This window comes from Synechococcus sp. MU1611 (assembly GCF_020514255.1).
Classification (GTDB): domain Bacteria; phylum Cyanobacteriota; class Cyanobacteriia; order PCC-6307; family Cyanobiaceae; genus Parasynechococcus.
This window is the reverse complement of record NZ_VTLC01000002.1, coordinates 221,276-275,975: the sequence shown is the minus strand read 5'-3', so window position 1 is coordinate 275,975 and position 54,700 is coordinate 221,276. Positions and strand designations below refer to the sequence as shown.

At 60.3% G+C, this 54,700-nt stretch carries 59 protein-coding genes and 1 tRNA gene (2 of these 60 cut by a window edge); 25 read left to right on the top strand and 35 right to left on the bottom strand.

Annotated features, from left to right (window positions below; all coding sequences use genetic code 11):
• Together FZZ92_RS05875 and FZZ92_RS05870 are read right to left on the bottom strand one after the other, a co-directional pair.
• Window positions 1–2,187, bottom strand: partial view of a nitrate reductase gene (locus FZZ92_RS05875; protein WP_226422773.1) — the 5' portion only. Its footprint begins 45 nt before the window's first position; 2,187 of the gene's 2,232 nt are visible here — the first part of the coding sequence; the start codon lies at window positions 2,185–2,187; the stop codon falls past the left edge of the window.
• Between the two features lie 81 nt (window positions 2,188–2,268).
• Window positions 2,269–3,810, bottom strand: a complete 1,542-nt coding sequence (locus tag FZZ92_RS05870; RefSeq protein WP_226422772.1) for a NarK family nitrate/nitrite MFS transporter — start codon at window positions 3,808–3,810, stop codon at window positions 2,269–2,271.
• 274 nt (window positions 3,811–4,084) lie between these two features.
• On the opposite strand from FZZ92_RS05870, the gene FZZ92_RS05865 reads away from it, so the two are divergent.
• The 3 genes from FZZ92_RS05865 (at window position 4,085) to FZZ92_RS05855 (ending at window position 6,280) form a co-directional block, all read left to right on the top strand.
• Window positions 4,085–4,669, top strand: coding sequence for a molybdenum cofactor guanylyltransferase (locus tag FZZ92_RS05865; protein WP_226397527.1), 585 nt, complete (start codon window positions 4,085–4,087; stop codon window positions 4,667–4,669).
• Window positions 4,666–5,709, top strand: coding sequence for a GTP 3',8-cyclase MoaA (locus FZZ92_RS05860; RefSeq protein WP_226422771.1), 1,044 nt, complete (start codon window positions 4,666–4,668; stop codon window positions 5,707–5,709). The genes FZZ92_RS05865 and FZZ92_RS05860 overlap by 4 nt, the downstream gene beginning before the upstream one ends.
• A 79-nt stretch (window positions 5,710–5,788) precedes the next feature.
• Window positions 5,789–6,280 (top strand): redox protein, encoded by a 492-nt coding sequence (locus tag FZZ92_RS05855; protein WP_115094983.1) that lies wholly within the window; start codon window positions 5,789–5,791, stop codon window positions 6,278–6,280.
• On the opposite strand, the gene FZZ92_RS05850 is transcribed toward FZZ92_RS05855, so the two are convergent.
• Genes FZZ92_RS05850 through FZZ92_RS05840 form a run of 3 tightly spaced genes read right to left on the bottom strand, consistent with a single transcriptional unit; the run spans window position 6,268 to window position 9,604 of the window.
• Window positions 6,268–7,167: a transglutaminase family protein gene (locus FZZ92_RS05850; protein ID WP_226397525.1), complete on the bottom strand. Its 900-nt coding sequence runs from the start codon at window positions 7,165–7,167 to the stop codon at window positions 6,268–6,270. The two genes, FZZ92_RS05855 and FZZ92_RS05850, sit on opposite strands and share 13 nt — an antisense overlap.
• Window positions 7,140–8,135, bottom strand: coding sequence for an alpha-E domain-containing protein (locus FZZ92_RS05845; protein ID WP_226397524.1), 996 nt, complete (start codon window positions 8,133–8,135; stop codon window positions 7,140–7,142). The genes FZZ92_RS05850 and FZZ92_RS05845 overlap by 28 nt, the downstream gene beginning before the upstream one ends.
• Window positions 8,129–9,604, bottom strand: a complete 1,476-nt coding sequence (locus tag FZZ92_RS05840) for a circularly permuted type 2 ATP-grasp protein (RefSeq protein ID WP_226422872.1) — start codon at window positions 9,602–9,604, stop codon at window positions 8,129–8,131. Before FZZ92_RS05840 ends, FZZ92_RS05845 begins: the two co-directional genes overlap by 7 nt.
• A 315-nt stretch (window positions 9,605–9,919) precedes the next feature.
• On the opposite strand from FZZ92_RS05840, the gene FZZ92_RS05835 reads away from it, so the two are divergent.
• From FZZ92_RS05835 to FZZ92_RS05815, 6 genes are all read left to right on the top strand, one after another.
• Window positions 9,920–11,350, top strand: coding sequence for a sodium:solute symporter family protein (locus tag FZZ92_RS05835; protein ID WP_226422770.1), 1,431 nt, complete (start codon window positions 9,920–9,922; stop codon window positions 11,348–11,350).
• A gap of 17 nt (window positions 11,351–11,367) precedes the next feature.
• Entirely contained in the window at window positions 11,368–11,496 is a 129-nt protein-coding gene (locus tag FZZ92_RS13115; RefSeq protein ID WP_255614063.1) for a hypothetical protein, read from the top strand.
• A 161-nt stretch (window positions 11,497–11,657) separates the two neighbouring features.
• Complete coding sequence (locus FZZ92_RS05830; protein ID WP_115024653.1) at window positions 11,658–12,773, top strand: aspartate carbamoyltransferase; 1,116 nt, start codon at window positions 11,658–11,660, stop codon at window positions 12,771–12,773.
• 9 nt (window positions 12,774–12,782) lie between these two features.
• Complete coding sequence (gene asnB / locus FZZ92_RS05825) at window positions 12,783–14,807, top strand: asparagine synthase (glutamine-hydrolyzing) (RefSeq protein WP_226408653.1); 2,025 nt, start codon at window positions 12,783–12,785, stop codon at window positions 14,805–14,807.
• Between the two features lie 94 nt (window positions 14,808–14,901).
• On the top strand, window positions 14,902–16,191 hold the full coding sequence (locus FZZ92_RS05820) for a Zn-dependent hydrolase (RefSeq protein ID WP_226422769.1): 1,290 nt from the start codon (window positions 14,902–14,904) through the stop codon (window positions 16,189–16,191).
• Window positions 16,188–16,862 carry a DUF1028 domain-containing protein gene (locus tag FZZ92_RS05815; RefSeq protein ID WP_226397519.1) on the top strand — a complete coding sequence of 225 codons (675 nt, stop codon included), beginning with the start codon at window positions 16,188–16,190 and terminating at the stop codon, window positions 16,860–16,862. The genes FZZ92_RS05820 and FZZ92_RS05815 overlap by 4 nt, the downstream gene beginning before the upstream one ends.
• A 79-nt stretch (window positions 16,863–16,941) precedes the next feature.
• Here the strand turns inward: FZZ92_RS05815 and FZZ92_RS05810 are convergent, their stop codons facing one another.
• From FZZ92_RS05810 to FZZ92_RS05780, 7 genes are all read right to left on the bottom strand, one after another.
• Entirely contained in the window at window positions 16,942–17,160 is a 219-nt protein-coding gene (locus FZZ92_RS05810; protein ID WP_226397518.1) for a hypothetical protein, read from the bottom strand.
• An 80-nt stretch (window positions 17,161–17,240) separates the two neighbouring features.
• On the bottom strand, window positions 17,241–17,408 hold the full coding sequence (locus FZZ92_RS05805; protein ID WP_226422768.1) for a DUF4278 domain-containing protein: 168 nt from the start codon (window positions 17,406–17,408) through the stop codon (window positions 17,241–17,243).
• A 214-nt stretch (window positions 17,409–17,622) separates the two neighbouring features.
• Window positions 17,623–18,381: a type 1 glutamine amidotransferase gene (locus FZZ92_RS05800; RefSeq protein ID WP_226422767.1), complete on the bottom strand. Its 759-nt coding sequence runs from the start codon at window positions 18,379–18,381 to the stop codon at window positions 17,623–17,625.
• Window positions 18,378–20,087 (bottom strand): urease subunit alpha, encoded by a 1,710-nt coding sequence (gene ureC / locus FZZ92_RS05795; protein WP_226422766.1) that lies wholly within the window; start codon window positions 20,085–20,087, stop codon window positions 18,378–18,380. Before ureC ends, FZZ92_RS05800 begins: the two co-directional genes overlap by 4 nt.
• Before the next feature lie 3 nt (window positions 20,088–20,090).
• A complete protein-coding gene (locus FZZ92_RS05790; protein WP_115094764.1) occupies window positions 20,091–20,411 on the bottom strand; it encodes an urease subunit beta in 321 nt (106 codons plus the stop codon).
• Window positions 20,412–20,421: 10 nt separating this feature from the next.
• Window positions 20,422–20,724: an urease subunit gamma gene (locus tag FZZ92_RS05785; protein WP_115024644.1), complete on the bottom strand. Its 303-nt coding sequence runs from the start codon at window positions 20,722–20,724 to the stop codon at window positions 20,422–20,424.
• Window positions 20,725–20,742: 18 nt separating this feature from the next.
• A complete protein-coding gene (locus FZZ92_RS05780) occupies window positions 20,743–21,678 on the bottom strand; it encodes an urease accessory protein UreD (RefSeq protein WP_226422871.1) in 936 nt (311 codons plus the stop codon).
• 105 nt (window positions 21,679–21,783) lie between these two features.
• On the opposite strand from FZZ92_RS05780, the gene ureE reads away from it, so the two are divergent.
• The 8 genes from ureE (at window position 21,784) to urtE (ending at window position 28,767) form a co-directional block, all read left to right on the top strand.
• Window positions 21,784–22,236, top strand: coding sequence for an urease accessory protein UreE (gene ureE, locus FZZ92_RS05775; protein WP_226397515.1), 453 nt, complete (start codon window positions 21,784–21,786; stop codon window positions 22,234–22,236).
• On the top strand, window positions 22,233–22,904 hold the full coding sequence (locus tag FZZ92_RS05770) for an urease accessory protein UreF (protein WP_226397514.1): 672 nt from the start codon (window positions 22,233–22,235) through the stop codon (window positions 22,902–22,904). Before ureE ends, FZZ92_RS05770 begins: the two co-directional genes overlap by 4 nt.
• Complete coding sequence (gene ureG / locus FZZ92_RS05765; protein ID WP_226397513.1) at window positions 22,904–23,509, top strand: urease accessory protein UreG; 606 nt, start codon at window positions 22,904–22,906, stop codon at window positions 23,507–23,509. Before FZZ92_RS05770 ends, ureG begins: the two co-directional genes overlap by 1 nt.
• A 119-nt stretch (window positions 23,510–23,628) precedes the next feature.
• Window positions 23,629–24,927 carry an urea ABC transporter substrate-binding protein gene (urtA, locus tag FZZ92_RS05760; RefSeq protein WP_226397512.1) on the top strand — a complete coding sequence of 433 codons (1,299 nt, stop codon included), beginning with the start codon at window positions 23,629–23,631 and terminating at the stop codon, window positions 24,925–24,927.
• A 94-nt stretch (window positions 24,928–25,021) separates the two neighbouring features.
• Entirely contained in the window at window positions 25,022–26,176 is a 1,155-nt protein-coding gene (locus tag FZZ92_RS05755) for a branched-chain amino acid ABC transporter permease (RefSeq protein WP_226422765.1), read from the top strand.
• 4 nt (window positions 26,177–26,180) lie between these two features.
• Complete coding sequence (gene urtC / locus FZZ92_RS05750; RefSeq protein ID WP_115024638.1) at window positions 26,181–27,308, top strand: urea ABC transporter permease subunit UrtC; 1,128 nt, start codon at window positions 26,181–26,183, stop codon at window positions 27,306–27,308.
• Window positions 27,305–28,060 (top strand): urea ABC transporter ATP-binding protein UrtD, encoded by a 756-nt coding sequence (gene urtD, locus FZZ92_RS05745; RefSeq protein WP_226397511.1) that lies wholly within the window; start codon window positions 27,305–27,307, stop codon window positions 28,058–28,060. The genes urtC and urtD overlap by 4 nt, the downstream gene beginning before the upstream one ends.
• Window positions 28,057–28,767 carry an urea ABC transporter ATP-binding subunit UrtE gene (gene urtE, locus FZZ92_RS05740; protein ID WP_226422764.1) on the top strand — a complete coding sequence of 237 codons (711 nt, stop codon included), beginning with the start codon at window positions 28,057–28,059 and terminating at the stop codon, window positions 28,765–28,767. The genes urtD and urtE overlap by 4 nt, the downstream gene beginning before the upstream one ends.
• 31 nt (window positions 28,768–28,798) lie before the next feature.
• On the opposite strand, the gene FZZ92_RS05735 is transcribed toward urtE, so the two are convergent.
• Complete coding sequence (locus FZZ92_RS05735) at window positions 28,799–29,044, bottom strand: DUF1830 domain-containing protein (RefSeq protein ID WP_226397509.1); 246 nt, start codon at window positions 29,042–29,044, stop codon at window positions 28,799–28,801.
• Window positions 29,045–29,317: 273 nt separating this feature from the next.
• On the opposite strand from FZZ92_RS05735, the gene FZZ92_RS05730 reads away from it, so the two are divergent.
• Window positions 29,318–29,500: a hypothetical protein gene (locus FZZ92_RS05730; protein WP_226397508.1), complete on the top strand. Its 183-nt coding sequence runs from the start codon at window positions 29,318–29,320 to the stop codon at window positions 29,498–29,500.
• A gap of 19 nt (window positions 29,501–29,519) precedes the next feature.
• Here FZZ92_RS05730 and FZZ92_RS05725 read toward each other — a convergent pair whose 3' ends face one another.
• The gene (locus FZZ92_RS05725) at window positions 29,520–30,770 is read right to left on the bottom strand and encodes a glycosyl transferase (RefSeq protein WP_226397507.1); all 1,251 of its coding nucleotides are present in this window, start codon (window positions 30,768–30,770) and stop codon (window positions 29,520–29,522) included.
• A 69-nt stretch (window positions 30,771–30,839) separates the two neighbouring features.
• On the opposite strand from FZZ92_RS05725, the gene FZZ92_RS05720 reads away from it, so the two are divergent.
• Together FZZ92_RS05720 and FZZ92_RS05715 are read left to right on the top strand one after the other, a co-directional pair.
• Complete coding sequence (locus FZZ92_RS05720; RefSeq protein WP_226397506.1) at window positions 30,840–32,579, top strand: alpha-amylase family glycosyl hydrolase; 1,740 nt, start codon at window positions 30,840–30,842, stop codon at window positions 32,577–32,579.
• Window positions 32,576–33,367: an HAD-IIB family hydrolase gene (locus FZZ92_RS05715; protein ID WP_226397505.1), complete on the top strand. Its 792-nt coding sequence runs from the start codon at window positions 32,576–32,578 to the stop codon at window positions 33,365–33,367. Before FZZ92_RS05720 ends, FZZ92_RS05715 begins: the two co-directional genes overlap by 4 nt.
• Here FZZ92_RS05715 and FZZ92_RS05710 read toward each other — a convergent pair.
• From FZZ92_RS05710 to gcvT, 11 genes are all read right to left on the bottom strand, one after another.
• Entirely contained in the window at window positions 33,364–34,920 is a 1,557-nt protein-coding gene (locus tag FZZ92_RS05710) for an APC family permease (protein ID WP_226422763.1), read from the bottom strand. The genes FZZ92_RS05715 and FZZ92_RS05710 overlap by 4 nt on opposite strands.
• A 27-nt stretch (window positions 34,921–34,947) precedes the next feature.
• Window positions 34,948–35,760, bottom strand: coding sequence for an aminotransferase class IV (locus FZZ92_RS05705; protein WP_226397503.1), 813 nt, complete (start codon window positions 35,758–35,760; stop codon window positions 34,948–34,950).
• The gene (locus FZZ92_RS05700; protein ID WP_115024629.1) at window positions 35,757–37,055 is read right to left on the bottom strand and encodes an anthranilate synthase component I family protein; all 1,299 of its coding nucleotides are present in this window, start codon (window positions 37,053–37,055) and stop codon (window positions 35,757–35,759) included. Before FZZ92_RS05700 ends, FZZ92_RS05705 begins: the two co-directional genes overlap by 4 nt.
• Window positions 37,052–37,732, bottom strand: a complete 681-nt coding sequence (queC, locus tag FZZ92_RS05695) for a 7-cyano-7-deazaguanine synthase QueC (protein ID WP_115024628.1) — start codon at window positions 37,730–37,732, stop codon at window positions 37,052–37,054. Before queC ends, FZZ92_RS05700 begins: the two co-directional genes overlap by 4 nt.
• Window positions 37,729–38,583: an NAD(P)-dependent oxidoreductase gene (locus FZZ92_RS05690; protein ID WP_226397571.1), complete on the bottom strand. Its 855-nt coding sequence runs from the start codon at window positions 38,581–38,583 to the stop codon at window positions 37,729–37,731. Before FZZ92_RS05690 ends, queC begins: the two co-directional genes overlap by 4 nt.
• A 183-nt stretch (window positions 38,584–38,766) precedes the next feature.
• Window positions 38,767–39,384 carry a 7-carboxy-7-deazaguanine synthase QueE gene (locus FZZ92_RS05685; protein ID WP_226397502.1) on the bottom strand — a complete coding sequence of 206 codons (618 nt, stop codon included), beginning with the start codon at window positions 39,382–39,384 and terminating at the stop codon, window positions 38,767–38,769.
• Window positions 39,385–39,393: 9 nt separating this feature from the next.
• A complete protein-coding gene (locus tag FZZ92_RS05680; RefSeq protein WP_115024624.1) occupies window positions 39,394–41,043 on the bottom strand; it encodes a CTP synthase in 1,650 nt (549 codons plus the stop codon).
• Between the two features lie 69 nt (window positions 41,044–41,112).
• Window positions 41,113–41,589: a Dps family protein gene (locus FZZ92_RS05675; protein ID WP_115094782.1), complete on the bottom strand. Its 477-nt coding sequence runs from the start codon at window positions 41,587–41,589 to the stop codon at window positions 41,113–41,115.
• Window positions 41,590–41,618: 29 nt separating this feature from the next.
• Entirely contained in the window at window positions 41,619–42,752 is a 1,134-nt protein-coding gene (locus FZZ92_RS05670) for an RpoD/SigA family RNA polymerase sigma factor (protein ID WP_226397501.1), read from the bottom strand.
• Between the two features lie 103 nt (window positions 42,753–42,855).
• A complete protein-coding gene (gene aspS / locus FZZ92_RS05665; RefSeq protein WP_226397500.1) occupies window positions 42,856–44,685 on the bottom strand; it encodes an aspartate--tRNA ligase in 1,830 nt (609 codons plus the stop codon).
• A 49-nt stretch (window positions 44,686–44,734) separates the two neighbouring features.
• The gene (gcvT, locus tag FZZ92_RS05660) at window positions 44,735–45,838 is read right to left on the bottom strand and encodes a glycine cleavage system aminomethyltransferase GcvT (RefSeq protein ID WP_226397570.1); all 1,104 of its coding nucleotides are present in this window, start codon (window positions 45,836–45,838) and stop codon (window positions 44,735–44,737) included.
• 128 nt (window positions 45,839–45,966) lie between these two features.
• Between gcvT and FZZ92_RS05655 the strand changes: the two genes are divergently transcribed.
• Both FZZ92_RS05655 and FZZ92_RS05650 read left to right on the top strand, forming a co-directional pair.
• A complete protein-coding gene (locus tag FZZ92_RS05655) occupies window positions 45,967–46,179 on the top strand; it encodes a hypothetical protein (protein WP_115024620.1) in 213 nt (70 codons plus the stop codon).
• Window positions 46,180–46,264: 85 nt separating this feature from the next.
• Window positions 46,265–46,660, top strand: a complete 396-nt coding sequence (locus tag FZZ92_RS05650) for a cyclic nucleotide-binding domain-containing protein (protein WP_226397499.1) — start codon at window positions 46,265–46,267, stop codon at window positions 46,658–46,660.
• Here the strand turns inward: FZZ92_RS05650 and speB are convergent.
• Window positions 46,654–47,544, bottom strand: a complete 891-nt coding sequence (gene speB / locus FZZ92_RS05645) for an agmatinase (protein ID WP_226397498.1) — start codon at window positions 47,542–47,544, stop codon at window positions 46,654–46,656. The two genes, FZZ92_RS05650 and speB, sit on opposite strands and share 7 nt — an antisense overlap.
• Window positions 47,541–48,383 carry a polyamine aminopropyltransferase gene (speE, locus tag FZZ92_RS05640; RefSeq protein ID WP_226422762.1) on the bottom strand — a complete coding sequence of 281 codons (843 nt, stop codon included), beginning with the start codon at window positions 48,381–48,383 and terminating at the stop codon, window positions 47,541–47,543. The genes speB and speE overlap by 4 nt, the downstream gene beginning before the upstream one ends.
• Before the next feature lie 267 nt (window positions 48,384–48,650).
• Between speE and arfB the strand changes: the two genes are divergently transcribed.
• A complete protein-coding gene (arfB, locus tag FZZ92_RS05635) occupies window positions 48,651–49,082 on the top strand; it encodes an alternative ribosome rescue aminoacyl-tRNA hydrolase ArfB (protein ID WP_226397496.1) in 432 nt (143 codons plus the stop codon).
• A 5-nt stretch (window positions 49,083–49,087) separates the two neighbouring features.
• Here arfB and mazG read toward each other — a convergent pair whose 3' ends face one another.
• The gene (gene mazG / locus FZZ92_RS05630) at window positions 49,088–49,912 is read right to left on the bottom strand and encodes a nucleoside triphosphate pyrophosphohydrolase (protein WP_226397495.1); all 825 of its coding nucleotides are present in this window, start codon (window positions 49,910–49,912) and stop codon (window positions 49,088–49,090) included.
• Between the two features lie 33 nt (window positions 49,913–49,945).
• A complete protein-coding gene (locus FZZ92_RS05625; RefSeq protein WP_226397494.1) occupies window positions 49,946–50,428 on the bottom strand; it encodes a metal-binding protein in 483 nt (160 codons plus the stop codon).
• Between the two features lie 58 nt (window positions 50,429–50,486).
• Between FZZ92_RS05625 and FZZ92_RS05620 the strand changes: the two genes are divergently transcribed.
• A tRNA-Val gene (locus tag FZZ92_RS05620) sits at window positions 50,487–50,558 on the top strand.
• A 1,109-nt stretch (window positions 50,559–51,667) separates the two neighbouring features.
• On the opposite strand, the gene FZZ92_RS05615 is transcribed toward FZZ92_RS05620, so the two are convergent.
• A complete protein-coding gene (locus tag FZZ92_RS05615; protein ID WP_226397493.1) occupies window positions 51,668–52,057 on the bottom strand; it encodes a putative quinol monooxygenase in 390 nt (129 codons plus the stop codon).
• A gap of 306 nt (window positions 52,058–52,363) precedes the next feature.
• Between FZZ92_RS05615 and FZZ92_RS05610 the strand changes: the two genes are divergently transcribed.
• Complete coding sequence (locus FZZ92_RS05610) at window positions 52,364–52,549, top strand: hypothetical protein (RefSeq protein WP_115024612.1); 186 nt, start codon at window positions 52,364–52,366, stop codon at window positions 52,547–52,549.
• Between the two features lie 102 nt (window positions 52,550–52,651).
• On the opposite strand, the gene FZZ92_RS05605 is transcribed toward FZZ92_RS05610, so the two are convergent.
• The 5 genes from FZZ92_RS05605 to FZZ92_RS05585 all read right to left on the bottom strand — a co-directional run.
• Window positions 52,652–52,969, bottom strand: a complete 318-nt coding sequence (locus tag FZZ92_RS05605) for a hypothetical protein (RefSeq protein ID WP_226397492.1) — start codon at window positions 52,967–52,969, stop codon at window positions 52,652–52,654.
• 103 nt (window positions 52,970–53,072) lie between these two features.
• Complete coding sequence (locus FZZ92_RS05600) at window positions 53,073–53,372, bottom strand: TIGR03894 family protein (protein ID WP_226397491.1); 300 nt, start codon at window positions 53,370–53,372, stop codon at window positions 53,073–53,075.
• Window positions 53,373–53,467: 95 nt separating this feature from the next.
• Window positions 53,468–53,704 (bottom strand): chlorophyll a/b-binding protein, encoded by a 237-nt coding sequence (locus FZZ92_RS05595; RefSeq protein WP_115024609.1) that lies wholly within the window; start codon window positions 53,702–53,704, stop codon window positions 53,468–53,470.
• Between the two features lie 38 nt (window positions 53,705–53,742).
• Window positions 53,743–54,480: an MBL fold metallo-hydrolase gene (locus FZZ92_RS05590; RefSeq protein WP_226397490.1), complete on the bottom strand. Its 738-nt coding sequence runs from the start codon at window positions 54,478–54,480 to the stop codon at window positions 53,743–53,745.
• A protein-coding gene (locus FZZ92_RS05585; protein ID WP_226397489.1) for a transcriptional repressor crosses the window boundary here: on the bottom strand, window positions 54,477–54,700 show its 3' portion. The gene runs 187 nt beyond the window's last position; only the last 224 of its 411 coding nucleotides appear in the window; the start codon falls outside the window, past its right edge; it ends in the stop codon at window positions 54,477–54,479. Before FZZ92_RS05585 ends, FZZ92_RS05590 begins: the two co-directional genes overlap by 4 nt.

Genomic DNA, 54,700 nt, shown 5'->3' with positions numbered 1-54,700 from the left:
TCCTTTCTGCTGCTCGACGGGCTTCACCACCGAGACGGCCGGAGCCACGATCACCGCGCAGGCCTTGAGTTCCGGCTGCTTCGATACCGGGCAGGCCTCGTCATGCATCAGGGTGTTGGCCTCGCAGGCCTTCTCCTGGGTGAATCCCCAGTGCATTGGCAGAAAGACCGATCCACGCCGAATGCGATCGGTGACCTTCACGGTCGCGGTGAGGTGACCGCGGCGCGAGCTGATCGCTGCCAGTTCGCCGTTGCGCAGTTTTAGATCCTGAGCGTCACCGGGGTGAATCTCCAGCAGCGGCTCGGGATGCTGTTTCATCAGCCGTTCCACCTTCCCTGTGCGGGTCATGGTGTGCCACTGCCCCAGATAGCGGCCCACCGTCAGCACCAGGGGGTAGGTCTCGCAGGGGGGTTCCGCCAGCCCGAGCGGTTGATCGGTGCTGAAGCGGGCGCGTTTGTTCGGGGTGGGGAACTGATGGTCTTCGTAGAGGCGTTTCGCTGCTGCGCTGGGGCTGCTGCCGTGGGGGTACGGCCACTGCTGTGGCCCGTCCTGTTCAAGCAGCGCATGGCTCAGGCCACTGACGTCACAGAGGCGCCCTCGGGTCAGTTCGGTGAATTCGGCGTAAACCTCAGCCGCTGAATCGAAGCTGAATTGTTCGGTGTAGCCCAAGCGGCGTCCCACGTCAGCGAAGACCTCCCAGTCGGGCCGGCTTTCGCCGAAGCGGCGTCGATAGGCCGGGCAATAGGTCACCCGTCGTTCGGAATTGGTCATGGCACCGGCCTTCTCACTCCACTGGGCTGCGGGTAAAAGCAGGTGGGCGTAATGGGACGTTTCAGAGTCGGCATAGGCCTCGCTCACCACCACCAGCGGGCACTTGTTCATGGCTGACTTCACCCGGTCGAGATCCGGGAGGCTGACCAGGGGGTTGGTGGCGGCCACCCACCACAGATCCAGCGCGCCCTGTTCCATTGCTTCGATCTGCTGCCAGGCCGCTAATCCAGGCTTGGCGTTGATCCTTCCTTCTGGCAGCCGCCAGGCCTGTTCCACTGCGGCACGGTGCTCCGCGTTGGCCACCAAGCGGTAGCCCGGCAGCAGATGCGCCAAGCCTCCAGCCTCACGCCCGCCCATGGCATTTGGTTGGCCGGTGAGGGAAAACGGGCCCGCTCCTTCCTTGCCGATCTGGCCGGTGAGCAGATGCAGATTGATCAACCCCTGCACCACTGCTGTTCCTTCCCGGCGTTGGTTCACCCCCATTGACCAGAGGCTGAGCACCTTTTCGCGCCGGTGGAACAGAGCGGCCACTTCCCGCAGGCGTTTTTCGGGGATGTTGCAGAACAGGGCAACCCGTCTCGGTGTCCAGCGGGCGGCGACGTCAAAAAAGGCGTCGTAATTCTCGGTGTGGTCGTCGATGAAAGCTGGGTCCTGGCCGTTCTCGCGGAGCACCAGGTGGGCAATGCCGTGAAGCAGGGCCAGGTCGCTGCCTGGTGCAATCGGCAAGTGAATATCGGCGGCTTTGGCCGTGTCGGTGCGGCGTGGATCCACCACCACGATGGTGACGCTGCCAGGGTTTTTTCGTTTCCGCTTCAGAAGACGCTGGAACAGCACCGGGTGGCACTCGGCGGTGTTGGTGCCGATCAGAAACGCCACTGAGCAGTGGTCGAGATCCTCGTAGCTGCAGGGGGGGCCATCGGAGCCCAGGCTGCGGGTGTAGCCCGCCACTGCTGAGCTCATGCACAGCCGCGAGTTGGCATCAAAATTGTTGGTGCCCAGTGCGCCTTTCAGCAGTTTCTGGGCCAGGTAGTAGTCCTCGGTGTGGAACTGGCCGGAGCCGTACATGGCGATGCCATCGGCATTGCCGCGCTGGGTCACGCTTGCCTGAATCTGTCCGGTGATTTTGTCGAGGGCCTCGTCCCAGCTGATCGGTGCGAAGTCGTCCTCGAGCGTTTCGCGGAATAGGGGTTGGCGCAGTCGTCCTTGGGCCAGGGTTTCGCCAACTGTGGCGCCCTTGATGCAGACCTGACCAAGACTGGAGGGATGCTCGCGGTCGCCGCGGGCGGTCCACATTGGATTGCCTTCACCATCCCGCTTTACGGCTTGACCCTTCACAGCAGGAGGGAGCAGCTCCAGGCCACAGCCCACTCCGCAGTAGGGGCACTGGCTGCGCACGCTGCGGGGGGAGTTGACCATGCAGGAACCAAAAAAGAACAAAACCCGGAGCGGCAGCTCCGGGTCGTTGTGCAGCGACAGGGTGCTGCGGAGGGTGATGGATCAGGCCGTTTCGCCTTCGTGCAGCTCTGCGAAGGAGCCCTTGGGCTCCTTGAGGAAGAAGAAGCAGAAGAAGGCCACGACCAAACCTGCGACGCCCAGGATCTGGAAGAAGGCGCTGTTGGAGGCAGCAATCACCTCGGGGGTGGGTTCGCCGCCGCCGCCCATCCACATCGGCAGGAGGCTGAAGATGGTCAGGTAGGTCACAGCACCAACGTTGCCGTAGGCACCGACCAGACCGGCCACCTGACCGGTGACGCGACGCTTGACCAGGGGCACCAGCGCGAAGGTGGCGCCTTCACCGGACTGCACGAAGAAGGAGGCGAGCATGGTGATCACCACGGCAACGGCGATGCCGGTGGTGCCGGTGAAGGTGCCCGGCTTGATCATGCTCATCACCAGGTAGCCCACGCCGAGACCGGCGGTGAGGAAGCCCATGGTGTTCTTGCGGCTGCCGACGCGGTCGGAGATCAGACCACCGGCAGGGCGGGCCACCAGGTTCACGAAAGCGAAACAGGAGGCCAGGATTCCGGCCGTGGCCTTCGGCAGATCGAAGGTGGTTTCAAAGAAGGTGGGCAGCATCGAAACCACGGCCAGTTCGGAGCCGAAGTTCACGATGTAGGTGAGCTCGAGGATCGCCACCTGGCGGAACTCATAGCGGTCTTCTTTGGGATAAACCTTGTTGCCAAGAATCAGATCGCGGTTGGTGCGGATGATTCCCCACGTTTGGAAGGCAAACCAGACGGCGACGGCACCGAGGGCCAGCGGATAGGTGCTTGCGGTGAGGAAGCCAACTTTCGACAGGCGCCAGCAGAGAACACAGAGGATGGCTGCGAAGGGCACGTTCATGCCGAGCAGGCCCCAGAAGTCGCGCATGGAGGTGACTTCCAGGCCTGCGGTCTTCTCAGGCCGCTGGTAGGTCTTGCCGGGGGGTGTGTCCGTGACGTTGAAGAAGTAGAAGAAGCCGTAGGCAGCCGAAACGATGCCGGTGAGGGCGATCGCACCGCGCCAGTTCAGAACAGCACCGGTCGGCAGTTCGAAACCACCGGAGAAGGAGAGGAAGCCGGCGAGGGCCACCATCGTGAGGGCGGAGAAGGCGGAGCCGAAGTTGCCCCAGCCGCCGTAGATCCCTTCCGCGAGGCCGATTTCCTTAGGAGGGAACCACTCGGCCACCATTCGGATGCCGATCACGAAGCCGGCGCCCACGATGGAGAGCAGCAGACGTGCCACCACCAGTTGGTTGAAGTCCTGAGCGGACGCAAACAGCAGGCAAGGAAAGGCTGAGAAGACCAGGATCGACGAATAGGTGACCCGGGGTCCGAATTTGTCCAGAAGCATGCCAATCAGCACGCGAGCCGGGATGGTGAGGGCCACATTGCAGATGGCCACGGTGCGGATCTGACCAACGGTCAATCCGAGGTCCGCTTTCACGGTGGTGGCCAGAGGGGCCAAGTTGAACCAGACCACGAAGGTCAGGAAGAAGGCGATCCAGGTCAGGTGAAGGGTTCGATACCTGCCCTGGAACGACCAGAGGTCGCCAAGCATTGAGAAGAAGAAGTGAAACCTCGGGCGTCAAAACGAAGGGTGCCCGGGGATGGCAAAACGGTCGAAAAGAAGATCCGTTTAACTCGCGCAGTTAATCAATTCGTCGGGCCACTCTTTGGTCAGATTGGTTACCAATTTCTGTTTTTGTGTTCCCCTGCAAACATCAATGGAGCTGATTGATTGGATCAGGTGTTCTTGTGCCTGGATGATTTGGTAGCGGTTGCAACTTTGTTGGGTTGTTGGACTTCGCTGGTGCAGATTGTTGATCAGAGATGTGAACCAAGGCTTGCGGGTTTGTTTGCTCAGTGGCGGTAGCAGCCGTCGCATGGGGCGTGACAAAGCGCTGTTGCCCCATCCATCCGGTGGTGTTTGGCTAACGGCGTTGGTCGACCAGCTGCTGCCCTTGGGGTATCCGGTGCAGGTGTTGAGTCGCCATCGCGAGCATGCAGAGGTGCTGGGGCTCCGACCTGGATGTTCCGTGCTGTTGGAGCCCCCTCCTTGGAATGGCCCCCTGCAGGCGCTTGCCAGGGTGCTGCCGCTTCCGCCCGGGGAGGCGTTGCTGGTGCTTCCGGTGGACATGCCGCGCTTGCGGACGGCTGTATTTCTTCAGCTCATCGCGGCCTGGAACCGTGCTCCTGAGCAAGCAGCGGTGGCCCATGACGGTATGCGGCTGCAGCCGTTGTTGGCGGTGATTCCTTCAGGCTCCCCCTTTCGCTCCTGTCTCGATCAGCAATTGCAACGTGGAGAGTTGCGCTGGATGGACTGGTTGATGCGTGTTCCTCATCAGTCGGTGCAGTTGCCTGCAGAGGCTCTGCTGAATGCCAATTGCTCAGCAGATCTGTCAGCGTTGGAAGGATGAGCACCTCGCTGCCGCTCGCAGATCGTTTCAACCGGCCCCTCGGAGTACTGCGGCTGTCGCTGACGGCCCGCTGCAATCTCGCCTGTCCGTACTGCCGTCCGGATGTGGATGATCCCCCTGGCTTGCTCACGCTTGAGCAGCAGATGCGCGTTATTCGTGTCGCCTCGCGCCTTGGAACCCAAACGCTACGGCTCACGGGTGGAGAGCCGTTGTTGAGCCGTCGGTTGTTGCCCTTGCTTGAGGCGGTGGCGCAGGCCCGGAGGCGTCGATCAGATCCCATAGCAGGTCTTGAAGTGGTGGCGCTGACCAGCAATGGGGTTTTGCTTTCGGAACCGATGGCTCGGTCGCTGCGCGCAGCAGGGTTGAATCGCATCACCATCAGCTTGGATGCAGCAGAAGGGCAGGCAGCAGCGCGCATGGCTGGTCTCCAGGGTGGCGCTGTCGCCGGTGAACGGTTGGTGCGCAAGGTGCAGGACGGCATTTCGTCGGCTCGTGCCGCTGGTTTTGACCCCTCGGCCGGTGAACTCAAGCTCAACGCCGTGATCCAACGGGGGATGAATGACGATCAACTTCTTCCCTTGGCCGGTTTGGCGCGGCAGCAGGGGGTGGAGCTGCGCTTGATTGAGTTCATGGATGTGGGCAACCGCAACCAGTGGAGGCTGGACCAGGTGCTGCCGGCGGCGCAGATGGTGGAGCGCATTCACGCCCGTTGGCCGCTCGAACCCCTGGGGCGCCCCAGGGGTGGCACGGCACAGCGTTGGAACTATTGCGATGGCGCCGGATCCATCGGTGTGATCGCCTCCATCAGTGAGCCGTTCTGTGGAGATTGCAACCGGTTGCGTGTCACCGCCGATGGGCAGGCGTTCACCTGTTTGTTCTCCGCTCATGGCATGGATCTCAAGCCTGTGCTCTCGTCGGAGCCTTGCCTCGAGCAGGCCATACGCGATCTCTGGCAGCGGCGCCAAGACCGCTACAGCGAGGAGCGTGATCCAGAGGCCGGTGCGTCAACGCATGCGGAGATGGCGTATCTGGGGGGCTGAACCGTTGTGATCGTCACCGTTTTTGAGTGAGGCTCCCGGTACAACAGGTCAGCTAAAGGATCTTCAAGGATCCATCGAGATGTTCGAACTGCTGGCCTACGAGCGCTTTCGCGACACCCCATCGGTTCGTTTTTTCGACGTGACTGTGGACACCTCGAACGCGCGTGACTTGGTGATTCACAGCGGTCCGGCGGTGTCGCCACCCAACGACCCTGAGAGCGGAGCCTGGCAGTTTTATTTGCATCCCCATCAGGAAGACAATTTGCTGGCGGCGAGTGGCGGGAGAACCTTCTTTTTGGTGAATCTGGCCTGGGAGCAGCCGTTTCACATCGTTCGGCTGGAGAGTGGTGGTGACATCCTTCGCATTCCCCCCGGCACCTTCCACCGCTCGATTTCCGATCCCGATGGCTCTGTCGTTTTGAACCAGGCGGTCCGTGAGGAGGGCGTCTCTCTTGTGCGGGAATTTCGCGTCTACAACAGCGCCGAGATCCCGGCCTTGATGGCTGCAACCCATAGCTCTGCTCGGAAGCCCCAGTTGCATGGGGTGGAACCTCTGCTTCAGGCGGCCTGAACGAGGTTGTGTTGTGAGTTCTCCGTTCCGGAGGCTTCGTCGTTGATCTGAATCTGCCAATTCAGCTCACTCGCTGTTCCTGGGGGGCCGCTGAAGCTGCCGCTCACGGCCGCGGTGAGTTCCGGTTTGGAGGAGGTGGCTAGCACCACATAGCGCTCGGTGACCTCCTTGCCGGCACTGGGGTCAAAGCCTCTCCAGCCCGCTCCAGGTAGGTAGACCTCCGCCCAGGCATGGAGGTCGTACTCGTTCGGGGGAGGTTGCTGCAGTTGATATCCGCTCACGAATCGGGCCGGAAGACCCACCACGCGGCAGCAGGCCACCATCAGCATGGCCAGATCTCGGCAAGAGCCGATTCGCTCGCGCAGGGTTCGGCCCGCTGGCCAGGCCGGCCCCACATGGCGTTGGGTGTATTTCACCCGCTCTTGAATCAGTTCAATGAGTTGATTCAGAAAGGCCAGGGTCTGTTGGTTGCTGCCCATCAGCGCTTCCTGGGTGAGGTCGATGGCTGCGGGTTCGTGCTGGCCATTGGGCAACCAGCCCTCTAAGGCGCCCTGCAGATCACTGTTGAGTTGGCCCCGCGGGTAGGGCAGTGGTGGTTCGAGTCCGTTGAAGCAGCTCTGCAGCGGTGGTGCCGGCCGGGTTTCCACCAGACTGCGGGCCTCAAAGACGAGTTGCTCGGTGCTGCCAAGAAAGTGGAGCCGTTGGATTTCGTCGCCGCTGGCGGCCACCAGTTCCCGACGTTGCTCAGGTTCAGGCAGCACGCTGAGGTGATGGTCCAGCAGGGTCTGGAACCCCTGTCCCCTGGGTTTCAGACAGAGGCGATGCTCCCCCAGAACGACCCTGGCCTCATACCGATACGTCAGGCGGTGAACGATGAGAGCGCGCATGCTGGATCGGTGGGAGTGGAACGGAGGTCGGCGCTGGTGAAGTAGCGGGTCTGGATCAGGATGTGGAGTTGATTGAGGTCCTGTTGAAGCCGGTCAATCGCTTCATGCAGACCGGATTCGATCAGGTTGTCGATCCTCACGTAGCTCCAGCGGGCCAAGAGCTGGCCGCGTAAGCAGTCGAGATCATCTGGCGTGTCTTGGCTCGGGTGCTGCTGGATCTGTTGCAAGGTGTCGCTGATGCCCTGGAGGCAGTAGCGCACCGACCGAGGAAAGAATGGATCCAGCAGCAAAAAGCGGGCCACCGATGCGGGGCTGATCGCTTGTTGGACGCTCTGGCGGTACATCTGATACGCGCCCGCCGTGCGCAGCAGGGTGATCCACTGCAGTTCATCCAGCACCCCGCCGACCTCCTCGGTGGACGGCAGCAGCAGGAAGTATTTGACGTCGAGGATGCGGGAGGTTTTGTCAGCGCGTTCGATCAGACGTCCCAGCTGGCTGAACAGCCAGCTCAGATCGCGGCTCAGTGTGGTGTCGGTGATCCCGTACACAAGCTGGCAGCCGCGGCGGATGATCTGCAGTTGCTCCTGCACGGGTTCCCGCCAGATGTCTTCGTCGTCTTGCAGGCTCCAGTGCAGATCATTGATCTGCTCCCACATTTCCGTGGTGATCACATCCCTGATCTGCCTTGCATTTTCCCGAGCCATCGCAATGCAGCTCACGATGCTGTTGGGATTGCTGCGGTCCAGCAGTAGGAAGCGCACCACTTGTTTGGGAGTGGCATCGGGATAGGCCACGTCGAAGCTGTTCCGATCCCCTGTCACCTCCACCAACGGCAACCATGGTTCTGCGCTCCCCGGAGGACAGTCCAGAGCCATCGCTTCACTTACTTCCAGAAAACGCGAGATGTTTTCGGCGCGTTCCAGATAACGGTTGATCCAGTAGAGCGAATCGGCAACGCGACTCAACACGGCACAGCCTCCTTTGGCTGCGGTGCCGACATCCGTTGGTCGTCGACGATCCAGGTGTCCTTACAGCCGCCCCCTTGGGATGAATTCACCACCAGTGAGCCCCGCTTGAGGGCCACCCGCGTCAGCCCCCCTGGGCTCACCCAGCTGTTTGAGCCGCGCAGCACATAGGGGCGCAGATCCACGTGGCAGGGATACAGCTCACCGTCACTGAGGGATGGCACGGTGGAGAGCTGCAGTGTGGGCTGCGCGATGAAGTTGCGGGGATTCGCACGGATCTTGGTGTCGAAGTCAGCCAGTTCCGATCGGCTGGCCTGGGGGCCGATCAGCATTCCGTAGCCCCCGGCTTCCGCCACCGATTTCACCACCAGTTGCTCGAGGTGGTCGAGCACATAGCGCTGATCGTCGGGCCGGGCACAGAGATAGGTGGGAACGTTCTCGATGATCGGCTCCTCATCGAGGTAGTAGCGGATCATTGCCGGCACATGGGCGTAGATCAGCTTGTCGTCGGCGACGCCGGTGCCGGGGGCATTGGCGATGGCGACCCGTCCTTGCCTAAGCACGTCGATCAGGCCCGGCACCCCCAGCATCGAGTCCTGCCGGAACACGGTGGGATCGAGAAAATCGTCGTCGATACGGCGGTAGATCACATCCACGGGCTTGAGCCCGTTGGTGCTGCGCATCCACACCCGGCCGTCTTCGCAGACCAGGTCCCGTCCCTCAACCAGTGCAATGCCCATCTGCTGGGCCAGATAGCTGTGCTCGAAATAGGCGCTGTTGAACACCCCGGGCGTCAGGATTGCCAAGCGAGGGCTTTCACTCCAGGGCGCCAGGTCCTGAAGGGTGCGCAGCAGATGGGAGGGATAGGCGTCGATCGGTTGAACGGCACGGCCCTCGAACAGGCCAGGGAACAACCGTTTCATCACCCGACGATTCTCGAGGAAGTAGGCCACCCCTGACGGGCAGCGCAGGTTGTCTTCCAGGACACGCCAGGTGCCATTGCCGTCGCGGATCAGGTCGAGTCCGGAGATGTGGCACCAGCGGTTGAGGGGCAGGCTGATGCCCTGCATCTGAGGTCGCCAGCCGGAGGAACTTTCCACGTCTTCCCGCGGGATCACACCGTCGTTGAGGATCTGCTGCGGGCCGTAGATGTCGGCGAGGAAGCAGTCGATGGCTTCCAGGCGTTGCAGCAGTCCCCGCTCCAGGTTGATCCAGTCGCTGCGGCCGATCAGTCGGGGTAAGGGATCGAAAGGAAGAATCCGTTCACTGCCCTTGAGGCCGGAATCGTTCAGGCGGAACGTGGCACCGAGGCGACGCAGCAGCTGGCTGGCGGAGGCATGACTGCGGTTGAGCTCGGGCAATCCCATCTGCCCCAGCGATGCAAGCAGGGTGGCCAGATCGTCGCGAGGCCTCGCCGTGTCCCTGCAGAAATATTCGTCGAAGCCGACCGTGGGTTTGTAGTCGGTGAACATTCCGATGGTCTGGGCACATTTCATCCAAGGCGTCGCCCCAACCCCCTCGGGTTGTAGTTGCTACACATTCCGCAATTTCAGGTGACAGGGCGCTGATCGCTTGATGTTTGCGTATCCGAAGGCACCTGAATCGAGGGCGAAGGGCCAGGCGGGGAAGACTCTTTTGCTTATCTGTTTCTGGAGTTCAAAGGGTCTTCGCTTTGGATGAATTGCTCTGGGCGCGACTGATCTTTGCCCTCGGTGCCGTTGTTACTGCGGCGACGGTGGTGATGATTCTGCGCGGACATCTTTATTGGAACCGAAGGGGGTCGACGGATGTCCGCTGACTCGGTTCCCTTCCTCCAGCCCGGGATCGCCTGGGCGCTGGTGGTGTTGTTCTCCGTTCTCTGGGTTGCCCTCGGGATTGCTTGGGGTCGGCGCGGTCAAGGCAATGCCGATGACTACATGCTGGCGGGGCGCAACATCGGGCTGGCCCTGAGCACCGCCACGTTGATGGCCTCCTGGGTCACCGGCAACACCACGTTGCTTGCCCCTGAATTCGGCTACAAGACCGGGCTTTGGGGCATGTTCAGCTATGCCCTGGCAGGGCTTGGACTGATCCTGTTTGCTCCCCTGGCTTCGCGGATCAAGCAGCTGATGCCCAACGGACGCACCAGCGGCGATTTCATTCGGTTGCGTTACGGGCGCCTGGCTTGGTGGGTGTTCATGGTGATCACCGCTATTTACACCCTGGGTTTTTTGATGACCCAGGCGATGGGTGCCGGACTGCTGCTGCAGGCCCTTTCAGGCTTCGATTACCACGTGGGGATGGTGGTGGTGATTGGTGTTGCCACGCTCTACACCCTGTTCGGTGGGATGCGGGCCGTGATCGGCACCGATTTCATCCAGTCGCTCTTGATCATGGTGCTGTTGGCGGTGGTGGCGGTGCTCGCTTTCCGGCAATTCCCGATGCCCGAGGTGCATGCCTCGTTGCTTGCCCGGCATCCCGATCGGCTCGATCTGCTGTTGCCTGCTGGTTTGTTGATCGCGTGGAATTCCGCCCTCTTCTCGATGGGCGAGGTGTTTCACAACAACATCTGGTGGTCTCGGGTCTTCGCTAGCCGTCGCTCGGTGGTGATGACCTCCTTTGTGTTGGGGGGGGTCGCCTGGATGAGCGTGCCGATGGTGACGGGCTCCATCGGGCTGGTGGCATTGGCGCGTGAGTTGCCTCTCGAGCAGGTGAACATGGTGTTCCCAGTGATGGCAGCTGATCTGCTCGGCGCCGGCGGCGCTGCTCTGGTGTTTGTGGTGGTGTTTGCGTCGCTCACCTCCACCCTGGATTCGCTGTTGGCATCCACCGCCGATCTTCTGGCGGAGGATGTGTACTTCCGCCTGTTGCGGCCCCAAGCCAGTGACCTGCAGCTCAAGCAGGCTGCGCGGCTGATGGTGGTGGGGTTGGCGGTCGTCACGTTGGCCCTGTCCTGGCCGCGGCTTGATTCTTTGGCGTCGGTGCTGTTCTTTACCGGTGCCCTGGTGGCCTCCACGGTCTGGCCAGTGGCCTGCGGCCTGTACTGGCGCACGGCCAATCGCACGGCTGCCATTGCGGCCATGCTCGCCGGCAGCGTTGTTGGCCTGCTCGCTTATGTGCTGATAGCGCCTTACTGCGCCGCTGTGTTTTCGGCGGCCGTATCAGCAGTCGTGATGCTGATCGGCAGTCGCACGTGGCCGGAAAGGTTTGACTTCACTTTGTTGCAGGAGGAGGGATGATCCAAAGTCTTTTTTTGATGGCCAGCCTTGTTGGACTCTCCGGCTTTCAGTTTCTGCTGGTGGCCAGTCAGCTTGCCTTGGTGCTGTCTGTGTTCGTGTTGCTACTGATTTGGTGGGTTGAGTGGCGGAACGGTCGTGTGTGGTGACGGCTGCAGGTATTAGTAACCAGCTGAACATTTTTTCCGGATCTTTGCTTAAGAAGATCTTTCTTTGTGGACGAAGGGGTGTTGTTGTTGTTACCGGTAAAAGATGTAGTTCTTGGCCTTAGCACTCGGTTTGGCAAACAGAGTGTTGATCCGATTTAGCTATGGCACAGGCAAATTCAGCAGTAGTTGAAGCGTCGTCGGTACAGATTCGGTTTCAGCCGATGGGTCCCGATGTCTATGGCCAGAACCAACCCCAGGAGCTGCTGGCTGCGATTGCCGAGGACGGAGAGCCGTTGCTGGATTTGGTGAATCAGCATGTGGTGTCGATCCAACCGTTTCGACCCGAGGCCTTGTTGCAGGTGTTTCGGCTGGCGGCGAAATTCGAGAGCAATCCAGATCGGTATTGCCGCCACAACACGCCCCTGACCGGCAAGATTCTGATTAACGCGTTTTACGAGCCGAGCACGCGCACCCGTCTCTCTTTTGACAGTGCCTGGCATCGCCTTGGTGGCAGCTCGATCAACATCACCGACAGAGCTACCACCGGGATTGCCAAGGGCGAGTCCCTTGAAGATGTCGCCCACATGTTCAACAACTACGGCGATTGCGTGGTGCTTCGGGACAGCGATCCCGGTGCTGTTTATGCGATGACGTCAACTCTGCGAATCCCGATCATTAATGCCGGCAATGGCATTGATGAACATCCGACTCAGGCAATGGCGGATCTGTACACCATCTTCAAGTGGCGGCCCAAGCTCGCCGAAGTTGAGGTGGCTGCGGCTGATCGGATTCGCATCGGAATCGTCGGGATTCCATCGCGGATGCGAACGGTTCGCTCACTGCTGAGGATCCTGGCCAAATTCCCGCAGACCGTGGATGAGGTGGTGGTGATTCATGCTCCCGGGTTGGAGTCGGATCTGCAGTTGTTCGACCCTGGGCAGTTGGAGGAGCTCGAGGCTTGCGGCATGAAGGTGCGCTGCAGCACCGATCTACAGGCTGAAGTGCCCGATCTGGATGTCATTTACATCAACGCCATCGCCTGGGTTGGCGATACCTATGAAGTGCACGGGAGAGGATTTCGCCTCACCCGCGACATGCCGTTCAAGCCTGAAGCGATCGTGCTTCATCCCTTGGCGCGGGGAGCGGAACTGAGCACCTGCCTGGATGACACACCCCACAACTGGTATTTCAGCCAGGCCAGGGGAGCTGTGTTCCTGCGGATGGCACTGCTCACCTGCATGGTGAACCGGGCCGAACGCGTCATGGATGTCGTCTGAGCGAGCGTTATGTGCGGAATCGGAGGTGTTTTCAACGCAGACCGTCGTCAGACGGTGGACCGCCAGCTGCTGGTCAACATGGCAGCGATCCAGGCCCATCGTGGGCCCGATGGCTTTGGCGTGGAGGTGCTTGATCAGGCTGGTGTTGGTTTCTGCCATGCCCGCCTCTCGATCATCGATCTGAACGAGTCACGTGGCCGTCAGCCCTTTCTCACCGATGACGGTGAGGTGCTGATGGCGCACAACGGTGAGTTTTACGACTTTCAACGCATCAGAGCGGACCTCACCGCCCAGGGGGTGCGCTTCAGCAGCAAGAGCGATTCCGAGATCCTGCTCCGGCTTTATCAGCGCCAGGGCTTGGAGGCGACCTTGCCTCTATTGCGCGGGGAATTTGCCTTTGCGTTGTTTGATCGCGCGGAGGATTGCCTTTACCTGGTGCGGGATCGCTTCGGCATCAAACCGCAGTACTGGGTGATGACGCCTGAGGGTCTGGTGTTTGGTTCCGAGTTGAAGGTGCTGTTCGCGCATCCAGCGGTTGAGCGACGCTTCACGTCGGAGGGTCTGTTCCACCAGTTGATGCAGACCATGGTTCCTGGCACCACTGCCTTTGCTGGGGTGCAACAGGTGAAGCCCGGCCATGTGCTGAAGGTGCAACGTGCGAATGGGCGGCTGGAGGTGTCGGAGTCGACCTACTGGGATGTCGACTTTCCGCGTCAGGATCAGCGCGATCGTCGCCTCACGGAGGCCGACCACATCGCTGCAGTTCGTGCGTCTTTGCTGGAGGCCGTCGAGCTGCGCATGGTGGCCGACGTGCCTGTGGGCTGTTATCTCTCCGGTGGCATCGACAGTTGTTCGATTCTCGGTTTGGCGTCAGCTGTCAGCCAGGCACCGGTGAAGGCGTTCACGATCGGATTCGATGACGCCCGTTACGACGAGTCGCCGATTGCTCAGGAGATGGCCGAGGCCACGGGGGCTGAGCAGGATCTGATGCGTCTCTCCGGTCAGGAGCTCTATGGCCATATGGAGCGCACCATCTGGCATGCGGAGCGAACGATCTACAACACCTTGGCGGTGGCGAAGTTCTTGATGAGTCGCCATGTCAACAACGTTGACTACAAGGTCGTGATGACCGGTGAAGGGTCAGACGAGTTGTTCGGCGGTTATCCCGCCTTTCGCCGTGACATGTTCCTCCACGGTCTGGATGACTTGCCTCAGGAGGAGCGCGCCAGCTGGGAAACCTTGCTTCAGCAGTCCAATGCCCTGGTGCAGGGAGCGATGCTCGCTGAAAACCAGGTGGACGATCCCGACCTCGATGCGGTGGTTGGCTTTACCCCCAGTTGCCTGCAGCCGTGGCTGGCCTGTGCGCCCTTGGTGCCGGAGCTTCTGGCGGAGTCTCATGCTGCAGCCCTGCAGGATTACTCCCCGGGTAAAGCGATTGCTGAGCAATTGGATGCGGATCAACTTGAAGGGCGCCATGCCCTGGACAAGGCCCAGTACGTCTGGATCAAGACCATGTTGGAGGGCCAGATCTTGACTTGGGGCGGTGACCGGGTCGACATGGCCAATTCCATGGAGGCCCGACCGGCCTTCCTGGATCACCATCTGGCCGCTGTTGCCGTGCAAGTGCCTCCCGAACTGCGGATTAAGGGGAAAACCGAGAAATACGTGTTGCGGGAAGCCATGGCGGGTTTGTTGCCGGAGGTGTTGTATCGGCGTGAGAAGTTCGCCTTCATGGCGCCGCCAGCCCATACGGAGCCCGAGAAGTGGGAGCAGATGAAGCAACTCGCCGATGACTACCTCAGTGATGAGGCGATCGATGCCGCTGGTTTATTGAGCAAGGCCGGCGTTAGCGCCTTGTTTGCACGTCATGCGGACCCTGCCACCACCGATGCGGAGCGTGTGCAGATGGATGCCGTGATCAATCATCTGCTGGGTGTGCAGATGTTGCACCGGATGTTTGTGGCAGAGGACGTGCCAGCCCTGGCCCGTCGGGAGGCCGACCGCCTGGGGTGGCGGGTGCTGATGCCCGTTTGAATTCTTTGATCAGCGTTAAATCGTTGCGCTAGCTACAAGCCAATCGGCCGAGTCAGGTCAAAGTACTTACCCCTTTGAACTGCAGGTCACGGCATTGCCAGGGCTCATCTCGGCGTCTCCGACTACCCCTGCATCGAGGGTCGAGCCAGTCAAAATTGCGGCGCGACCAAACCACAATCGTTTGGTTGGCACGATTGAGCAGCTTGCCAGGATTGGCGCGAAGCCGGATGGCAGCGTTTGTCGACGCGGGTTTTCAGCGGAAGACGTTCAGGGCCGTGAGTTGCTGGCCAGTTGGATGAAGCAGTTGGGCATGCAGGTGCGTGTGGATGCTGCTGGCAATTTGATCGGGCGTCTTGAAGGCCTCGATCCACACCGTCCTGCTTTGGTGACCGGCTCACACCTCGACACCGTGCCCACCGGTGGACGCTTTGATGGTGCCCTGGGTGTTCTTGCAGGTCTGGAAGCCTGCCGCGCTCTTCAGGACCAGGGCATGAGGCTGCGGCACGGCATTGAGTTGATCGCCTTTGCCGATGAGGAGTCGACCATGGTGGGTTGCAAAGGCTTGGCGGGGACGGCTTCCGCTAACCCGGAGAGTTACGTCACCAGCAACGGCCAGGCGATTCAAGAGAATCTGGCGCGAATCGGGGGGCATTGGCCTTCGCTGGCGTCGGCCCGACGCTCCGATGAGGCCTATGCCGCTTTTCTTGAGTTGCATGTTGAACAGGGCGGCGTTCTCGAGCAACGCGGGGATGCCATTGGTGTTGTTGAGGGTGTTGTTGGTCAGCGTCGGTTCAGCATCAATGTGCAGGGACAGGCCAATCACGCCGGCACCACACCGATGGGTCTGCGACAGGACGCCCTCGTGGCGGCGTCGCGCATTGTTCTTGCCGTCGAGGCGATGGCATCCCGCCATCCAGGAGATCCTGTGGCGACCGTGGGTCGACTGGAGGTTTGGCCCAATGCCGCCAATGTCGTCCCCGGCGCTGTCGCCCTGACGGTCGACCTGAGGGATGTTGACCCGACTGTTCTCGATCAATTGGTGGAGGAGTTGATGCAGCAGGTCGAAAGCATTGGTGCTGAAACGGGCTGCCCGATTTCGGTGGACCCACAGTTCAGTGTTGATCCCACCCCTGCTGATGCTGTGGTGATGGCCACGATTGCTGAGGCCTCGGCCGATCTCGGCTTGTCTCACAGCCATCTCCCCAGCCGAGCCAGCCACGATGCGCAGGAGGTTGGTCGCCGTTGGCCGATGGGCATGATTTTTGTTCCCAGTCGGGGCGGTTTGAGTCACTCAGCTGCGGAGTTCACCAGCGACGAACAGTGCTGGGCGGGCACTTCGGTGCTTTTGGAAACGCTGCTGCGGCTCGACCGCCAGCTGCCGTGACCTTTTCGATCCTGGCCCGTGATCCCAGCAACGGCCGCTTTGGCGTGGCTGTTGCCACCTGTCATCTGGCCGTTGGATCCACCGTGCCCCACATCCGCGCAGGAGTTGGCGCTGTGGCGACCCAGGCCCATACCAATCCCTATCTGGGGATCTGTGGTCTTGAACGCTTGGAGCAGAGTGCGGATGCGGAGAGTGTTTTGGCCAGCCTTCTGGCGGATGATCAGCATCGTGATCGGCGTCAGTTTCATCTGATCGACCTGGATGGTCGAACGGCCTGTTGGACGGGGCAGGATTGCGGGGCTTGGGCTGGGCACCGCCATCGGCGTGACTTGTCTGTCGCCGGCAATTGTTTGGTTGACGACGGTGTTGTGGAGGCGATGGAGCAGGCGTATCTCACCAGCGATCCCAGCTGGAAACTTGGTCGACGCCTGATGGCTGCCCTGCAGGCGGGGGAGGCTGCTGGAGGCGATCACCGCTCCGATTTCTGCACCTCAGCAGCCGTGCAGGTGAGTGGTGAAGCTGCCTTTCCGCTGTTGGACCTACGGGTTGATTTCCATGAGCGTGCGGTGGAACAGTTGATGGAGGTTTACGAACGCAGCCAGGCACTTTGGGCCCAGGAATGGAGGGATGAACTCTCAGAGTTGCCCATGCTCAACCGGTTGGTGGCTTAGTGATTCGCGTTGGTTTGTGCCATTAAAAAAAGCCCATCAACACTGGGTGTCGAGGGCTTTTTGCAAAACTCTGAATGGCTCAACTGGGGACTGTGGCTTCCCACTCCACATTCAAACCAGCTTGACGCGCATCATTGACGAGGTCGTCGATGCAATCCATTCCAAATGCAGCCTGGCCAGACAGCAAGGCATCCCATTCGCTGGCTGGGAAGTGGGTTTGCAGCCAGAACACGCCGTGCACGCTGGAGGGATTCACCTGCACAAGGCCTTTGTCGAGGCGGGAAGTGATGAGATCCAACGTCGTTGCTGAGGCTGGATCTATTACGCCCTAATCCTCGGAACTGGAATGTTCGAGTTGCTACAGATTGAGAAGTTGGCCTAGCGCGTGTAGCCCACCCCGCGGTACACGAGCTGCACCGGAGTGCGGTGGCTGTTGATCTGGCGGGATTGGTACACGTTGCGGCGGTAGACCAGCTGCACACCGGGCCTGCTCTCAGTGGCGTTCTTTTGCTGGTACTGATGCCCGCGATAGAGAAGGGTGGTCATTGGAAGGTCCTCGAAGCAAGCTCAGGTCCCCGTTCCATGGCCTGAGGCGAACTGCGCTTCGCGTGGTGCGAAGTGAACGATCGGTAGCTGTTGCTACAAAACTATTGAAGCGTTTTCGGTCGTTGTGTTGATGTTCGGTTCGATACTTGATCTGAAAAGTTTTTGCTTTTGTTTATTTTTATCCGTAGAAATTAGTTGGCCTTGCTGATGTGAATCACCTGGTCTTGCAGCACTCCTGCAGCTGATCGAGCGCAGCATTGAAAAAGTGTCGACCTTGCTCTTGCAGCTTGTCTCCAAGCCAGCGCCACTCCCGCATCAGGCGTTCGGGCCCTTCAGGCCCAAGGGCGCTCATCACATAGGTGTGGTCGTTGGCGATCCAGCGTTGCAGTGCGTCTCTGTTGATCTCGAGGTGGCATTGCAGGCCAATGGCGTGATCGCCGATTCGAAACACCTGTTCCGCACAGTGCAGCGAGGAACCAAGAAGGGTTGCATCGCCTGGCAGGTGGATGCGATCGCCATGCCAATGCAGCACCAAGCTGCTGCTCGGTTGTCCCTGCAGTAAGGCCTCATCGCTCCGTTCAGCAACCCAGTGGATTGCCCCCAGTCCCAGTTCCTTGAGTTGCTGTGGTGGCGCTCCAACCTGCAGGGGTTCCACGGATCCGCCAGCAGCGACAGCCAAGAGCTGCGCCCCCAGGCAGATGCCCAGCACCGGTCGACGCTGCTGGTGCCAGGCCGTCAACCAGTTCAGCTCGGCTTGGAGCCAGTGCAGGTCTTGACGATGCTGCTCGTTCACCCCCATTGGTCCCCCCAGCACCAGCGCGATGCTGTTCGGGCATTCACTTGGGTGCGGCAGGCGGTCGCCTCGGTCGGGCCGCAGGGTCCGGAGAGTCATTCCCCGTTCCCGTGCCAGTTGTTCCACCAGTTCGGGCCCTTCGTGGTCAACGTGCTGGATCACCAGCAGGGTGGTGGTCAAAGCAGCAGATAGCGCTGGGCGAGGGGCAGCACTTCGGCGGGCTCGCAGGTGAGCAGTTCACCGTCGGCGAACACCTCATAGGTCTGCGGGTCCACGCTCACCTTCGGCAGGGCGGAATTGAGTTTGAGAGCGCTTTTGCCCACGCTGCGGGTGTCCTTCACCGCCATGCAGGTGCGCTCCAGACCCAGTTGACGTTGGATATCAGCATCCATGGCGGCTGCGCTCACGAAGGTGAGGCAGCTGGGAGCCAAGGCTTTGCCGAAGGCGCCGAACATGGGCCTGCCGTGCACGGGCCCGGGGGTGGGAATGGAGGCGTTGGCATCGCCCATCTGGGCCCACACGATCGAACCGCCCTTGATCACCAGTTCCGGGCGAATGCCGAAGAAGCCCGGCTTCCACAGCACGAGATCGGCGAGCTTGCCGGTTTCGATCGAGCCCACCTCGCTGCTGATGCCATGGGCAAGAGCGGGGTTGATTGTCACCTTGGCGATGTAGCGCTTCAGCCGATGGTTGTCGTTGCGGTTGGAGTCTTCCGGGAGCGCACCGCGCTGCACCTTCATCTTGTGGGCGGTCTGGAAGGTGCGGGTGATCACTTCGCCCACGCGCCCCATGGCCTGGGAGTCGCTGGCGATGATCGAGAAGGCGCCGAGGTCGTGAAGGATGTCTTCGGCGGCGATCGTTTCGCGGCGAATCCGCGATTCGGCAAAAGCCACGTCCTCGGGGATTTTGGGGTCGAGGTGGTGGCACACCATCAGCATGTCGAGGTGCTCCTCGAGCGTGTTGCGGGTGTAGGGCCGGGTGGGATTCGTGCTGCTCGGCAGCACATTTGCTTCGCCGCAGATCTTGATGATGTCTGGGGCATGGCCGCCGCCGGCACCTTCGGTGTGGAAGGTGTGGATCGTGCGTCCCTTGATGGCGGCGATCGTGTCTTCCACGAAGCCGGCTTCGTTCAGGGTGTCGGTGTGGATGCACACCTGCACATCCATCCGGTCGGCCACCGACAGACAGGCATCGATGGTGGCCGGCGTGGTGCCCCAGTCTTCATGCAGCTTCAGGCCGCAGGCACCGGCGCGCACCTGTTCCTCCAGGGCTTCCGGGGTGCTGGCGTTGCCCTTGCCAAAGAAGCCCAGGTTCACCGGCAAGCCTTCGGCGGCCTGGAGCATTCGCCCGATGTGAAACGCCCCAGGGGTGCAGGTGGTGGCATTGGTGCCGGTGGCTGGTCCGGTGCCGCCGCCCATCAGGGTGGTGACGCCACTGGCCAGAGCAGTTTCGATCTGCTGGGGGCAGATGAAGTGGATGTGGGTGTCGATGCCACCGGCCGTGAGGATGTGACCTTCCCCAGCGATCGCCTCGGTGCCGGGGCCCACCACGATCGTGACCCCTTCCTGGGTGTCGGGGTTGCCGGCTTTGCCGATGCCCACGATCCGGCCGTCTTTGAGGCCGACATCGGCTTTGACGATGCCCCACCAATCGAGGATCAAGGCATTGGTGATCACCGTGTCGACGGCGCCTTCGGCTCGAGGTGTCTGGGACTGGCCCATGCCATCGCGAATCACCTTGCCGCCGCCGAATTTCACCTCGTCGCCGTACACGGTGAAATCCTTCTCGACTTCGAGGATCAGCTCGGTGTCCGCAAGGCGAACCCGGTCGCCGGTGGTGGGTCCGTAGGTCTCGGCGTAGGCCTGGCGGGAGATGCGGTAGGGCATGGGTCAGGCGTCGAGGGATCCGTTGATCTGGCCGTTGAAGCCGATGACGCGTCGGGCACCGGCAAAGGGAATGAGGTTCACGTCGCGACTGTCGCCAGGTTCAAAGCGGATGGCGGTGCCGGCGGGGATGTCGAGACGATGACCGCGGGCTGCGGCCCGATCGAATTGCAGGGCGGCGTTGGCTTCGGCGAAATGGAAGTGGGAGCCCACTTGCACCGGTCGATCGCCACTGTTGGAGACGCTCACCGTGGTGACGGGTCGTCCCGCATTCAGCTCAAGTTCACCCGGTTCGGGAAGCAGTTCGCCGGGAATGAGAGGTGCCATGGGTTCTGCCTCAGCGAATTGGGTCGTGCAGGGTGACGAGCTTCGTGCCATCGGGGAAGACGGCTTCGATCTGCACCTCGTGCACGAGCTCGGGCACGCCGTCCATCACCTGGTCCTGACGCAGCCAGGTGGTGCCTTCCTGCATCAGCTCCGCCACGTTCTTGCCGTCACGGGCACCTTCAAGCACCAGAAAACTGAGCCAGGCCACCGATTCGGGGTGGTTGAGCTTCAGGCCGCGGTTCAATCGTCGTTCCGCAAGCAGTGCCGCGGTCACGATCAGGAGTTTGTCCTTTTCCTGGGGACTGAGATGCATAGCGAAGCTCGGTCTTCTTCAGTGTGTCTCCGCTGCGGTCTCCAAAGGGTTCATGGTGGACGTTTGTCGGCGTAGAGGCTGTTCCTGCAGGGGCCAGACTCTGGGGATGCGTGGCTTTGTCAGTCCCCGGAGTGTTCGCGTGCGCTCCCAGATTCGGCTGAACCAGAAGCGGGCATCGCGGCTGGAAGTGCCGGAATAGCGGGCGATCAGCCCTTGCCCGAGGGCCCCGCAGCGCATCGTGCCCGTCAGCCCCTCACGGTCGGCCCGCGCTCCGTCCAGCAGCGTTGCGGTTGTTTCGGCGCCCATGGCCATGGGTGCGGCCCAGATCAGTGTTCCGAAAACCGGTGCACCAGCTAGGCCATGGGGGCCCTCCAGGCTGGCTCCGCCCAGTTCCACGCGATCAGCCAACTCCCATGTCGAGCCGGTTGAGGTGATGCGCTGAATCGTGAGGCTGGACCGCCATCGCCCCTGCTGCAGGGTTTCACCAGCGGCGGTTCGACCCAGGCGCACGATTTCTGCACTAACAAAGGAGGCATCCATTGGCAGGGTCACCGTCAGGTGCTGCTCGAACAAGGCATCGGCGTACAGCACCAATTCCTGCGGCAGCCATTCCAGATCACTGCCGCTGGCTAGCGAGCAGCACACGTGCTGTTGTGCAGAGCAGCCCTCAGGCTGTAAGCGGCTGCGGCCGATGGACCCGTAAACCTTCTGCGCCGCCACACTGGTGATCAGGCTGCGGCTGCTGGCTTCAAGCTTGATGTCGAGGCTGAGTTGATCGCCGCCTACCAGGCCTCCAGCTGTGTGCAGAATCGGCAGCTCGCAGCGTCCGTCATCACCGCGTTCACTGCGAAGCAACTTGAACGGAGCCGTGCAGCCCCCCTGGTGTCGGGTGCTGCCGTTGGCTGCACGAAACTGCAGGTCGCAGCGGCCGTGCCAAGGATCGAGACGTTGCATGGCTTCACGCTCCGCTGCCATCGCCTTCATCTCTGTAGCAACGCACACCAAAGTGCTGCTGATGTCTGGGCAGGCTTTCTCTGTGGAACTGGAAAGGAGATGGTGGTGACAGATGCAGTGGTGGTGTTGGAGCAGCGCCTGCAGAACAGCAGTGCCATGGCAACCCTGCACTTGCCGTTAACGGCTGAAGAGCGCACGGTATTGCGCGGTCGCCGCACCACTTCATGCGGTCGTCCGGTGCTGCTGCAGTTGCCCCGTATGGGCTCCCTGCAGCCTGGTGATCTGCTGGGCGATCAGTCCGGTTCGACCGTTGTGGAGGTGACGGCAGCGCCGGAAGCGTTGCTGCGGGTGCAGGGGTCGCATCCTCTGGAGCTGTTGCAGGCGGCTTATCACCTGGGCAATCGCCATGTCGCCCTGGAGCTGCATGAGCAGGAGCTGTTGCTCCCGGAGGATTCCGTGTTGGCCACGATGCTGGAAGGGCGTGGATTGACGGTCAGTCGCTGCCTTCAGCCGTTTGCTCCCGAAGGTGGCGCCTATGGGGGGCATCAGCACGGATGACATCCCTGGCGTTGTTGCAACTGGTTAGCCCGGCGTTGCCCGTTGGTGCCTTCAGCTACTCGGAAGGTCTCGAGGTGCTGATTCAGGCTGGCTCCATCGCTGATGAGCAGGCCGTTCAGGCTTGGTTGGAGGCTGAATTGCAACGGGGCGCGGTGCGACTGGAGGCCGCTGCCTTGAGGCCCCTTGCAGAGTCGCTGGTGGGGTGGTCAACCCAGGCGGATGGCGCGGCCAAAGCGCGCCTGATTGATCTGGACGGTTGGCTGTTGGCCACCCGTGAAGCAGCAGAGCTTCGAGCGCAACAGCGTCAGATGGGAATGTCGTTGCTGCAGTTGATGTCTGACATGGGGCAGGACCTGCCCGAACCCATGCCCCTGAGCTGGCCAGCGGCCTGGGCCTGGGCCGCTGTGGGCTTGTCGGTTCCAGCTGGAGACATGGTGGAGGGATATCTCTACGGCTGGGTTGCCAATCAGCTCAGTGCGTCGGTGCGGCTGCTGCCGTTGGGTCCGTCCCGAGCGCAGGTGCTGCAACAGCGGTTGCTACCGATGATTGCCTTGCAAGCGCAGCTGCTTCAGGCTGCCGATCCGCAGCAGCTCTGGAGCAGCGGTGTCGGTGCGGGCATGGCGCAGCTTGCCCATGCTGAGTTGTATTCACGCCTGTTTCGAAGCTGATGAGCAGCAAACTGCGCCTGGGGGTGGCTGGTCCTGTCGGATCCGGCAAGACCGCACTGGTGGAGGCGCTCTGTCGCCGCTTGCGCGACAACCTGCAGCTCGCGGTCGTCACCAATGACATCTACACCCAGGAGGATGCCCAGTTCCTCACCCGTGCCGGTGCCTTGGATCCAGAGCGGATCCGCGGGGTGGAGACCGGTGGTTGTCCTCATACAGCGATCCGCGAAGACTGCTCGATCAACAGAGCAGCTGTGGCAGATCTGGAAGCCCAATTTCCTGACCTGGATCTTGTTCTTGTTGAGAGTGGCGGCGACAACCTGGCGGCGAGCTTCAGCCCAGAGTTGGTGGATCTCTGCATCTATGTGATCGATGTTGCTGCTGGCGACAAGATCCCCCGTAAGGGAGGGCCTGGCATCACGCGGTCTGATCTTTTGGTGATCAACAAGATTGATCTGGCTCCGCAGGTCGGTGCCGATCTTGCGGTGATGGAACAGGACACCCGTCGGATGCGCGGTGATAGGCCGTGGTGTTTCACGAATCTGCACAGCGGTGAGGGGATGGATGGAGTGGTGGAGTTTTTGTTGCAACAGCTACCAAAATCATGAAAACACAAGCTTTTTGGCTCAAAACTGTTCTCTTTGCGACATTTCAAATCTCCTCCTCTGGCGATGGTCATATTTCAGGACGTTTCCTGCGTCCAAGCTTTTAAGTGCCCCCTCATTCCATGAGCACCCCTCTCTCCAAGCGTCTGTTTGCTGGCATGGCCGCAGCATCGCTGGGTCTCGCCGTGACCGCCTGTGGTGGTGACGACAAAGCTTCTGCACCAGCAACCGACTTTGACGACACCGTCACAGTTGGCATCCTGCATTCGCTGACCGGCACCATGGCCATCTCGGAGTCCACCCTGGTGGACACTGAGAAGATGGCGATCGATGAGATCAACGCCGCTGGTGGCGTCAAGGTCGACGGCAAGAGTTACAAGATCGAGTACATCGTCGAAGACGGTGCTTCCGATTGGCCCACCTTCGCTGAGAAGTCCAAGAAACTGATCGACCAGGATCAGGTGCCCGTGGTTTTCGGTGGCTGGACCTCTGCTAGCCGCAAGGCGATGCTGCCTGTGTACGAGTCGAAGGACGCTTTCCTCTACTACCCGATTCAGTACGAGGGTCAGGAGTGTTCCAACAACATCTTCTACACCGGTGCAACTCCGAATCAGCAGTCGGAGCCTGCAACCGTGTTCATGTATGAGAAGTCGCCTGCCGCTGGCAAGCCCTTCTTCCTGGTGGGTTCGGACTACGTCTTCCCCCGTACTTCCAACACGATCACCAAGGAGCAGGTCGCTTCTCTGGGTGGCGAAGTGGTCGGTGAGGACTACCTGCCCCTGGGCAACACCGAGGTTGCTCCGATCATCGCCAAGATCAAGAAGGCTCTGCCCGACGGCGGTGTGATCATCAACACCCTGAACGGCGACCAGAACGTCGCCTTCTTCAAGCAGATCCAAGACGCCGGTCTCACGCCTGCGAACGGCTATTACGTGATGAGCTACTCCATCGCGGAAGAAGAGATCAGCACCATCGGACCTGAGTTCCTCGAGGGCCATTACGGCGCCTGGAACTACATGATGTCGATCGACACCCCGGCATCCAAGAAGTTCGCTGCTGACTTCAAGGACAAGTACGGCGCCGACCGTCAGGTCGCGGACCCTCAGGAGTCGGCCTACAACATGGTTTACCTCTGGAAGAAGGCCGTCGAGAAAACCAATAGTTTCGACGACGACAAGGTGCGTGAAGCTCTGATTGGTATCGAATTCGATGCCCCTCAGGGTCCTGTAACGGTGATGCCCAACCACCATCTGTCCCAGACCGTGCGCATCGGCCAGATCACTGCTGACGGCCAGTTCGAGATCCTCGAATCTTCCGATGGTCCTGTGGCTCCTCAGGCCTGGAACCAGTTCGAGCCCAGCTCCAAGGGCTTCGCTTGCGACTGGACCGACGCTGCGAAAGGCGAGAAGTACAAGCTCTGATCCTCCGATCACAGCCTGATTGCTCTTCAGGGAGGAGCCCGTCGCCGGGCTCCTCCTTTTTGTCGTTTCACTGAACGCTTCGTTTCAGACTTCTGTGCAACTGCTTCTTGAAAGCCTGTTCAACGGTGTGGCCATCGGCTCGGTGCTGCTGATCGCTGCTCTCGGACTGGCCATTGTCTTTGGCTTGATGGGTGTCATCAACCTCGCCCATGGCGAGCTGATCATGCTCGGGGCCTACACCACCTTCGTGGTGCAGCTGATCTTCAAGCTTCCTGCCCTGCAGCCCGTTTACAACGCCTACGTTCTCGTTGCCATTCCCCTGGCGTTCATCGTCAGCGGTGTTGTCGGCATTTTGTTAGAGCGCACCGTGATTCGCCGTCTTTACGGCAATCCGTTGGAAACACTCTTGGCGACCTGGGGTGTCAGTCTGATTCTTCAGCAGTTTGTGCGGAGTGTCCCTCTGGCTCACGCTGCCGGCCTGATTCTGGCGCTGGTGCTGGGCTTTGCTCTGCCTCTGCTGCTTCCGTCGTCTCTCTTGGCGGGGCCGCGAGCCCGCTTGGTGCGGGCTGGGAGCTGGGCTGTTTCAGCCCTGGCAGGTGTGTTGTTGGCTGGTGGTTTGGCCTCACAAATCAGCCGCATCGCCCGAGCTACCTCCCGCAACGTGGATGTGACGGCGCCCAAATGGATGCGCGGTGGGATCGAATACATGGACATCACCTTCCCAGTGCCCCGTCTCGTGATCATCGTGCTGACGATCGTTGCGGTGGTTGGGGTGACTTGGTTCCTCAACAAAAGTGTGTGGGGCATGCGCATTCGTGCGGTCACTCAGAACCGCGCGATGAGTGACTGCCTTGGCATCCCGACGGAGACCGTTGATGTGCTCACGTTTGGCATTGGCTCGGGTTTAGCCGGTGTGGCTGGGGTTGCTGTTTCCCTGCTTGGTTCGGTGGGCCCCAACGTGGGCGGGTCTTACATCGTGGGCTGCTTCATGGTGGTGGTGCTGGGCGGTGTCGGCAATTTGCTGGGAACCGTGCTGGCCTCGTTCGCCATTGGCGTCCTGACCGATCTGATCGGTGCTGGACGTTTGCTCACGATTTGGCCCGACATGCCGGCTCCCCTGGCCGGTGCCGTCAATTTCTTCGCCACAACGAGCATGGCTCAAGTGATGGTGTTTGCACTGATCGTGGTGTTTTTGCAGTTCCGTCCTGCGGGTCTCTTCCCGCAAAAAGGCCGCATGGTGGAGGCTTGATCTGATGTTCCAAGCATTTCAACAACGCCGGTGGCCCTTGATCATCCTTTGGGTGGTGATCGTTGCGGCCATCGTTGCTGCGCCTGCTGTTCTGCCGGTGTTTCGGCTGAATTTGTTGGGTCGCTTCCTCTCCCTGGCGATCGTTGCTCTGGGTATTGACTTGATCTGGGGCTTTACCGGTCTGCTCAGCCTGGGCCAGGGCATCTTTTTCGCGCTTGGCGGTTACGTGGCAGCCATGTACTTGCAGCTGAACAGTTCAGCGGACCTGCCCAATGGCATCCCTGAATTTTTCAGTCTCTACGGGGTTGATCGTTTGCCCGCGTTCTGGCAACCGTTCCACTCACCCCTCGTCACCTTGGTGGGGATTTGGTTGGTTCCGGCTGTTTTGGCAGCGGTGCTGGGCAATCTCGTCTTTCGTAACCGCATCAAAGGGGTCTACTTTTCGATCCTCACCCAGGCCGCTCTCCTGGTGTTTTTCAATTTTTTCAATGGGCAGCAAAAGCTGATCAACGGCACCAATGGTCTCAAGACCGATGTCACGGAGTTGTTCGGTCAGGTTGTGGGTTCGGCAGAGATGCAGCGCAGTTTTTTCTGGCTGACTGCAATTGTTGTGATCCTGGCGTGGTTGTTCTTGCGTTGGGTGGTGCGGGGTCGGTTCGGTGATGTGTTGATTGCCATTCGCGATGACGAACCCCGGCTGCGCTTTGCGGGTTACAACCCAACCCTGTTCAAGACGATCGTCTTTGCCATCGCTGGTGGGTTGGCTGGAATCGGAGGCGCGCTGTACACCGTTCAGTCGGGCATCGTTTCGCCGCAATACATGACTGTTCCCTTCTCGATTGAGATGGTGATCTGGGTTGCGGTCGGTGGTCGAGGCACGCTCGTGGGAGCCATCCTTGGCGCTGTGGCCATCAACTACGCCAAGAGTTTGGTGAGCGAAGCTCTCCCACAAAGTTGGCTTTTCATCCAAGGGGGGCTGTTCATCCTCGTGGTGACGGCCTTGCCTGAAGGCGTCATTGGTTGGTTCCGAGGAGATGGTCCTCGCAATTGGCTCAACCGATTCGGCATCTCCCGTCGGAGTGAGACCTATCCACGTCTCGATCTTGAAGGTCAGGAGGAGGTTCAGTCATGAGTACGGCTTTATTGGAATTGCGCCAAATCACCGTCAGTTTCGATGGGTTTTTGGCGCTGCGAGATCTCAACCTCAGCCTGCAGCCTGGTGAGCTGCGGGCCGTGATTGGCCCCAACGGGGCCGGAAAAACCACGTTCCTGGATGTGATCACGGGCAAAACGGCTCCCACGGAAGGCGATGTGATGTTTCAAGGTCGTTCCCTTGTGGGGCGAGCGGAGCATCGCATTGCTCGCCTGGGCATCGGCCGCAAATTTCAGAGCCCCCGCGTTTTCGAGAAGCTCAGCGTCCAGGAGAACTTGGCCCTGGCAGTGAGCCAGCCGAAGCAGCCCTGGTCATTGCTGGTGGGCAGCCTTAATGGGGATCAGCGAGACCGTGTTCATCAGTTGATGAGCATCGTCAACCTGCAAAACCGTGCCGATTGGGCTGCTGGGTCGTTGTCTCATGGTCAGAAGCAGTGGCTTGAGATCGCCATGTTGGTGGGGCAGGATCCCGACCTCTTGCTGGTGGATGAGCCGGTGGCTGGGCTCACGGATGAGGAGACCGACCTCACGGCGGATCTACTTAAGTCATTGGCAGGGGATCACACCGTCTTGGTGATTGAGCACGACATGGAATTCATTCGACGGCTTGAAAGTCCGGTGACGGTGCTGCACCAGGGTCATGTTCTCTGTGAGGGCACGATGGATCAGGTGCAAGCAGATCCCCGGGTGATTGAGGTTTATCTCGGCACCACTGAGGAGGAGAATCCATGACGAATTTGTTGGAGATCCAAGGCCTCAACACCTTTTACGGTGAAAGTCACATTCTTCGGGATGTTGATCTCAGCGTGAAGTCGGGTGAGATGGTGTGTTTGATCGGCCGCAATGGCGTGGGAAAAACCACGTTGCTGAAATCGCTGATCGGCTTGTTGCGCCCTCGCTCCGGAACGATGGCCTTCGACGGCGCTGAACTGGATCGTCAGGCTCCCCATCAGCGAGCACGGGCGGGGATTGGTTATGTGCCTCAAGGTCGCGAGATCATTCCGCACCTCACGGTCGAAGAGAACTTGCTTCTAGGGATGGAGGCTTTGCCGGGTGGCTTGGTGCGCCATCGACACATTGATCCATTTGTCTATGAGCTGTTTCCGATTCTGCAGGAGTTTCTGCCGCGCAAGGGTGGGGATCTAAGCGGTGGTCAGCAACAACAATTGGCTATTGCCCGAGCGTTGCTAGGAAAGCCAAAACTTCTGCTATTGGATGAGCCTACTGAAGGCATTCAGCCCAATATTGTTCAAGATATTGAAGCTGCTGTTCGGCGGATTATTGCTGATACCGGGATTGGTGTGTTGTTGGTGGAGCAACATCTCCATTTCGTGCGTCAGGCCGATCGCTACTACGCCATGCAACGCGGCGGAATTGTCGCCAGTGGTTCAACAAGTGAACTCAGCCAAGCGGTTGTCGACCAGTTCCTAAGCGTTTAGATCACTTTTCCTCGAATTCATCCGGGTCAGTTCAGCTGGCCCAGAGGGATTCCCTGGCAGGCTCTTCATCTCTGGCGTAGTCACTGACATCGGCACGCACATGCAGCATCTGCCCAGTCATCGACATTTTCCAAATTTCCAAGCGCGCATCTTGAGGTGCTTCGAACCAGAACACCTCTGTTGGCATCACCACCTTCTCTCGATAGAAGTGGTCCTTGCCAATGCATTTCACGATCACCATTCGGCTGGTGTCGTTTTGATAAACGCACTCAATCATTTTGACGATATTGAATCATGCCAATCTGGTGTTTTTGATGCAACCGAAGTGTTTGATTGGTCACCGAATCAGCACAGCTTTAGATTTGGTACATATGCGTTGATACAGATCGAGTCATTTTTGTAATCACTATTACAGTTCTGCCCAAGGCTTTTGATTGCAGATTTTTGTTCAACGTTTGGATCGACGCAAAGATGGCCTTCCGTTTCAAATGAAACAATTCTTTTGCTTGCTCCTGCGCATGATTGTTTCGTCGATATGAGGGATTGAAAAATGCAGGAGCAAGTCAGCTTGAGTGTTGCTCAGCAGTTCGATCTTGAGCGGATGAATCGAGCCATAGAGTCAACGCTTGATCCACAGCAACTGCAGGTACTAGCTAAGCAATTGCTTCAGGCCTGGCACTCGCAACGTGCTGCAACGGCCTGGGTGACTCGGCAGCGTGAGCAGTTGGGCTGAATGTTGTAACTGCCTGGCTTTAGGCAGCCAGCTCAGAGGCAAAGCGTTGTGGGTGGTGGTTAGGCCGTTTCAGAGATCTTCGATCAGCTTGTCCAGCTTCAGCTAGATCAGCTTGCAGAGCTGAATTGCAACTGCGAAGTCGTGACCAGCTGGGCAGTTGATGCGCAATAGGTGCCTGCATCAGTTTTGCGAGGCCAGGCCGCAAGAGGCTTGCAAAGTTCTGAACAGCGAGTTCTTCGCCATGACGGTCGTAGGGCAGTCGGTTGATTGCTGAGTCGAGGCCGAACTGACGGACCCGATCTTCTCCAACCCGCCGATAGAGCACCTCCAACGTTGGCAGTTGGTCCATCGACATCACGCAGCCTTCGTGTTCCATTAGTCCACGCAATACGGTGCCGAAGATTTCGCCAGCCATGCGTTGCAGGCCTTCCGTCGGTTGATGGCCCAACTCCTTGTGCTTGTGGTCGAACAGCCCGAGATCAACTTGGGCAATTCGGCTGGAGGCCACATGGCGGTACACCTCCGAAAGCAGGCCAACCTCCAGCCCCCAGTCCGATGGGATGCGCAGATTCATGGCCAAATCGCTCGTAAAGGCGAATTCACCAGCGAGGGGATAACGGAATGACTGCAGATAGGCCAGGTAAGGGAGAGGCCCGAAAATCTGTTCCAGGCTCGCGAGCAACGGGCCAACAAACAGTCGTGTGGCGCGGCCTTGAAGCGCCTGGGTCTCAAGGGACAGGCGGCTGTAAAAGGCTTTGACGTAGGCAATGCCGTGGGATCGATCCAGCAGCGGGCGAAGCATGCGCTCCGGATACGCCGATCCAAAGGTTCTGATGTCGGCATCGAACAGGCCAACGACCTCAGCGTTTTGGCAAGCCACCCCCAGCCCCTGCCAGACGGCCCATCCTTTGCCTGGTGGCCCGGTCACATCGAGCCCCAGCTCGCCGACGGATTCGAGCAGTTCCCGAACCGCGGGGCCGTTGGTCCAGTGCACCCGTACCGGGAACGGCATCCCTTCAAAAAACTTTTCTGCTGCTTTGACGTCTTCGGGGCTGTTGGCCGCCAGCGCCACCACCAGCTCGTTGAGGCCCTTGAGTCCAGAGAGCGTTTCTCGGATCAGGCCGAGGGCCGGGCGGCTGAATTCCTCCATCAGGCAGGGGATCAGCAGCGTGGTTGGTCGCTGACTCAACTCCTGGTTAAAGGCAACTGCATCAAGATTGCCCAAGCTGTAGTCGTGAACGGTGCTGATCAGGCCCTGCTGAAAATCCATGTGGTGTTCGATGCAACAACAGAGGTCAGAGTCCTGCCCCATACCTGAACGGTGTTGAGGAGGAAGGCAATGCAGCCCCCGCGCGAAGAGACGCTGCGGAACCTGCTTGGCAATTTGTACCCGAATGATTCTTCCGGGGATGGCAAGGAGTTGTCGTCGCAATTGCTGCAGATCTTGAGCGAATCGTCTGCAGATGGCGATACCGAGACAGATGCGGTGCGACGTGTTGAGCGTTGGGATGGCCGCGCTGTGGTCTTGATCACCTATGCCGACACGATTGGTGATGACGGTGTGCCTGGTCTTCAAGCTTTGAAGTCCTTTGTGAATCGCCATCTGCACCCCTTTGCTGCAGTGATTCATGTGTTGCCGTTCTTGCAATCCACCAGTGATGGAGGTTTTGCGGTGGCCAGTCACACGTCTCTTGAGAAGCGTTTCGGTGATTGGAGCGACCTTGCTGCCCTGGCCCAGGGGAGACGGCTTATGGCCGATCTCGTTCTCAACCATGTTTCGGCGTCTCATCCTTGGGTGCAGCAGTTCATGCGGGATGAAGATCCCGGTCGCTCTTGTGTGCTGGAGGCTGCGCCCGATCCCTGTTGGTCGGATGTCGTTCGTCCCCGCAGCTCAAATCTGTTCACGCAGTTGAGGGGGCCAAAAGGTGCGCGTCAGGTCTGGACCACCTTTGGCCCGGATCAGGTGGATCTCAACTGGCGCAGTGCGGAGGTGCTGCTGGGCTTTGCCCGTCTGATGCAGCGCATGGCCCGGCATGGGGTGCGTTGGATCCGTTTGGATGCAGTGGGTTTTGTCTGGAAGCAGCCCAATACCTCATGCATTCATCTGCCTGAGGCGCATCAACTGGTCCAGGTGCTTCGCCTGCTCCTCGATCAGGTGGGACTGGATGGCGTTGTGGTCACCGAGACCAACGTGCCGGAGCAGGAAAACCTCTCGTACCTGAGAAGTGGTGATGAAGCGCATCTGGCCTACAACTTTCCACTGCCGCCCTTGCTGCTGGAGGCCAGCGTCAGTGGCCGCGCCGATCTCCTGAATGCCTGGTTAAGTCGATGGCCCGACCTTCCGCAGCAGACGGGGTTGCTCAACTTCACCGCCTGTCATGACGGCATCGGCTTAAGGCCGCTAGAGGGACTGATGTCCCAGAAACGTTTGCTTCAATTGTTGATCGGCTGTGAGCAACGGGGTGGGTTGGTCAGCCACAGGATGCTCAGTTCTGGAGAAGAAGTTCCCTACGAGATCAACATCAGTTGGTGGAGTGCCATGGCGGATGGGGGGATTGATCCCACCTATCTCCAACGGGAGCGGTTTCTGCTCACCCAACTCATGATCCTGGCCTTGCCAGGGGTTCCCGCGTTCTATCTGCCGGCGCTTTTAGCGGCTCCCAATGATCTAACTCGCTTTCGTCGGACGGGTCATCGACGGGATCTCAATCGGCCCCAATTCACGGCCCAGGCCTTAGAGCGACGCCTGGCGGATCCTGATGCCGATGCAACGGCGCTGCTTCCGGTCCTGAAGCGGGCGCTTGCCGAAAGGGCTGTTCATCTGGCTTTGCATCCTGATGCCCCCATGCAGGTGCTGAGCGCTGACCGCCTTGATCGCGTCATCCTGCAGCGTTCCTATGGGGGGGAAACGTTGGTGGCTGTTCACAACATGACGGCATCGCGGCTGAGCTTGCGCCTCGGTCGCTTGGGGGGCGATGTGAATCAGCCATGGGCCGATTGCCTGAGCGGTCATGTGTTCGCACCACATCAATTGCATTCGCTAGAGCCTTATGCGGTGCATTGGTTGGTTCAGCCATGACCGCGAAGGTCGAGTTGACGTGGTGGGTGGTGACCGATCTCGACGGCACGTTGCTGGATCACACCTACGACTGGTCTCCTGCAAAGGATCTGATCCGCCAGCTGCAACAGCGCAGGATCCCTGTGATTCCGTGCACCAGTAAAACGGCGGAGGAGGTGCGTGGCTTTCGCGCAGAAGCGGGGCTTCATGATCCATACATCGTTGAAAACGGTGGAGCCGTGCACGGTGAAACCCCTGAGGGGGATGCCTGGGAGTTGCCGCTGGGCCCTGGTTGGATGGAGCTGAAACCCCAGTTGCAGCATCTCCAGCGTGAGTTGGGGGAGCCGCTACGTCCGTTGGATGAACTCAGCGAGGAAGAAGGTCAGCAGTTATTGGGGCTCGGCGGCGAGTCGTTGCGCCAGGCCCAGCGGCGTTGCTGCAGTGTGCCGTTCGTTCCGCCCTCGGCGGAGGGGCGGCGCCGACTTGAAGCCTTAGCGCAGCGGATGCATCTCACGGTGGTGCAGGGCAATCGCATGGGGCATCTGTTGGGCCCTGACATCAGCAAAGGCAAGGCCTTGGCAACCCTGAAGCGACATTTGGGTGCTCAGCAGGTGAAGGTCTTGGCTTTGGGAGATTCTCCTAACGATCTGCCGCTGCTCGAGGTGGCCGATGTCGCTGTTGTTGTTCCAGGGCCTGATGGCCCCCACCCGGAGTTGTGTTCCGGCATCGCTGCTGGACGATTTCAGTTGGCCGGCGCCCCCCATGCCACCGGTTGGGATGAGGCTGTGCGCCGGATTCTCAGGATCTAGGTCGTGGAGGTGCCTTCCAGCTGGGCGTGGGGAGATGCTTCGGTCAGGGCGGAGAAGACCGCTAAGGGCATCACGCCAAGTGCTATGCCCGCCAGCACCAGCAGTTGCCCCGCCTGCGGTAGTTGCAGCAGACCTCCGTCGCCAAAGAGCTCGGTGTTCAGCACCAGAAGTCCTAAGTACAGCGGCCACCAGAGGGCCGAACGAACGTCCATGTCGATGCCTGTCCAACGGCGATGGACGACGAACAGCAGCGTTGGAATGCCGATGCAGAGCACAGCTCCTTCAAGGGCGCTTCGTCCACACCAGCTGATGGCCCAGGTGGCCATCACAAAGCTCAGGGGGCACAACCATGACGCCATGGGGAGTTGGTAGCCGCGGGGAGCATTCGGGAGCTGTCGCCGCAACGCCATCAAGCTGATCGGGCCAGTGGCCAGAGCGATGATCAACGTGGAGGTGAGAAAGCTCACGATGCTCTGCCACCCAGGGCCTACCGCCAGCATTAGGGCGCTAACCAGCGTGCTCAGGATCAGTGCAACGTGGGGAACCCCTTGGCGATTCAGCTGTCCTAGAGCTTTAGGGACGAGGCCGCATTCCCCCATCATCCAGCTGATTCGGGCTGAGACACCGATATATGTGAGGGCTGTCGCTCCCGGAGACACGACAGCATCAATCAGCAGCAGGGTGACCATCCAACTGAGACCGAGCCCCATGGCGAGAGCAACGACGGGGCCTCCATGGGCGCTCAGGCTGAGGCTGTGCCAGCCGTTGGTCAGCTGGTCAGGAGGAACGCTGACCAGAAAGCTGAGCTGCAGCAACAGATAAATCGCCAGACAAATTCCCAAGCCGAGCCCCATGGCGAGGGGCACATCGCGACTGGGCCTGCGCGCTTCCCCGGCCAGATCCATGGCGGTGCGAAAGCCCAGCAGGCTGAACAGCACTCCACCACTGCCAACGGCCTGAACAACATCGGCGCCCTGTGTTCCACCTACAGGAAGTCGCAGGTTGCCCCAGTGACCGCTAATCAGCATCAGAGTGATCGCGACGCCCACTGGAACAATCAGCTTCCACCAGGTGAGGTTGTCGATCCACCGCGCAAGGCTACGGACGCCGTTGAGATTGATCCAGCAGAGCAGGATCAGCAGCAGCACTGCCACGGCATGGCCAGCAAGGCTGAGTTCTTCGCCACCGTTGTGCTGGACGGTTAGCCAAGGCAGGCTCGATGAGAGGTATTCGAGCAGAGCCAGCAGTTCAACCGCTGGAAGTGCGACGTACGACAGCCAGACGGCCCAGCCTCCGATGAATCCAGACAGGCGGCCGTGGCTCAGCAACGGAATCTGTGCCAGTGCACCGGAACTGGGGACAACCGATCCCAGTTCTGCAAAAACGAGTGCCAGCAGGAAGGCCATCAATCCGCCGACACTCCACGCCAGCAGGCTTCCTCCCCCCGCGAGTTTGGCGGTGAAGTAAGGCGCGAACAGCCAACCGGAACCGATGGTGCCGGTCACCACCGCCAAGATCAGGTTGGTGAGGCTGAGGTCACGTTGCAGTGCCATGGCGCCAAGCCGTTTGCCTCATCCTGATCAGTGGAGCAGGGATTGCCATACCTCCAATGCACCCGTCATTGCAGCCAAGGGTTTGCCGTTGTGGGATGCGATCGGTCGACAGCTGAGGCTGTTGATCAGAACGGCCTGATCATCTGCCTCGAACTCGGCCTCCAGCTCGGTTTCCATTGCAACGCCCTGGCTCAGAGCGCGGCCCCTCATCACGCCCGGAAGACAGCCGCTGCTGAGTGCTGGTGTGAGCCACTGTCCGCGACGCCGGATCAACAGGTTGGCTGCCGTTCCACAGCACATGGCCCCAGCAGTGTTCAAAAGCAGGGCATCGTCAGCCCCTTGCTCCTGCGCTTCCCTACGGGCCTGAATGGCTTGTCCGTAGGCGAATGTTTTGCAATGGCTCAGCCGGCTGGAGGCATTGCGGCGCTCATGGCGACTGGTGATGGTGTTGACGGCTGAAAACGTCGGCGTGTAGGGCTGGAGCGTGAGCCAAAAGCGGTGGTGTCCTGAGGCTGGAAGCCCGATTCCGCGCTGGGGTGTGCTGCCACGGCTCCAGTTGAGCCGCAGGGCTCCATCGGCTGCGTTCAGCTTGCTGCGTTGAATCGCGTCTTCAATCAGAGGCTCCAGCGTGTCGCGCTCGGGAGGTGCATCCATGCCCAGCCGCGCAGCACTGTCGCTCCATCGCTGCAGGTGCTCCTGCAGAAGTTGTGGCTGGCCGTTGCGGACCAGCACGGTTTCGAAGAGGCCATCGGCCAGGAGCAGGGCCCTGTCGTCGAGGGGAAGCTTCAGGCTTGCTGCAGTTCCCCATTGGCCATCGATCCAGGCAATGGATGAGGTCATGTCAGTGCCTCCAGCAGCGGCTGCAGTTTCCACATCAACTCCTCCGCTTCGCCGAGGGGATCCGAGTCGGCCACAATTCCGCAGCCAGCATGGGCTCGGAGGGTGTCGCCCTGTCGGAGGAGAGATCGGATCAGGATGTTGCTGTCGAAGCTGCCATCCCAGTCGATTCGGAGGAGTGATCCGCAGTAAGGACCGCGACTGGTGGGCTCGAGCTCATGCAGACGTTGGCATGCCCGCAGTTTGGGTGCCCCACTAATCGACCCCCCAGGCCAACAGGTTTCCAAGAGATCGACCCAACTCAACCCGGCTTTCAGTTGTCCCTCCACAACCGAAGTGAGGTGATGCACTGAGGCATAACTTTCGAGGCCCACCAGTTGGGGAACCTGGATTGAACCCGGCTGGCAGGTACGACCGAGGTCGTTCCGCAACAAGTCGACGATCATCACGTTCTCCGCGCGGTCTTTGTCGCTGCAGACAAGTTCTGCGGCGAGGTTCGCATCCTGTTCGGGTTCGGAATGGCGCGGCCTCGTGCCTTTGATCGGTCGAGTTTGCACGGCTCCCTGGGCACTCACCTGCAGAAATCGCTCCGGTGAAGAGGACAACAACGCTTCGTTTTGATCGCTGATGATCAGTCCTGCAAAAGGGGCAGGACAGGCGTTCCGCAGGGTGAGAAACAGCTCAATGGCACTGCTTTCCTGGGGCCAGGCTGTGCTGCAACACGCCGTGAGATTGGCCTGGAAGAGATCGCCGGCTGCGATCAGATCACGGATGCGTTGCACGCCTGCGGCGTACTGCTCTGTTGTGGTGTGGTGACGCCATGCTGCGAGCGGAATCGATACGGTCTCGGCCCTGGGTTGCTGAGCGCTAGGGACCAATTCTTGGGCCAGGCTCTCGAGAGCAGCCGTGCTGGTGGCTTCGATCCACACCTTGCGCTGTTGGAGATCAAATCGCAGCACCGGATCGTGGCGGGCGATCCAAAGCGTGGCCATGCCATCGCTGGCCCAGGGGTTTCCTGGTTCCACCCAAGCGGCGGCTTCGTAGCTCAGCCAGCCGCACCAATGTCCTGGGGCTAGTCCACGCAGAGCGTTGAAGGGATTGGTCGCTCCTGGTTCTCCGGGGAGGCCCCGGCAGCAGATGATCTCCTGGGGGGCGACGGCCAGGGTTGCCCATCTGCCCAGCTCACTTCCGTCGCCATCCAGCCATACCAGGCCTTGTTCTCCATGCTTGGCCCTGAGGATTCGGGCCATGGCTTGGGGCTCCTGCCAGGGCAGTTCACACCGCTTTGGGCTGATCATTCAATCGCTTGGCTGCAGAGGTCCGGCCGTCCTGCCTCCCGCAGTGCCGCATCACGGATGCGGCAGCTGTCGCACACGCCGCAGGGAGAGCTGCCTCCGCCGTAGCAGCTCCATGTGGTTTCGATCGGCACGCCCAGGCGTAGTGCCTCTTCCACGATGCGCGTTTTGCTCCAGTGCACCAAGGGGGCCCACAGCTTTGTGCCACGACCTTCTCGCCCTGATTTGCTTGACAGAGCCGCCAGCTCCTGGAACGTGTCGAGATAGTCGGGGCGACAGTCGGGATAGCCGGAGTAATCGACAGCATTCACGCCAAGCACCAGCCGTTCGGCGCCCCTGGCTTCGGCCAGGCTGAGTCCGACTGCAATGAAAACCGTATTGCGGCCGGGCACATAGGTGGTGGGGATGATTCCCTCCTCCACACCTTCGGTCGGAATGCTGATCGTTGCATCGGTGAGCGCCGAGCCCCCCCAGCTGGCCAGATTCACAGCGATGCAGTGGTGTTCCGCCAATCCAAGGTGCTGTGCGACGGCAGTGGCGGCGTTCAATTCGCGGCGATGCCTCTGGCCATAGTCGAAGGAAAGGCCGATGACACGATCGCCGGCTTCAAGTGCAAGAGCTGCAGCTGTGGCGGAATCCAGCCCTCCTGAGAGCAGAGCAATCGCGGTGCGTTGACTCATGGCAAGACGGTGAGCTCGTGCAGTGCGCAGTAGTCCTGCTCGTCCAGGTCGGTGCCCTTGGCTTGCTCAAGCAGGCTGAGCAAACCGGTGAGCCCATGCTCTTGGAGGCCAGCGGTTGTGGCTTCCTCCAGGAACAGGCGTAGGTCTTTGCGCAGCAAGGCGGTGCTGAAGTTGGGATCGGCGTAATTGTGATCAAGCATCCGTTGCAGCTTTTTGTCGAAGGTGGGGGCGTACAGCGCTGACGTTCGCAAGATATTCATGAACGTCTCCACAGGGACACCGGCCCGTTGGATCAGTTGAAGGGAAAGGGAAAAGCTATGGGTAAGGCTGGCGATCAATTGATTGAGGGCCAGCTTGGTGGCAGCGCCGCTGCCAACGGGGCCCACGAGGAGGGGCTCTTGGGATAGATGAGAGAGAAGCGGTTGTTGTTCTTCGAAGACTTGGGCTTCGCCGCCGGCCATCACCAGCAGTGATCCGTTGAGCGCTTGTGGTTTGCTGCCGAGTACCGGGGCTTCGAGATAGTGCCCCCCTTGCTGAGCGGCTTGTCTGGCCAGCGACTGACTTTCTGTGATCCCCACAGTTCCCATCGTGATCAAGGTGGAGCCATCGAGGGGTCCGATGTCTTTTAAGACTGCGGCTGTGACCGGCCCGTCGCGCAGCACAGTGATCACGCTGTTGCAACTGTGTGGGGCCTCACAGGGGCTGCTCAGGGCTTGGGCGCCTGCGTCGATCAAAGCGTTGGAGCGTTCCTGGGAGCGGTTCCAGACGAACAGAGAAACGCCTTGTTGTAGGAGGCGTCGGCCGATGGCTTCGCCGAGCAGACCGGTGCCTAGCAGAGCAACGCTGCGCATGACTGGAAAAGGGTGAACATCAAGCTGGACTACTTGATCGAGCTCGAAGTAGTCGACGTCGTTGATGGCGCCATCGTTGCCGTGTTCGCGGCGCCTTCTGCGGCGAATGAACGTGGACATGGCTGCCGGTTAGGCCGAACAACCCGAGTGGAGACGGGAGCTAACGATCACCAGCCTATGAATTCACCGCACCCCCAGCCATTTGTGGGTTTGCAGGCTTAGGCGCCAGGTTGGATTCTGCCGAACGTGCTCAATCGCGAGTTGCTGTCCCTCGGGGCTGTTCCAGCCGGGTTGAAGGTAGTGAAGCGCCTCCCCCTGGCCTGCTTGCGCCATTCCATCAGCGAAGTGCAGATCTGCAGCCGCATGGATCACCACCTTGAGCTCTTGCATGCTGTCCAGCACTCCCTGCAGGGGGGGCTGGTGTCGCTTGGGGGAGAGCGTGATCCAGTCGAAGCGTCCGCTCAGCGGATCCACCCCACTGGTTTCCAAGTGCAGGGGGAGGCCACATCGCGCATCGAGTGCCTGGGTGAGTGGATGGAGATCGTGATGCAACGGTTCCCCACCAGTGATTACAACGAAGCTGGCCCCCTCGTCGGCGGCCATTTTGGCTGCCTCAGCCAAGTCATCGATTGGATGCTCAGGGTGCCCCTGGGTGGGCCACGAGTGCTTGGTATCGCACCAGGGACAGCCCACGGTGCAGCCGGCTAATCGAATGAAGAAAGCGCTGCGTCCGGCATGGTGGCCCTCCCCTTGAAGGGAATGAAACGTCTCCACCACAGGGAGGGGCGAGGCATCAGCCATGGATCGGGCTCATGGGATGGCAATGTCTCCTTGCTGACGCAGGGCCTGGGCGGGCGAGTCGGGTAGTCGTTGTTGTGCCGCTTCGATCAACCCCCGGAACAACGGATGTGGTTTTCCTGGGCGGGAGAGGAATTCCGGGTGGTACTGGCAGGCCGTGAAGAAGGGATGCCCTTTCAGTTCGATCAGTTCGACCAAGCGTCCATCCGGTGAGGTGCCGCTCACCACGTATCCGGATTCCAGAAACAGATTGCGATAGGAATTGTTGAATTCGTAGCGGTGACGGTGACGTTCGTAGACCACCTCCTCTCCGTAAAGCCTCTGGGCCAGGGTGCCCGGAGCAATTCGGCAGGGATACACCCCAAGCCGCATCGTGCCGCCGAGGTCAACCACGTCCTGCTGTTCCGGCAGGAGATGAATCACGGGATGCGGGGTGCCAGCATCCAATTCGGCACTGGTGGCTTCCGTGAGACCGGCCTGGTTGCGTGCCCATTCGATCACTGCGGTTTGCATGCCGAGGCATAGCCCCAGGAAGGGCACGCGTTGTTCCCGGGCCCAGCGGATGGCGGCAATTTTTCCGTCAACGCCACGGTTGCCGAAGCCACCGGGCACCACCACGGCATCCATTCCGCGCAGGAGTGCATCGGCACCGTCGGATTCAATCTGTTCCGCGCAGACCCAGTGCAGGTCGAGGGAGGCATCCTGGGCAATGCAGGCATGCTGCAGTGCTTCGACAACGGAGAGATAGGCGTCGTTCAGCTGGACGTACTTGCCCACCAAGGCCACCTTCACCGATGGGCCGGGATTGCGAAGGTTGTGCACCAGCTGTTCCCATGCCGCCATATCGCTGTCATGGTCTGCCAGGTTCAGCACGTCCAGCACTTCCCGGCACAGCCCCTCCTGTTCGAGGGTCAGCGGAACGGCATAGATACTGTCGGCATCCAGGGAGGGAATCACGGCGCGGTTTGGTACGCCGCAGAAACCGCCGATCTTCCGCTTGAGATCGTCACTGATGTCGCGATCACTGCGGCAAACGAGGACATCCGGTTGGATGCCGATGGAGCGCAGTTCTTTGACCGAGTGCTGGGTCGGCTTGGTTTTGAGTTCGCCGGAGGTGCCGATGAAGGGCAGCAAGGTGACGTGGATGTAGGCCAGATCGTTGCGACCCACGTCTCCTCGGAACTCGCGAATGGCTTCGAGAAAGGGCAACGATTCGATGTCACCGACGGTGCCGCCGATCTCAGTGATCACCACATCGGCGTTGCTGTTGGACGCAACCCGGTGGATGCGCTCGCGGATTTCGCCGGTGATATGGGGAATGACCTGAACGGTGCCGCCGTTGTAGTCGCCGCGGCGTTCTTTGTTGATCACCGATTGGTAGATCGAGCCTGTGGTCACGCTGTTCAGCCGTGACATCGCCGTGTCGGTGAAGCGCTCGTAATGGCCGAGGTCGAGATCTGTTTCTGCGCCGTCTTCGGTGACGAACACCTCCCCATGTTGGAAAGGACTCATCGTTCCCGGATCCACATTGAGGTAGGGATCCAGCTTGAGGATCGAAACGTCGTAGCCCCGTGACTTCAGCAGCCGGCCGAGGCTCGCCGCCACGATCCCTTTGCCAATGCTGGAGACCACACCACCAGTGATGAAGACGAATTTGGCCATGACCTGCCAGGCGATTCTTCAAATTACCTGGCGTTGGTCGTGTGCTCCAGAGGCCAGGCGATGAATGCTCTAACTGTCGAGCAAGCTCCGCAGCATCCAGGCGGTTTTTTCATGCACCTGGAGGCGTTGGGTCAAAAGGTCTGCACTGGGTTGGTCGTCTGCCGCGTCAGCTAGAGCGAAAACACTGCGCGCTGTTCGTGCCACCGCTTCATGGCCCGCCACCAGCTCTCGCACCATGTCCAAGGCAGCTGGATTTTGCTCGGCTTCAGTGATGGATGACAAGGCCGCAAGGGTGCTGCCGCCATGGGGGGCCATCAGGCCAAGGGCTCGGATTCGTTCGGCAATCTCATCCAGTGCTGTCCAAAGCTCGGTGTATTGCTCCATGAACATCAGGTGCAGCGTGTTGAACATCGGCCCAGTGACATTCCAGTGGAAGCCATGGGTTTTTCCGTACAGCACATAGGTATCCGCCAAAAGCCGGCCCAGTCCATCGGCGATGGTGCTGCGCTGCTCTTGCGAGAGGCCGATGTCGATGTCCATATCCATGGAGTGGTGGGGACAGGTGGGCTTTGGGTTTAGGAATCCAGGCCCTGGATGTAATCGCGGACTTTGCTGCGGCGTTGGGGTTGTCGCAGTTTGAGCAAGGCGCGGGTTTCGATCTGACGAACGCGCTCCCTGGACAGTTTCAGTTCTTCTCCGATCTGGGCCAGCGTTTGGGGCGTGTCGTCCTCCAGCCCAAAGCGGCGTCGAAGGACAGCAGCCTCCCGACTGGTGAGTTCATCCAAGAGATGTTCCAGATCGTTGTGGAGTTCGTCGTGGGTGAGGGTCTGCTCAGGGGTGGCATGACCGTCTTCGATCAGATCCCCGAGCTGGGTGTCCTGTTCGCGGCCGACGCGGGTGTCTAGAGAGACGGAGCGGGGCACCCTGGCCAGGGTCTGGCGCACGGTGTCCTCACTGATGCCTAGCTCTCTCGAGAGATCCGCGATTGAGGCGATGCGTCCTTCGTTGCTCGCAATCTCTTGCTGGACCCGCTTGATCCGGTTCAGTTTTTCGGTGACGTGGACCGGCAAACGAATGGTGCGGCTCTGGGTGGCGATGGCCCTGGTGATGCCCTGACGGATCCACCAGTAGGCGTAGGTGCTGAAGCGAAAGCCACGGGTGGGATCGAACTTTTCCACCGCCCGTTCCAGTCCGAGTGTCCCTTCCTGCACAAGGTCCAGAAGTTCCATGCCCCGCTGCTGATATTTCTTGGCTACAGCCACCACAAGCCGCAGGTTGGCCTGAATCATGTGGTCCTTGGCCCGCCGACCGTTGCGGAGGGCAAGCTTTAAGTCTTTGGCCTCCAGTTGTGCCTGCTCAGCCCAGACTTGGTACCCCACGTCGATTCGCTGCTGCAACTCCGGCAAGGGCAGTCCGGCCGCCCGGGCCCATTCCTGCTTGGTCGGCCAGTGGCTGTGCTGGTTCGCTTCGCGGCGTTGCAGTTCTTCGAGACGATGCAGTTCCCCGATGGCCGCATGGCTTTCGGCCAGATCCCTTTGCTGGTGCAGTAGGGCTTCGCGGCGTTGCACCAGACGCGCCAGCATCACCTCCTCTTCGTTGGTGAGAAGGTCGACGCGGCCAATGTCCTGGAGATAAAGCCGCAGCAGATCCGTCGTACCGCTGCTGCGGCGCTCACGGGTCCCCCCTGTCCGTCGGGGCTTACTGGGCAAAAGCTGGCCTTGGTGAACTCCAACTTCAGGGTTCCTCGCCGTTGACTGCGGTGCGACAAATGCGCTGATTCCCTTCGGGATCTGTTCAGTCCAGCGGCAGAGGTCAGTCCTCCTGGTCGGGCTCCACCCAGGTGCTGGCCACATGCAGTTCCTCCAGCTGCTTGTCGGCCACGCCACCAGGGGCATTGGTCATCAGGCAGCGGGCTTGCTGGGTCTTGGGGAAGGCGATTGTGTCGCGGATCGATTCCTCACCGGCCAGCAGCATCACCATGCGGTCCACACCGAAGGCCAGGCCTCCATGGGGAGGCGCGCCCACATCGAGAGCATCCATCAGGAAGCCGAACTGCTCCTGGGCCTCCTCGAGTGGCAGGCCAACGGTCTGCAACACCTGGCGCTGCAGTGCGGAGTCGTGGATGCGAAGGGATCCACCGCCGAGCTCCAAACCATTGAGAACGAGGTCATAGGCCTGGGCCCGAGCACCCGGGAGGGTGTCAGCCCATTGCGACGCATCGCTGCCGAGATCCTCGGCGTTGGGAGCGCAGAAGGGGTGATGCAGCGCCTCGTAGCGGTTCTCGTCGCTGTTGAACTCGAACATCGGGAAGTCCACCACCCAGAGGAAGTTCCACTGGTCGTTGTCGCGCTCGGCCTTGACCATGCCCAGCTCTTTGGCCAGGTACTGGCGGACGCGATCCAGGGCCTTGTTCACCGTGGCGGTGTCGCCGGCGCCGAACAGCAGCAGCGTGCCGGGTTTTGCGCCGGTGCGGCTGAGCAGCTCCTGCTTCTGCTCGTCGCTGAGGTTGTCCTTGATCGCACCGATCGTGTCGATCTCGCCGCCATCGCGCACCCGGATGAAGGCCAAGCCACCGGCACCGGCTTTCTGAGCTTCACTGAACACATCGCCGCCGGGCTTGATCCGCACGTTGGAGACGGCGTCGTTGCCGCCAGGGACGGCGATGCACTTCACCGATCCGCCGGACTTGACGGCACCGCTGAATACCTTGAAGCCCATGTCTTTGACGATGTCGCTGACGTTGGTGAGCTCCATGCCGTAACGGGTGTCGGGCCGGTCTGTGCCGTAGCGGTCCATGGCGTCATGCCAGGTCATGCAGGGGAAGGGCCGCGGCAGCTCGATGCCCTTCACGGTCTTCCAGATGGCGCAGATCAAAGCTTCGTTCAGCTCCAGGATCTGCTCCTGATCCATGAAGCTCATCTCGATGTCCAGCTGGGTGAATTCCGGCTGGCGGTCGGCCCGCAGGTCTTCGTCACGGAAACAGCGGGCAACCTGGTAGTACCGCTCAATGCCACCCACCATCAGCAGCTGCTTGAACAACTGAGGGGACTGGGGCAGTGCGAACCATTCACCGCCGCAGACTCGGCTGGGCAGCACGTAGTCGCGGGCACCTTCGGGTGTGGAGCGGGTGAGCACCGGTGTTTCCACCTCGATGAAGCCTTCGTCCTCCAGGAAACGACGGGCGGCTTGGATCGTTTGGGCCCGCAGCCGCAGGTTGTCGTTCATGCGCGTCCGGCGCAGATCCAGATAGCGGTGCCGCAGCCGCAGTTCCTCGCGGGTGTTCTCCTCGTCGTGCACGGACACAGGGAATGGCAGGTTGCCCTTGACGCTGTTGAGCACGGTGATGCCGCTGGCCAGCACTTCCACGGCTCCCGTGGCCAGTTTGTCGTTCAGGGATTCGGCGGGGCGGGCTCGCACTTTCCCCTGCACCTGCAGCACGGTTTCGCTGCGTAGATGCTCGGCGACGGCGAAGGCGTCGGCCCCCAGATCTGGGTCCACCGTGATCTGCACCGTGCCGCTGCGGTCCCGCAGGTCGATGAAGATCACCCCACCGTGATCACGGCGTCGATCCACCCAGCCGCACAGTTGCACCTGCTGATCGATGTTCTGTTCGCGCAGGTCACCGCAACCGTTGCTGCGCATGGGATGTCTCAACTGGAGAAGAGCGAGTTTCCCACAGCAGCGGTGAGGTTCAGGCTCGTCTGTAGAAGGGCTTGCGAACAACCGTTGCCGGTTGGGCCTTGCCGCGGATCTCAACACTCAGTTCAGTACCGACCTTGGCGAGGGATCGGGGCACGTAGGCCAGGGCGATCGGTTCTTCCAGGGTGGGCGACCAGGTTCCACTCGTGACGATCCCGACCGTCTCCCCGTTGTGCATGACGGGGTAGTCGTGGCGGGCGATCGCACGACCCTGAAGCTTGAGGCCCACCAGGCGTTTGGCGGGGCCGGATTCCGCCGCCTGCTCCAGAGCCTGTCGGCCCACAAAATCCATGGGCATTTCGAGGTGCACGAGCCAACCCAACCCTGCCTCGAAGGGGTTGGTTTCGTCGGTCATGTCTTGGCCGTAAAGGTGCATGGCGGCCTCCAGGCGCAAGGTGTCCCGCGCCCCCAGGCCGCAGGGGGTAACGCCGCGATCCAACAAAAGCTGCCAGAACTTTTGTCCGTCCTCGGCGTTGAGCAGCAGCTCTGCACCGTCTTCGCCGGTGTAACCCGTGCGAGCACTGAACACCGGTTGGCTTAGGCCGTTGAGTTTGAGCATCCGGTGGCCAAAGCGGGGCAGGCAGCTGAGGTCTTCGCCGCTCAGTTCCTGCAGCAATGGCATGGCCTCAGGTCCCTGAAGCGCGAGCAGCACCCCTCCGTTTTTGATGTCAGTCACCGTAAGGCCAGCGGGTTCCATCTGGTCACGGATCCAGGCGGTATCGCTGTCGGCGCAGGCGGCATTGATCACTAGCACCAACGCACCCCGTTCAGCATCGATGGCGCCGCAGTCGTAAACGATGAGGTCGTCGCGAATGCCGCCTTGCTCGTTCAGCAGAACGGAGTAGCAGGCTTCGCCGGGACCGATGCGGTGCAGATCGCTGGGGATGAGCCGTTGCAGCGCATCCTTGGGATTGGCACCTTCGAGGCGCAGCACCCCCATGTGGGAGATGTCGAACATGCCGACCCGTTCGCGAACGGCCTTGTGTTCTTGGATGAGGCCGCTGAATTGAACCGGCATCTCCCAGCCGGCAAACGGCACCATGCGGCCACCAACACTGCGGCAGAGCTCGAATAGGGGAGTGCGCTGCAGAGACATGGAGGCGGCCGTTGCGAAGCGCATTCTTATGGAGGGCTTCACCATCCGGAAGGGAACCCGGAAATCCGCCCTTTGCTGCGGTCCGTTTCCCAAACCGTCACTACTGTTGGCGGACTCAGATTTCCTCCTTGGCCAACAGCCCTTGCTGTCGCAGTTGTCAGCACTGCAGCCTTGCTGCAGGGTCGAAAGGCTGGTGCCGTTTGCGTCGGCTGGAGGTGCATGCCGAACTTGCGGATCTCGTGGTCTGTCACCACTGGACTCCCCGTACCCCCAACCTTCCGGTTCTGCAGAGCATCGGCGTTGGTGAGTGTCAGCTGGAACTGGATCGCAGCTTGAGTTGAGCTCGGATCGAAGATTGGCTGTGCCCTCTTTGACTGTCAGCATCAAAAGGTCATTGGATACTCCATTCATTCAAGGTTTTTGACGTTGTCTGCCTCAGCTCCGCTGACTCCTTTGGAACTCATCCAGGAACAGCCTGAGGTGGATCGCCTGATGTTGCCGACCGGCACAACCGTCTTCCGAGCAGGGGAGCCTGTGCAGTTCATTCATGTGATTGAACGTGGATGGATGGAACTGAGCAGTGGTCCGTTGAACCGCATTCGGTTTGGTCGCGGTGAATTGTTTTTCTATGAGGATCTGGTGGATCCCACCGAGTGTCACAGCCGTGATGCCACGGCTGTGACACCTGTTTCGCTGTTCCGCCTCAGTCGTTCCAACTTTCTGACGCTCATCCACCGGCACCCAACACTGGTGCTGCAACTGCTCAGCAAGCAACACAGCCGTTTGCGGCAGCAGCGGGTTGATGCGCGCCACTTCTATTGATCGGCTCCTAGGAGGAGCAGAAGGCTGCGGGTCACCTTGGCGGCCAGTACGGAGCTGATGCCACTGGTGTCGAGTTGTGGGGCCAGTTCCACAACATCGGCAGCCACCAGATGATGATCTCGGAGGATCTTCACAAGGCTGGCGAAATCAGACCAGTGGTAACCGCCGGGTTCGGGTGTACCAGTTCCAGGAAGAACGGAGGGATCGAACCAGTCCAGGTCGACGGTGAGGTACAGGGGCCTTCCCCTTAAGGGAGAGAGTGCCTGTTGAAGGGCATCGATATCTGGCATCAGTCGACCGCTCTGGTGCAGTTCGTTGAATTCCTCCCGCGTTCCACTGCGGATCGAGAGTTGAAACAGCGTCTGGCTTGGAAGGATGTCCAAACAGCGGCGCATGGCGCAGGCATGGCTGTGGCGCGCCCCCAGCCAGGTGTCCCTGAGATCGGCATGGGCATCCAGCTGCACCAGCACCAGGTCGGGGTGGTGTTGGGCAACGGCCTCCACGGCTCCGGAGCTGATCGAATGCTCCCCTCCCAGCATCAGGGGCTTGAGGTTCAGAGCAAGCACGGCTTCGGTCGCCTGCTTCACCTTGGTCAGAACGGGCTCAGGGTTGCCGAAGGGAATGTCAACGGCACCAAGATCCGCAAAGTCGAGATCATCGAGATCCAGGTCGAGTTGCGGGCAATAGGTCTCCAGGCCAGTGCTGACCTCCCGAATGGCGGCGGGTCCGAAGCGGGTGCCCGGGCGAAAGGAGGTGGTGCCGTCGTACGGGACACCAAAGAGGCCGACGCGGCAGCCGGCAGGGTCGCGTCGGGAGCCCATGAAAATGGTTCCGTCGCTGTCAAACAAACCGTCAAACAGCCCGCTCGGCGGCATTGAAGTCATGACTGCAACTCCCGTTCGATGAAGGCGGGCATGGCATCCATGCCCCCCCGTTGCCAGCGCGGTGACCAGATTTCACAGCCTGCGGCGATGGCCTTGCTGCGCTCGGGATCGGGAGTGCGGTAGCGGGGGGTTCCCATTGAGGCGAAGGTCCAGCTCCACCAGCCGCTGGGGTACATCGGCACCCAGCCATAGAGCGGGTCGGCGTGGTCAAACACCTCGCGCAACAGCCGGATCATGGCGATGTGGACATCACGGAAGGCTTCAGGTGACTCGCTCTGCGTGCCGAAGACCCCGCCGGGTTTGAGCAGACGTCGGCAGTTGTCGAAGAAAGCGCGATTGAACAGGCCTTCGGCGGGTCCGGCGGGGTCAGAGCCATCCACCAAGACAACGTCATAGCTCTGGTCGTCAGCCTCAGCGGCCCAGGCGATGCCATCCCCCACCGTGAGCTGGAACCGCGGATCGGCCCAGGCGGATCCACCGATCTCGGGGAGGTGTTCTCGGCTGAGGTCCACCACCCGCCCGTCGATTTCCACCATGTCCAGCTGCTGGACCCCTGGATGGCGCAGGCACTCCCGGGCGGTGCCGCCGTCTCCCCCGCCGATCACCAGGATTCGCTCAATCGAGCTGGCACTGCATAGCGCTGGGTGCACCAATGCCTCGTGGTAATGGCGCTCCTGCTGTTCCGCTGTCATCCAGCAGCCATCGAGCAACAGTCCCCGCCCATAGCGCTCACTGCGAATCACGCTGATCCGCTGGAACGGACTGCTCTCCTCGACCAGAACCTCTCCCTTTAATCCGTAGCGGACGCCGCGGTGTTCTTCATCAATCCAGCTGCTCATGGGCTGCGGTGGGCATCTCTCCAGCTAAGGACGCCGTTGAATGGCTTTCATGCACCACATCTAGTGGTCTTGGTTGTTGACGAACACAAGATATATTGATTGAATATGTTTGGTTGGGGAGCTGCTGTGGAAGAGGGCAGCTCCAGAGCCATTTCCATCAGATCAAAGCTGCCGCGTTGTCTTTAGCAACCTGCTGCAGGACTTCAGAGCACTGGAAAGTTCAAGCTGTACAAAGTATTCCGTCGTTCCTGAACCAGGAGATGCGTGATGCAAGACCTGGTGGTGAATGAGCGGTTGACCATTCCGTCCAGGGATCTGCGCTGGCGGTTTAGCCGCTCATCCGGTCCAGGAGGGCAGGGGGTCAACACCACCGATTCCCGTGTGGAGTTGGTCCTGGATGTGGAGAACTGCACTTGCCTTGGTCCGTTTCGCCGAGCCCGACTGGTGGAACATTTTCAGACAAAGTTGGTGGAGGGCTGTCTGCGAGTTGTGGTCGCTGAAGAACGCTCCCAATGGCAGAACCGTCAGAAGGCATTGCATCGCATGGCGGAGCTTCTGCGGGAGGGCTTGCAGCCGCCGCCGCGCGCGCGCAAATCAACTCGGCCTGGCCGCGGTGCGGTGAAGCGGCGTTTGGATACGAAGAAAAAGCGTGGTGACCTCAAGCGTCAACGGCGAAGCCGGCCATCCATGGACGATTAATCGGATCAGGACGTCGAAGACTGTTCAGCCCTGATGGCTGCTTTGGCCTGTTTCCACAGGGCCTCGAGTTCGTGGATGCTGCGTCCCTGCAGATCTCCACCCAGAGCGGTCTCAACGCGGGAAAAGCGATCGAGGAAGCGCCGGTTGGTGCCAGCGAGGCCCTCTTCGGGTTCGATCGCGCACCAACGGGCCACGTTCACGAGCGTGAACAGCACATCGCCCAGTTCCTCCTGGGCGTGGTTCCGATCGCCACTGGCTACTGCTTCTTTGAGTTCATCAAGCTCTTCGTGGACCTTGTCCCAGACGCCGTCCATGTCATCCCATTCGAAGCCGGCCTTGGCAGCTTTCTTGGAGATGGTCATCGCTCCAGCGAGGGCCGGTAGCCCACGAACTTTGTCTCTGAGCTGGTCGCTGAGGGGGCTGGTTGAGTCAGCCAGGGCTTCGGCTTGTTCTTGCCTCTTGATGGCGTCCCAGCTGCGTCGAACGTCGTCACTGCTGGAGGCCTCGGCATCGCCGAACACATGGGGGTGTCGGCGGATCAGCTTCTCGCTGATGCCATCGGCAATCGCATCGAGATCGAACCGTTGCTCCTCCCCAGCGATCTGTGCATGCAGCACCACTTGCAGCAGCAGGTCGCCAAGTTCCTCCCTGAGGTGGTTGTCATCACCATGACGGACGGCATCAGCCACCTCGTGCGCTTCCTCCAACACGTAGGGCACCAAGGACGCATGGGTTTGTTCCAGGTCCCAAGGACAGCCCGTTGTTGGATCTCTGAGTTGTGCCACGACCTCGATCAGTCGTTGCAGCGCATCAGATGGAGCGTTGGCCATGCAGGGTCAACAACTTGGGTGAGGCCCACCCTCTCACTGCTGTCGTTTTTTGGACCATTCCTGGGGCCAGGGGTCGCCGTCGAGGATCAGATGGATCCATGCGCTGCTCTCCAACCCCACCATCAGGCTGATGAACTCACGCGGGTGCTGGCGGATCAGCTGCTGAAGGTCCGCCAGGAGCATCGATGGCGAGAGTGTCGGAATGGCAATGGTGACGACAAGGCACCACGTCAGAAGCACGCCCAGTCGCACGCTTGTTCCAAGCACTGGACCATGGGACCAGAGCGAGCGATGGGGGATCAGACGTCGGTACGGCCACCAGAGAAATCCGAGGGCTCCCCAACGCCGCAGCGCGTTTGAGCGCGTATCAAGATCGGGGGAAAGCCAGAGCCCACCAGCCAGCCAGCTCGCTGTGGCGATCACTGCTGCTTGGAGTCCCAGCACCAACCCAACAGCGATTCCGAGCGGGAGGCTCAGGATCCAGATGCTTTGGTCGTGGCGGCGACCCGTTGCCAAGCGTTCGCAGCTCTCGTGCGCCCCCAAAGTGACGCGTTAAGGCAGAATCTGCCCGGTGGGGCGATTAGCTCAGCGGTAGAGCACCTCCCTTACAAGGAGATTGTCACTGGTTCGATCCCAGTATCGCCCATCTCAAAAATCCAGTCGTGCACAGGAATGCCGAGGGGATCACATGTTCAGATCGGAACGCCATCGGCGGGGTTGTGCGGCTCGATAGTTAGAACCTCAGACCGTGCGCATGACGCAGTTGGTCATTGCTGACCAAGCATTTGCCTCGATCAGGATTGGTGGCGCCAGGTCGAAATGCAGCGTTTTTTAGAGGCTCATTTGACTTGCCGCGCATCCAAAGGAGTTGGCCTGTTGATGGGTCACGCCTGCAACTCACCCACTCATCTGAACGAGCCACCGGAGCGCAAACGAACAGGATTCCAAAAGCGATCAACCAAGGTGCAGACATAGGTGGCAATGAAATGAAATTGCTTGGCTGATTCAACAGAGGTTGCTGCAAAAACAATGGAGCTGCATTGCACTCGTGGCAAACAGTGCTTACCGATTGGAGATGCAGTACTTGCCTGACTTCCGATACCCATTGGGGCAGGAGTTCCCAGTTCGGATGAAGGCGTCCTTTGAGTTCTTGCTGGGCATGCAGTAGTCACCCGATGCCCGGTAGGAGTAGGGGCAGCCGCCGATCTTCGGCAACGGGCTCTGGGCTAATGCATGGGGAACAGAGCTCTCATGGCTGGAGAAGCGGCGTTCAAGCCCATCCTCGAGCCAAGGCCGTGCCCATGGATGAATTCCCAGCTGAGACCAGTGGTCTTAGCTCGCAGTTCAGGATGACTTCAGTGAAGCTTTGGCGTGAGGTTCACAGACGTGTGCAATGCTGGTGTGACGCCAAAGAGCCTTGTAAGGGCCCACAGCGCGAGAACCGATAACTCGATTCCATGAACCGAAGATCCAGCACTCCCCCCAGGGAGTGGCGAAAGGCTGGCAGCAATGCCACCCGAATTGACCTCAGTGGCTATGCCTCTGCCCAGCATCGCCGTTTTCTAAAAGCCGAGGCAGATCACGCTCCAAGAGAGCCAATTCCTCACTGACGACTTCTCCGGAAGTTCAAAAGGCCTGGGCTGTTCAAGACATTCTTCAGCTGTAGCCCTCTCTGTGATCAGCCATACAGAGAGCTCAAAATTTGAGAGAATCGCCCTGCACATGGTGGCTTGGCGTACCCGATGATTTCAACGCCTAGACCCTGCTGTACCCCAGCCTGGTTTCGAAGATTTTGAGTGGTAATCCGAAGGACTCCATCAGGCTGCGGCACGCATTGCCGACTGTGCCGTACACCTCAATGCTGAAGCCATCGCCAAGTTCAGCATGCTTTTTCAGGTACTCCTGGACTGGAGGATTGGAGACATGGGCGCTGAAGGCTTCGTCGTTGGCGTAAACCTCTGACCAAACAAATGCCTGTGGATCATCGGGATCCTGATCAAAGGTGTGGTGGATCATCCCCGGTTCAGAGGCCTGAACGGCTGTGTCGGTGGCACGTGCCAGTTCTAAATAGGCGTCCACGCATCCTTCTTTGACGTGAATGCGAGCCAAGAGCATGAAGGGTGTGCTCTGATCGAACGTTGCCATTGGCGTTTTGGCGCGTGGGTTGGGGCGTCGACAACAGCTTGGCCACCATCAGGCCAGCTTGCAGCCCAAACAGTCCCCGAGTGGGTCAACCCTCCAGCGGAAGTGATGAGATGTGCGTTTGGCGTCAGCCGTTGCTGCCGTCATCCATGCCGCGTCGAATCAGGCTTTGCGTCAACCAGAGCAGTCCGATGAAGCCAGCCGCGACGATCAGCAGAGACAAGGTTCAAGCTTTGAGTCGGAGCTTTACAAGCTACTCAGCGTTCGACTGCACCATCCTGGGAATGCAGGTCCCCTCGGCATTCGGTGATGCAACTGTTCCTGGCGTTGGTGGTTCCCGTTGTTCTGCTCGTGGGTCTGACTGCCCTGCTGGCGACGGGCCGGTTGGCCTTGTCTCGGAACGCCGCTTGGTTGTTGGCACGCCAGAACACCATTTGGATGGCTGGAATTGTGGCCCTTGCGGCCGCTGCGGTGGTGGTGGCCATGCAGCGTTGAGCTGATGATGTGGCAGCTTTTCTGAGCTGTTGCACCCCCAGCGTCAGCCACGTCGTTACTGATGCGATCTGTGGTGGCCCCCCCTAAGAGGTGCCGTTTCGGTTATTCGGGGGCGCAGGCTTCGCTTATCGCGGCTTCCGCAACTTGCCTTGCCAGTTGACTGCCGTAGGTGTCACCGGTTTCCTCCACCCACTTCTCTGCGAAGCCTTCAGCTGTCATCCACTGCCCCGCGAACTCGGCGAAGCCTTTGGCTTGGTCGGCATCCAGAACAAACGTCTGAGAGCTGCAATTCACCTTGCCGATCACGTCACCCTGGAGATTGTTCAGGTCTGTGACTTTGGCTGCTTCTTTCTCAGCACACGCGCCAAGGCCAAGAGCAAGAACGCTAGTAGCGATAACAGCAAGGGAGGAGAGTTTCAATGAAGGAGCGGGTCGTCACCACTCCTTCAGGCTGGCGCTGGGTTGACCGCCTGTCAGCCAGCGACGTCCTTTTCGTCCCGTCCGCATCAGCCGGCGGTTTTGATCAGCGGCTGCTGGTCCGTTTGCGAACAACCCTGGGGGTTTCCCGTTCGGTTTTGGCATCAGAGACGGTTTTGTCTTCTCCAGCCGAGTCGTCCTGGACAGGTTCGTCGTCGGGTTCCTGCGCCTCGATGACTCCAAGCACCATGGCGGCTTCCAGTTGATCGCTCATATCGCCGATGGTCAGGAGTGCTTTCAAGACCAGTTGGGCCCGTGGCGCTTTGGGCAGGCCGGGCCGCAGCTTCTTGGTGGTATTCCACAGCTCTAGAGCCACTTCCTGCAGCAGTTCCTTGTCAGCAGCCATTCGAGTCGAACGTGAATCGCACCATTCTCGTCATCGGGGGTCAGTTGTCTTCCGAGATGATGGAGATGCAGGGGCTGTAACAGCCCCCAATTGGATCAGAAGCAGAAGGGCAGGAATTGGGTGCGGCAGGCGGCGTAGCCATCCACAAGGGGGCCCAGACCGATTTGGTGAATGATGCCGGCACCGGTGAGGCCTTCGGTAATGATGCCGATCACGATGCCGAGCATGGCGGCCCGCCCGTTGAAGCGTTCCGCTTTTTTGAGTTGCTCCATATGGATCTCGCGCGCGGCGACGCCTTGGAACCAAGACTCGTTTGCTTGCGTGGGCTTCATCAGGCTCAAGCTGTTGTTACAAAGCTTAATCCACGAAATCAGTTTTTCAGCAGCAGTCGTTCCCCCGGTGTGGGATCGGTCCAGCGGCTGCTTGTTGGCAGTTGGGCTCCAGTTCCGGCCACGGATCCTTTCATCTGCAAGGCGCGGCTCAGGGCGCCGTCGAAGCGCACATCGCCACCGGATGTGCTGGCGAGCACCGTCGTGGGTTGGAAGCGTTCCACCAGTTGTGGCACCACGGAGCATCCTTTGACAAATGCGCCCAGAGCGGGAAGCCCAAGATCCACCATCGGCGTGATGACGGCATCCAGCTGTTGCGGTTCCAGGGCTGGATCCAGAAAACCGTGGGGTTCCAAGTAGAGCGCGCCGGCTGGATGCTCGAGCAGATAGCCGTTTTCCACCGTGGGCACCGGTGCACCGGCACTGGCGCGTACCTGCAGGCCCTGGTGGGTGGTGCTTTCTCCGGGGGAGAGTGCTTTCACGTTGGTGAAGCCCAGGCGTTCAACCACGCGCGTTGCGGCTATGGATCCAATCACCGGCAGGGTTTTCGGCAGCAACGCCAGGGTTTCAGGGTGGGCATGATCCGCCAGCCCCTGGGTGAGTAACAGCAGATTCAGGTTCTCCGGGATGTCGCGTTCGCAGGGCAGCTCCCCTTTCAGCAGCCACTCCCCCGGGGGAAAACTCAGGCTGCCGCGCAGCCAGGGATCCACCAGAACCCGAAGATCATCGAATTCGAGCAACCAACCATTGGCTCCGTAGTAGGTGGCGGCCAGGGTCATGACGGATTTTGCTGCCGCTCGCGGCAGTCGCTGCAGAGACCAAAGAATTCAAGCGTGTGAAACAGGAGATCGAAGCCCTTGCGGCGGTCTTCGGGTACCTCCAGGTCGTGAATTGGACAGTGGTCGAGCGCTTGTGTCTTGCCGCAATCGACGCAGGTGAGGTGGTGGCGATCCCGCTCCAGTGGTGCGTAGAGCGCTTCGCCGTTGGGCAGGTGACGGC

Coding starts and splice junctions, on each gene's coding strand:
- gcvT (WP_226397570.1), bottom strand. CDS start 45,838: ATGTCTCTGCAGCGCACTCCCCTATTCGAGCTCTGCCGCAGTGTTGGT.
- FZZ92_RS05860 (WP_226422771.1), top strand. CDS start 4,666: ATGAGCACCTCGCTGCCGCTCGCAGATCGTTTCAACCGGCCCCTCGGA.
- FZZ92_RS05780 (WP_226422871.1), bottom strand. CDS start 21,678: ATGCAACGTCTCGATCCTTGGCACGGCCGCTGCGACCTGCAGTTTCGT.
- speB (WP_226397498.1), bottom strand. CDS start 47,544: ATGACTTCAATGCCGCCGAGCGGGCTGTTTGACGGTTTGTTTGACAGC.
- FZZ92_RS05685 (WP_226397502.1), bottom strand. CDS start 39,384: ATGGCTGATGCCTCGCCCCTCCCTGTGGTGGAGACGTTTCATTCCCTT.
- FZZ92_RS05595 (WP_115024609.1), bottom strand. CDS start 53,704: ATGAAGCCCACGCAAGCAAACGAGTCTTGGTTCCAAGGCGTCGCCGCG.
- aspS (WP_226397500.1), bottom strand. CDS start 44,685: ATGCGCAGCAACGGTTGCGGTGACCTGCGCGAACAGAACATCGATCAG.
- FZZ92_RS05850 (WP_226397525.1), bottom strand. CDS start 7,167: ATGCGCGCTCTCATCGTTCACCGCCTGACGTATCGGTATGAGGCCAGG.
- queC (WP_115024628.1), bottom strand. CDS start 37,732: ATGAGTCAACGCACCGCGATTGCTCTGCTCTCAGGAGGGCTGGATTCC.
- FZZ92_RS05715 (WP_226397505.1), top strand. CDS start 32,576: ATGACCGCGAAGGTCGAGTTGACGTGGTGGGTGGTGACCGATCTCGAC.
- FZZ92_RS13115 (WP_255614063.1), top strand. CDS start 11,368: ATGGCCAGCCTTGTTGGACTCTCCGGCTTTCAGTTTCTGCTGGTGGCC.
- mazG (WP_226397495.1), bottom strand. CDS start 49,912: ATGGCCAACGCTCCATCTGATGCGCTGCAACGACTGATCGAGGTCGTG.
- FZZ92_RS05615 (WP_226397493.1), bottom strand. CDS start 52,057: ATGGCAACGTTCGATCAGAGCACACCCTTCATGCTCTTGGCTCGCATT.
- urtC (WP_115024638.1), top strand. CDS start 26,181: ATGTTCCAAGCATTTCAACAACGCCGGTGGCCCTTGATCATCCTTTGG.
- FZZ92_RS05710 (WP_226422763.1), bottom strand. CDS start 34,920: ATGGCACTGCAACGTGACCTCAGCCTCACCAACCTGATCTTGGCGGTG.
- urtA (WP_226397512.1), top strand. CDS start 23,629: ATGAGCACCCCTCTCTCCAAGCGTCTGTTTGCTGGCATGGCCGCAGCA.
- FZZ92_RS05610 (WP_115024612.1), top strand. CDS start 52,364: ATGCAACTGTTCCTGGCGTTGGTGGTTCCCGTTGTTCTGCTCGTGGGT.
- FZZ92_RS05770 (WP_226397514.1), top strand. CDS start 22,233: ATGACATCCCTGGCGTTGTTGCAACTGGTTAGCCCGGCGTTGCCCGTT.
- FZZ92_RS05600 (WP_226397491.1), bottom strand. CDS start 53,372: ATGGCTGCTGACAAGGAACTGCTGCAGGAAGTGGCTCTAGAGCTGTGG.
- urtD (WP_226397511.1), top strand. CDS start 27,305: ATGAGTACGGCTTTATTGGAATTGCGCCAAATCACCGTCAGTTTCGAT.
- FZZ92_RS05735 (WP_226397509.1), bottom strand. CDS start 29,044: ATGATTGAGTGCGTTTATCAAAACGACACCAGCCGAATGGTGATCGTG.
- FZZ92_RS05680 (WP_115024624.1), bottom strand. CDS start 41,043: ATGGCCAAATTCGTCTTCATCACTGGTGGTGTGGTCTCCAGCATTGGC.
- speE (WP_226422762.1), bottom strand. CDS start 48,383: ATGAGCAGCTGGATTGATGAAGAACACCGCGGCGTCCGCTACGGATTA.
- FZZ92_RS05705 (WP_226397503.1), bottom strand. CDS start 35,760: ATGACCTCATCCATTGCCTGGATCGATGGCCAATGGGGAACTGCAGCA.
- FZZ92_RS05870 (WP_226422772.1), bottom strand. CDS start 3,810: ATGCTTGGCGACCTCTGGTCGTTCCAGGGCAGGTATCGAACCCTTCAC.
- FZZ92_RS05700 (WP_115024629.1), bottom strand. CDS start 37,055: ATGATCAGCCCAAAGCGGTGTGAACTGCCCTGGCAGGAGCCCCAAGCC.
- FZZ92_RS05790 (WP_115094764.1), bottom strand. CDS start 20,411: ATGGCACCTCTCATTCCCGGCGAACTGCTTCCCGAACCGGGTGAACTT.
- FZZ92_RS05830 (WP_115024653.1), top strand. CDS start 11,658: ATGGCACAGGCAAATTCAGCAGTAGTTGAAGCGTCGTCGGTACAGATT.
- FZZ92_RS05730 (WP_226397508.1), top strand. CDS start 29,318: ATGCAGGAGCAAGTCAGCTTGAGTGTTGCTCAGCAGTTCGATCTTGAG.
- FZZ92_RS05785 (WP_115024644.1), bottom strand. CDS start 20,724: ATGCATCTCAGTCCCCAGGAAAAGGACAAACTCCTGATCGTGACCGCG.
- FZZ92_RS05675 (WP_115094782.1), bottom strand. CDS start 41,589: ATGGATATGGACATCGACATCGGCCTCTCGCAAGAGCAGCGCAGCACC.
- FZZ92_RS05690 (WP_226397571.1), bottom strand. CDS start 38,583: ATGCGCAGCGTTGCTCTGCTAGGCACCGGTCTGCTCGGCGAAGCCATC.
- asnB (WP_226408653.1), top strand. CDS start 12,783: ATGTGCGGAATCGGAGGTGTTTTCAACGCAGACCGTCGTCAGACGGTG.
- FZZ92_RS05835 (WP_226422770.1), top strand. CDS start 9,920: ATGTCCGCTGACTCGGTTCCCTTCCTCCAGCCCGGGATCGCCTGGGCG.
- FZZ92_RS05720 (WP_226397506.1), top strand. CDS start 30,840: ATGCAGCCCCCGCGCGAAGAGACGCTGCGGAACCTGCTTGGCAATTTG.
- FZZ92_RS05840 (WP_226422872.1), bottom strand. CDS start 9,604: ATGTTCACCGACTACAAACCCACGGTCGGCTTCGACGAATATTTCTGC.
- FZZ92_RS05805 (WP_226422768.1), bottom strand. CDS start 17,408: ATGACCACCCTTCTCTATCGCGGGCATCAGTACCAGCAAAAGAACGCC.
- FZZ92_RS05855 (WP_115094983.1), top strand. CDS start 5,789: ATGTTCGAACTGCTGGCCTACGAGCGCTTTCGCGACACCCCATCGGTT.
- ureC (WP_226422766.1), bottom strand. CDS start 20,087: ATGCCCTACCGCATCTCCCGCCAGGCCTACGCCGAGACCTACGGACCC.
- FZZ92_RS05590 (WP_226397490.1), bottom strand. CDS start 54,480: ATGACCCTGGCCGCCACCTACTACGGAGCCAATGGTTGGTTGCTCGAA.
- ureG (WP_226397513.1), top strand. CDS start 22,904: ATGAGCAGCAAACTGCGCCTGGGGGTGGCTGGTCCTGTCGGATCCGGC.
- urtE (WP_226422764.1), top strand. CDS start 28,057: ATGACGAATTTGTTGGAGATCCAAGGCCTCAACACCTTTTACGGTGAA.
- arfB (WP_226397496.1), top strand. CDS start 48,651: ATGCAAGACCTGGTGGTGAATGAGCGGTTGACCATTCCGTCCAGGGAT.
- FZZ92_RS05725 (WP_226397507.1), bottom strand. CDS start 30,770: ATGGATTTTCAGCAGGGCCTGATCAGCACCGTTCACGACTACAGCTTG.